The organism is Pseudomonas sp. Irchel s3a18, from assembly GCF_900187535.1.
In the GTDB taxonomy this organism is placed as follows: domain Bacteria; phylum Pseudomonadota; class Gammaproteobacteria; order Pseudomonadales; family Pseudomonadaceae; genus Aquipseudomonas.
The window spans coordinates 1-55,936 of the sequence record NZ_FYDV01000027.1 but is presented as its reverse complement, the minus strand read 5'-3'; the positions used below and the strand labels follow the sequence as shown (position 1 = coordinate 55,936).

At 60.5% G+C, this 55,936-nt stretch carries 55 protein-coding genes (1 of these 55 cut by a window edge); 30 read left to right on the top strand and 25 right to left on the bottom strand.

The genetic code is table 11. From position 1 onward, the window contains the following. The 3 genes from gltS to rph form a co-directional block, all read right to left on the bottom strand. On the bottom strand, nucleotides 1–1,145 hold the 5' portion of the coding sequence (gltS, locus tag CKW29_RS24620; RefSeq protein ID WP_095149275.1) for a sodium/glutamate symporter. It extends 64 nt beyond the left edge of the window; 1,145 of the gene's 1,209 nt are visible here — the first part of the coding sequence; its start codon is at nucleotides 1,143–1,145; its stop codon lies beyond the left edge, outside the window. Between the two features lie 468 nt (nucleotides 1,146–1,613). Next, complete coding sequence (locus CKW29_RS24615; RefSeq protein ID WP_095146309.1) at nucleotides 1,614–1,982, bottom strand: DUF4870 domain-containing protein; 369 nt, start codon at nucleotides 1,980–1,982, stop codon at nucleotides 1,614–1,616. A 29-nt stretch (nucleotides 1,983–2,011) separates the two neighbouring features. Further along, on the bottom strand, nucleotides 2,012–2,734 hold the full coding sequence (rph, locus tag CKW29_RS24610; RefSeq protein ID WP_095081291.1) for a ribonuclease PH: 723 nt from the start codon (nucleotides 2,732–2,734) through the stop codon (nucleotides 2,012–2,014). A gap of 268 nt (nucleotides 2,735–3,002) precedes the next feature. Here rph and CKW29_RS24605 point away from each other — a divergent pair, with 268 nt between their 5' ends. The 6 genes from CKW29_RS24605 to CKW29_RS24580 all read left to right on the top strand — a co-directional run bounded on the left by CKW29_RS24605 (nucleotide 3,003) and on the right by CKW29_RS24580 (nucleotide 8,308). Continuing rightward, nucleotides 3,003–3,866 (top strand): YicC/YloC family endoribonuclease, encoded by an 864-nt coding sequence (locus CKW29_RS24605; RefSeq protein WP_095081289.1) that lies wholly within the window; start codon nucleotides 3,003–3,005, stop codon nucleotides 3,864–3,866. A gap of 12 nt (nucleotides 3,867–3,878) precedes the next feature. After that, complete coding sequence (gene gmk / locus CKW29_RS24600) at nucleotides 3,879–4,499, top strand: guanylate kinase (protein ID WP_095146308.1); 621 nt, start codon at nucleotides 3,879–3,881, stop codon at nucleotides 4,497–4,499. Nucleotides 4,500–4,666: 167 nt separating this feature from the next. Further along, nucleotides 4,667–4,930, top strand: a complete 264-nt coding sequence (rpoZ, locus tag CKW29_RS24595) for a DNA-directed RNA polymerase subunit omega (protein ID WP_003177259.1) — start codon at nucleotides 4,667–4,669, stop codon at nucleotides 4,928–4,930. A 57-nt stretch (nucleotides 4,931–4,987) separates the two neighbouring features. Continuing rightward, a complete protein-coding gene (gene spoT / locus CKW29_RS24590) occupies nucleotides 4,988–7,093 on the top strand; it encodes a bifunctional GTP diphosphokinase/guanosine-3',5'-bis pyrophosphate 3'-pyrophosphohydrolase (protein WP_095146307.1) in 2,106 nt (701 codons plus the stop codon). Between the two features lie 37 nt (nucleotides 7,094–7,130). Then, nucleotides 7,131–7,511: a RidA family protein gene (locus CKW29_RS24585; protein ID WP_003229509.1), complete on the top strand. Its 381-nt coding sequence runs from the start codon at nucleotides 7,131–7,133 to the stop codon at nucleotides 7,509–7,511. Nucleotides 7,512–7,567: 56 nt separating this feature from the next. Then, nucleotides 7,568–8,308 carry a hypothetical protein gene (locus CKW29_RS24580; RefSeq protein ID WP_095146306.1) on the top strand — a complete coding sequence of 247 codons (741 nt, stop codon included), beginning with the start codon at nucleotides 7,568–7,570 and terminating at the stop codon, nucleotides 8,306–8,308. A gap of 120 nt (nucleotides 8,309–8,428) precedes the next feature. Here the strand turns inward: CKW29_RS24580 and CKW29_RS24575 are convergent, their stop codons facing one another. After that, complete coding sequence (locus tag CKW29_RS24575; protein ID WP_095146305.1) at nucleotides 8,429–9,286, bottom strand: SDR family oxidoreductase; 858 nt, start codon at nucleotides 9,284–9,286, stop codon at nucleotides 8,429–8,431. 188 nt (nucleotides 9,287–9,474) lie between these two features. On the opposite strand from CKW29_RS24575, the gene exbB reads away from it, so the two are divergent. From exbB to CKW29_RS24545, 6 genes are all read left to right on the top strand, one after another. Next, complete coding sequence (gene exbB / locus CKW29_RS24570; RefSeq protein ID WP_095146304.1) at nucleotides 9,475–10,464, top strand: tonB-system energizer ExbB; 990 nt, start codon at nucleotides 9,475–9,477, stop codon at nucleotides 10,462–10,464. A 6-nt stretch (nucleotides 10,465–10,470) separates the two neighbouring features. Beyond that, a complete protein-coding gene (gene exbD / locus CKW29_RS24565; protein ID WP_095081277.1) occupies nucleotides 10,471–10,899 on the top strand; it encodes a TonB system transport protein ExbD in 429 nt (142 codons plus the stop codon). Beyond that, nucleotides 10,896–11,645, top strand: coding sequence for an energy transducer TonB (locus CKW29_RS24560; protein ID WP_095146303.1), 750 nt, complete (start codon nucleotides 10,896–10,898; stop codon nucleotides 11,643–11,645). The genes exbD and CKW29_RS24560 overlap by 4 nt, the downstream gene beginning before the upstream one ends. A 173-nt stretch (nucleotides 11,646–11,818) precedes the next feature. Beyond that, nucleotides 11,819–12,742: a hydrogen peroxide-inducible genes activator gene (locus CKW29_RS24555; RefSeq protein WP_095081272.1), complete on the top strand. Its 924-nt coding sequence runs from the start codon at nucleotides 11,819–11,821 to the stop codon at nucleotides 12,740–12,742. A gap of 9 nt (nucleotides 12,743–12,751) precedes the next feature. Further along, nucleotides 12,752–14,827 (top strand): ATP-dependent DNA helicase RecG, encoded by a 2,076-nt coding sequence (gene recG / locus CKW29_RS24550; protein ID WP_095146302.1) that lies wholly within the window; start codon nucleotides 12,752–12,754, stop codon nucleotides 14,825–14,827. A gap of 79 nt (nucleotides 14,828–14,906) precedes the next feature. Continuing rightward, entirely contained in the window at nucleotides 14,907–16,307 is a 1,401-nt protein-coding gene (locus CKW29_RS24545; protein WP_095146301.1) for an aminoacyl-tRNA deacylase and HDOD domain-containing protein, read from the top strand. Nucleotides 16,308–16,613: 306 nt separating this feature from the next. Here the strand turns inward: CKW29_RS24545 and CKW29_RS24540 are convergent, their stop codons facing one another. The 4 genes from CKW29_RS24540 to CKW29_RS24525 all read right to left on the bottom strand — a co-directional run bounded on the left by CKW29_RS24540 (nucleotide 16,614) and on the right by CKW29_RS24525 (nucleotide 19,043). Further along, nucleotides 16,614–16,997, bottom strand: a complete 384-nt coding sequence (locus CKW29_RS24540; protein WP_095146300.1) for an SCP2 sterol-binding domain-containing protein — start codon at nucleotides 16,995–16,997, stop codon at nucleotides 16,614–16,616. 245 nt (nucleotides 16,998–17,242) lie between these two features. Continuing rightward, on the bottom strand, nucleotides 17,243–17,518 hold the full coding sequence (locus CKW29_RS24535; RefSeq protein WP_003213368.1) for an HU family DNA-binding protein: 276 nt from the start codon (nucleotides 17,516–17,518) through the stop codon (nucleotides 17,243–17,245). 189 nt (nucleotides 17,519–17,707) lie between these two features. Beyond that, a complete protein-coding gene (locus CKW29_RS24530) occupies nucleotides 17,708–18,856 on the bottom strand; it encodes an NAD(P)/FAD-dependent oxidoreductase (RefSeq protein WP_095149274.1) in 1,149 nt (382 codons plus the stop codon). Between the two features lie 19 nt (nucleotides 18,857–18,875). Then, the gene (locus CKW29_RS24525; protein WP_007954349.1) at nucleotides 18,876–19,043 is read right to left on the bottom strand and encodes a rubredoxin; all 168 of its coding nucleotides are present in this window, start codon (nucleotides 19,041–19,043) and stop codon (nucleotides 18,876–18,878) included. Between the two features lie 201 nt (nucleotides 19,044–19,244). Here CKW29_RS24525 and CKW29_RS24520 point away from each other — a divergent pair, with 201 nt between their 5' ends. Both CKW29_RS24520 and ubiA read left to right on the top strand, forming a co-directional pair. Beyond that, nucleotides 19,245–19,808 (top strand): chorismate lyase, encoded by a 564-nt coding sequence (locus CKW29_RS24520; protein ID WP_095149273.1) that lies wholly within the window; start codon nucleotides 19,245–19,247, stop codon nucleotides 19,806–19,808. Continuing rightward, complete coding sequence (gene ubiA / locus CKW29_RS24515) at nucleotides 19,808–20,698, top strand: 4-hydroxybenzoate octaprenyltransferase (RefSeq protein WP_095149272.1); 891 nt, start codon at nucleotides 19,808–19,810, stop codon at nucleotides 20,696–20,698. The genes CKW29_RS24520 and ubiA overlap by 1 nt, the downstream gene beginning before the upstream one ends. Before the next feature lie 55 nt (nucleotides 20,699–20,753). On the opposite strand, the gene CKW29_RS24510 is transcribed toward ubiA, so the two are convergent. Further along, nucleotides 20,754–21,140, bottom strand: a complete 387-nt coding sequence (locus CKW29_RS24510; RefSeq protein WP_095149271.1) for a hypothetical protein — start codon at nucleotides 21,138–21,140, stop codon at nucleotides 20,754–20,756. Nucleotides 21,141–21,290: 150 nt separating this feature from the next. On the opposite strand from CKW29_RS24510, the gene phoB reads away from it, so the two are divergent. From phoB to CKW29_RS24495, 3 genes are all read left to right on the top strand, one after another. Next, entirely contained in the window at nucleotides 21,291–21,980 is a 690-nt protein-coding gene (gene phoB, locus CKW29_RS24505) for a phosphate regulon transcriptional regulator PhoB (protein WP_095146296.1), read from the top strand. A 141-nt stretch (nucleotides 21,981–22,121) separates the two neighbouring features. Then, the gene (gene phoR / locus CKW29_RS24500; RefSeq protein WP_256577062.1) at nucleotides 22,122–23,408 is read left to right on the top strand and encodes a phosphate regulon sensor histidine kinase PhoR; all 1,287 of its coding nucleotides are present in this window, start codon (nucleotides 22,122–22,124) and stop codon (nucleotides 23,406–23,408) included. Nucleotides 23,409–23,532: 124 nt separating this feature from the next. Beyond that, nucleotides 23,533–24,873 carry a hemolysin family protein gene (locus CKW29_RS24495; protein WP_095146295.1) on the top strand — a complete coding sequence of 447 codons (1,341 nt, stop codon included), beginning with the start codon at nucleotides 23,533–23,535 and terminating at the stop codon, nucleotides 24,871–24,873. 40 nt (nucleotides 24,874–24,913) lie between these two features. On the opposite strand, the gene CKW29_RS24490 is transcribed toward CKW29_RS24495, so the two are convergent. The 7 genes from CKW29_RS24490 to CKW29_RS24460 form a co-directional block, all read right to left on the bottom strand. Next, the gene (locus CKW29_RS24490) at nucleotides 24,914–25,810 is read right to left on the bottom strand and encodes a peptidoglycan DD-metalloendopeptidase family protein (RefSeq protein WP_095146294.1); all 897 of its coding nucleotides are present in this window, start codon (nucleotides 25,808–25,810) and stop codon (nucleotides 24,914–24,916) included. Nucleotides 25,811–26,012: 202 nt separating this feature from the next. Then, nucleotides 26,013–26,951, bottom strand: coding sequence for a response regulator (locus CKW29_RS24485; protein ID WP_095146293.1), 939 nt, complete (start codon nucleotides 26,949–26,951; stop codon nucleotides 26,013–26,015). A 163-nt stretch (nucleotides 26,952–27,114) separates the two neighbouring features. Further along, the gene (gene phoU / locus CKW29_RS24480; protein ID WP_095081243.1) at nucleotides 27,115–27,876 is read right to left on the bottom strand and encodes a phosphate signaling complex protein PhoU; all 762 of its coding nucleotides are present in this window, start codon (nucleotides 27,874–27,876) and stop codon (nucleotides 27,115–27,117) included. 109 nt (nucleotides 27,877–27,985) lie between these two features. Next, on the bottom strand, nucleotides 27,986–28,819 hold the full coding sequence (gene pstB, locus CKW29_RS24475) for a phosphate ABC transporter ATP-binding protein PstB (protein ID WP_095081241.1): 834 nt from the start codon (nucleotides 28,817–28,819) through the stop codon (nucleotides 27,986–27,988). A gap of 178 nt (nucleotides 28,820–28,997) precedes the next feature. Then, on the bottom strand, nucleotides 28,998–30,668 hold the full coding sequence (gene pstA / locus CKW29_RS24470) for a phosphate ABC transporter permease PstA (protein WP_095149270.1): 1,671 nt from the start codon (nucleotides 30,666–30,668) through the stop codon (nucleotides 28,998–29,000). 15 nt (nucleotides 30,669–30,683) lie between these two features. After that, entirely contained in the window at nucleotides 30,684–32,717 is a 2,034-nt protein-coding gene (locus CKW29_RS24465; protein WP_176465334.1) for an ABC transporter permease subunit, read from the bottom strand. Between the two features lie 413 nt (nucleotides 32,718–33,130). Continuing rightward, nucleotides 33,131–34,132, bottom strand: a complete 1,002-nt coding sequence (locus CKW29_RS24460; RefSeq protein WP_095146290.1) for a phosphate ABC transporter substrate-binding protein PstS — start codon at nucleotides 34,130–34,132, stop codon at nucleotides 33,131–33,133. A gap of 187 nt (nucleotides 34,133–34,319) precedes the next feature. Between CKW29_RS24460 and CKW29_RS24455 the strand changes: the two genes are divergently transcribed. Both CKW29_RS24455 and CKW29_RS24450 read left to right on the top strand, forming a co-directional pair. Further along, nucleotides 34,320–35,378: a helix-turn-helix domain-containing protein gene (locus tag CKW29_RS24455; RefSeq protein ID WP_095146289.1), complete on the top strand. Its 1,059-nt coding sequence runs from the start codon at nucleotides 34,320–34,322 to the stop codon at nucleotides 35,376–35,378. Then, nucleotides 35,375–35,866 carry a type II toxin-antitoxin system VapC family toxin gene (locus CKW29_RS24450; protein ID WP_095149269.1) on the top strand — a complete coding sequence of 164 codons (492 nt, stop codon included), beginning with the start codon at nucleotides 35,375–35,377 and terminating at the stop codon, nucleotides 35,864–35,866. The genes CKW29_RS24455 and CKW29_RS24450 overlap by 4 nt, the downstream gene beginning before the upstream one ends. 17 nt (nucleotides 35,867–35,883) lie before the next feature. On the opposite strand, the gene CKW29_RS24445 is transcribed toward CKW29_RS24450, so the two are convergent. Next, the gene (locus CKW29_RS24445; protein WP_095146288.1) at nucleotides 35,884–37,182 is read right to left on the bottom strand and encodes an MFS transporter; all 1,299 of its coding nucleotides are present in this window, start codon (nucleotides 37,180–37,182) and stop codon (nucleotides 35,884–35,886) included. A gap of 368 nt (nucleotides 37,183–37,550) precedes the next feature. Between CKW29_RS24445 and CKW29_RS24440 the strand changes: the two genes are divergently transcribed. Beyond that, on the top strand, nucleotides 37,551–37,955 hold the full coding sequence (locus CKW29_RS24440; RefSeq protein WP_095146287.1) for an acyl-CoA thioesterase: 405 nt from the start codon (nucleotides 37,551–37,553) through the stop codon (nucleotides 37,953–37,955). 73 nt (nucleotides 37,956–38,028) lie between these two features. Beyond that, on the top strand, nucleotides 38,029–38,928 hold the full coding sequence (locus CKW29_RS24435) for a D-hexose-6-phosphate mutarotase (protein ID WP_095146325.1): 900 nt from the start codon (nucleotides 38,029–38,031) through the stop codon (nucleotides 38,926–38,928). Between the two features lie 51 nt (nucleotides 38,929–38,979). On the opposite strand, the gene CKW29_RS24430 is transcribed toward CKW29_RS24435, so the two are convergent. The 5 genes from CKW29_RS24430 to CKW29_RS24410 all read right to left on the bottom strand — a co-directional run bounded on the left by CKW29_RS24430 (nucleotide 38,980) and on the right by CKW29_RS24410 (nucleotide 42,693). Continuing rightward, a complete protein-coding gene (locus tag CKW29_RS24430) occupies nucleotides 38,980–39,516 on the bottom strand; it encodes a DUF3299 domain-containing protein (protein ID WP_095146286.1) in 537 nt (178 codons plus the stop codon). An 86-nt stretch (nucleotides 39,517–39,602) separates the two neighbouring features. Continuing rightward, the gene (locus tag CKW29_RS24425; RefSeq protein WP_095146285.1) at nucleotides 39,603–39,848 is read right to left on the bottom strand and encodes a GlsB/YeaQ/YmgE family stress response membrane protein; all 246 of its coding nucleotides are present in this window, start codon (nucleotides 39,846–39,848) and stop codon (nucleotides 39,603–39,605) included. Nucleotides 39,849–39,952: 104 nt separating this feature from the next. After that, a complete protein-coding gene (locus CKW29_RS24420) occupies nucleotides 39,953–41,038 on the bottom strand; it encodes a 5-(carboxyamino)imidazole ribonucleotide synthase (protein ID WP_095146284.1) in 1,086 nt (361 codons plus the stop codon). A gap of 11 nt (nucleotides 41,039–41,049) precedes the next feature. Continuing rightward, entirely contained in the window at nucleotides 41,050–41,541 is a 492-nt protein-coding gene (gene purE, locus CKW29_RS24415; RefSeq protein WP_095081226.1) for a 5-(carboxyamino)imidazole ribonucleotide mutase, read from the bottom strand. Nucleotides 41,542–41,775: 234 nt separating this feature from the next. After that, nucleotides 41,776–42,693, bottom strand: a complete 918-nt coding sequence (locus tag CKW29_RS24410) for a LysR substrate-binding domain-containing protein (RefSeq protein WP_095146283.1) — start codon at nucleotides 42,691–42,693, stop codon at nucleotides 41,776–41,778. 180 nt (nucleotides 42,694–42,873) lie between these two features. Between CKW29_RS24410 and aspA the strand changes: the two genes are divergently transcribed. The 6 genes from aspA to CKW29_RS24380 all read left to right on the top strand — a co-directional run bounded on the left by aspA (nucleotide 42,874) and on the right by CKW29_RS24380 (nucleotide 50,808). Beyond that, nucleotides 42,874–44,298, top strand: coding sequence for an aspartate ammonia-lyase (gene aspA / locus CKW29_RS24405; protein ID WP_095146282.1), 1,425 nt, complete (start codon nucleotides 42,874–42,876; stop codon nucleotides 44,296–44,298). A gap of 441 nt (nucleotides 44,299–44,739) precedes the next feature. Next, nucleotides 44,740–46,200: a sodium:alanine symporter family protein gene (locus CKW29_RS24400; RefSeq protein ID WP_095149268.1), complete on the top strand. Its 1,461-nt coding sequence runs from the start codon at nucleotides 44,740–44,742 to the stop codon at nucleotides 46,198–46,200. A 98-nt stretch (nucleotides 46,201–46,298) separates the two neighbouring features. Further along, nucleotides 46,299–47,303: an asparaginase gene (locus CKW29_RS24395; RefSeq protein WP_095149267.1), complete on the top strand. Its 1,005-nt coding sequence runs from the start codon at nucleotides 46,299–46,301 to the stop codon at nucleotides 47,301–47,303. Between the two features lie 186 nt (nucleotides 47,304–47,489). Continuing rightward, a complete protein-coding gene (locus CKW29_RS24390) occupies nucleotides 47,490–48,488 on the top strand; it encodes an AraC family transcriptional regulator (RefSeq protein WP_095146279.1) in 999 nt (332 codons plus the stop codon). 175 nt (nucleotides 48,489–48,663) lie between these two features. Continuing rightward, the gene (locus CKW29_RS24385; protein WP_095146278.1) at nucleotides 48,664–49,695 is read left to right on the top strand and encodes a histone deacetylase family protein; all 1,032 of its coding nucleotides are present in this window, start codon (nucleotides 48,664–48,666) and stop codon (nucleotides 49,693–49,695) included. A gap of 12 nt (nucleotides 49,696–49,707) precedes the next feature. Then, complete coding sequence (locus CKW29_RS24380; protein WP_095146277.1) at nucleotides 49,708–50,808, top strand: polyamine ABC transporter substrate-binding protein; 1,101 nt, start codon at nucleotides 49,708–49,710, stop codon at nucleotides 50,806–50,808. A gap of 58 nt (nucleotides 50,809–50,866) precedes the next feature. Here the strand turns inward: CKW29_RS24380 and CKW29_RS24375 are convergent, their stop codons facing one another. Then, a complete protein-coding gene (locus tag CKW29_RS24375; RefSeq protein ID WP_095146276.1) occupies nucleotides 50,867–52,420 on the bottom strand; it encodes a PLP-dependent aminotransferase family protein in 1,554 nt (517 codons plus the stop codon). 103 nt (nucleotides 52,421–52,523) lie between these two features. Between CKW29_RS24375 and CKW29_RS24370 the strand changes: the two genes are divergently transcribed. Genes CKW29_RS24370 through CKW29_RS24360 form a run of 3 tightly spaced genes read left to right on the top strand, consistent with a single transcriptional unit; the run spans nucleotide 52,524 to nucleotide 54,291 of the window. Further along, a complete protein-coding gene (locus CKW29_RS24370; RefSeq protein ID WP_095146275.1) occupies nucleotides 52,524–53,153 on the top strand; it encodes an FMN-binding negative transcriptional regulator in 630 nt (209 codons plus the stop codon). A gap of 2 nt (nucleotides 53,154–53,155) precedes the next feature. Beyond that, nucleotides 53,156–53,602, top strand: a complete 447-nt coding sequence (locus CKW29_RS24365; RefSeq protein ID WP_095146274.1) for a GNAT family N-acetyltransferase — start codon at nucleotides 53,156–53,158, stop codon at nucleotides 53,600–53,602. Nucleotides 53,603–53,619: 17 nt separating this feature from the next. After that, a complete protein-coding gene (locus CKW29_RS24360; RefSeq protein WP_095146273.1) occupies nucleotides 53,620–54,291 on the top strand; it encodes a GNAT family N-acetyltransferase in 672 nt (223 codons plus the stop codon). Between the two features lie 125 nt (nucleotides 54,292–54,416). On the opposite strand, the gene CKW29_RS24355 is transcribed toward CKW29_RS24360, so the two are convergent. Next, on the bottom strand, nucleotides 54,417–54,695 hold the full coding sequence (locus tag CKW29_RS24355; protein ID WP_095146272.1) for a helix-turn-helix domain-containing protein: 279 nt from the start codon (nucleotides 54,693–54,695) through the stop codon (nucleotides 54,417–54,419). Beyond that, nucleotides 54,692–55,819: a HipA domain-containing protein gene (locus tag CKW29_RS24350; RefSeq protein ID WP_143496926.1), complete on the bottom strand. Its 1,128-nt coding sequence runs from the start codon at nucleotides 55,817–55,819 to the stop codon at nucleotides 54,692–54,694. The genes CKW29_RS24355 and CKW29_RS24350 overlap by 4 nt, the downstream gene beginning before the upstream one ends. Nucleotides 55,820–55,936: the final 117 nt, after the last annotated feature.

Below are 55,936 nucleotides of genomic sequence, written 5' to 3'. Positions count from 1 at the left end.
ATGAAGAAAGCCCCTACCATTGGCACCACTAGAAACGCTATCTGCGAAGGCCCGTAGCGCTGTGTCACCGCTTGCATGTTAGCAATGGCCGTTGGCGTGGCACCCAGCCCAAAACCGCAATGCCCTGCCGCCAGTACTGCCGCATCGTAGTTACTGCCCATGACTCTGAACGTCACAAAAATCGCAAACAGCGCCATGACCAACGTTTGGACAGCCAGGATGATGAAGATCGGCAAAGCCAGCGAAGCCAGATCCCATAGCTTGAGTGACATCAAAGCGATCGCCAGAAACAGCGACAAACTGACATTCCCCAGCACAGAGACTTCACGCTCAAATACCTGATACAAACCAAGCGCTGAAAGCCCGTTGCGTAAAACAACACCCACGAACAAGACGCAAACAAACGTCGGCAACTCAAATGCGGTTCCGAGGAGCAGTCCATTCAGAAGAGAACCTGCCAGTAAGCTGACGGCGATCAGCGCGAGTGTCTCGATAAACGAAAATGGTGTGATCGAGCGCTCTTTGTTCGGCTGTTCAAAGCCCTTTGGCACCCGTGGCTTTTCTTGTTCAAGGCAGCCGGATACTTGTGTACGTTTGATCAGCAGGCGAGCGACCGGCCCACCAATCAAACCGCCCAGCACCAATCCAAACGTCGCAGAGGCCATCGCAAGCTCAGAGGCGGAAGCCAGACCGTACTTCTCACTGAACGTCGCCCCCCACGCAGCGCCTGTACCGTGACCGCCCGCCAAGGTAATTGAGCCGGTCAACAGCCCCATCAAAGGATCGAGCCCCAACGCTTTTGCGAGACCGATACCCATGGCATTCTGAACCACTAGAAGCCCGGTGACCGCCAGTAGAAAAACCCCCACTACGCGCCCGCCTTTCTTCAGGCTGGCGAAGTCAGCACTCAAGCCAATGGTGGCGAAAAACGCCAACATCAAGGGCGTCTGCAATGAAGTATCAAATCGGACTTCAACATCAAGACCTCGCAAAGCCAAGAGAACCAAGGCGACCACCAGGCCACCGGCTACAGGCTCGGGGATGTTGTAGGCGCGTAAGAAACCAACACGTGTGACAAGTCCGCGACCCAGCAAAAGTACTAAAGAGGCGGCTACTAATGTTCCATAAAAATCGAGCTGAACCATCTGGATTATTCTTGGATATATATTCAGGGGCGAACTTTTTACCTGGACACGCCTCCTGAACAGGTTGATCGTCTCAACACTGATTAGTTTTAGATTCAAGGACCTTCAATGGTTTGAATATATCAAAATATTTCTTGAAATATTTCGTGGGGGCAACCTTATCAACCGACAAGTGTCATTGCCAAGCATATAGGCAGTACTGGCAACTTGTAGTTGTGACTAAAAGTGTAAGAACCATAGGTGTGATTGCACGGTAAACCCCCGATGCACTAATTGCCGTAATTGGCAAGCACCATACACAACTAGAAACATTTAGTTAATTTCGGAAATGAAAATGCCCCAACTTATCGGGGCATTTTCTTTAACGCGGCGAACTTCGTTTTCGCACGGCCTGATCAGACCTTTTGTATGCGCTGACTTCTTAATGTGGGAGCGGGCTTGCTCCCACAAGGGGATTTGAGCTGGTTATTATTTGATCAAGCGCCAGGTGAACGGGTACCGATAAGGAAACCCTTCATTGGCTTTCACCCCGGCAATGATCGTCAACACCAGCGCCCCGATGGCCAGCAGGCCGAACAGGAAAAACCCGATGACCACCACCATCAGCAACAGGCAGATGGCCGAGGCAATGGCCACGCTGATCTGGAAGTTCAGCGCCTCCTTGCCCTGGTCATCGATAAACGGGTCCATTTCGCGCTTCATTTGCCAGAGAATCAGCGGCCCGATCAGCGAGCCGAACGGCACCCAGATCCCCAGCAAGGCCGAGAGATGGCAGAACATGGCCCACTGACGAACCTCACGGCTCGGCGCGGGCACCGGTAGTTGCTCATCACTCATGACGCTCTCCTTGCCGGGAATCGGAACAATCAGTCAGCCAGCGCGGCTTTTTGCAGGTCGAAAATTTCGCTCATGCCTTTTTTCGCCAGCTCCAGCATCGCGGTCAGCTCTTCAGGCTGGAACGGCGCGCCTTCGGCAGTGCCCTGCACTTCGATGAAACCACCGGTGCTGGTCATCACCACGTTCAGGTCGGTCTCGGCAGCCGAATCCTCCAGGTAGTCCAGGTCCAGCACTGGCTCGCCCTGATACATGCCGACCGAAACAGCCGCGATCATTTGCTTGAGCGGGTCGCCGCCCTTCAGGCCGCCGCGCTTCTTGATCACTTTCAAGGCATCGACCAGCGCAACCATGGCGCCGGTGATCGAAGCGGTACGCGTACCGCCGTCAGCCTGGATCACATCGCAGTCGACGTACAGGGTGACATCGCCCAGCTTGGACATGTCCAGCGCCGCGCGCAGGGAACGGCCGATCAGGCGCTGGATTTCCAGGGTGCGGCCGCCCTGCTTGCCACGGCTCGCTTCACGCTGGTTACGCTCGCCCGTGGCGCGCGGCAGCATGCCGTATTCGGCGGTCAACCAGCCCTGGCCCTGGCCCTTCAGGAAACGCGGTACGCCGTTCTCGACGCTGACGGTGCAGATCACCTTGGTATCACCGAACTCGACCAGTACAGATCCCTCGGCGTGTTTGGTGTAGTTGCGGGTGATGCGGATCGAGCGGAGCTGATCGGCAGCGCGACCACTTGGACGTTTCATAGAGGAACACCTGTACGGAGGACGGAAATCTGCCGAGCATTATAGGGCGAGCGGACGCGCCTGGGCACTTCTAAAAACCCGGAGCGACGAGCGAAGGCTCTGAACAGCGCCATGCGACGAGCTGCAGCGCTTTGTCACACGCGCCATTTGGGAGCATCCGCCGCACTGCGCTACAATCCTGCGCCTTTGCTGCCAGTCGGCTTAAATTCATTGATATCGGGCTCCCGGAACATCGGTTCTGCGCCGATCTGCATTGCGAGGTACCCCCATGGTGCACAGCATGACCGCCTTCGCCCGCGTCGAGAAAGCCGGCGTCCAGGGCACCCTGAGCTGGGAACTGCGCTCGGTCAACAGCCGCTACCTGGAACCCCACCTGCGCCTGCCGGAGTCGTTCCGCGACCTCGAAGGCGCCGTGCGCGAAGCGCTGCGCCAGGGCCTGTCCCGGGGCAAGCTCGAATGCACCCTGCGCTTCACCGAAGAAAGCACCGGCAAACCGCTGCAAGTGGATCGCGAGCGCGCCGCGCAACTGGTCGCTGCCGCCGAGACCGTCGCTGGCCTGATCAGCAATCCTGCTGCGTTGAATCCGCTGGAAGTGCTGGCCTGGCCCGGCGTACTGGTAGCCGATGCTACTGACCCGCAAGCCCTGAATGCCGAGGCCCTGACGCTGTTCAACCAGGGTCTCAAGGAACTCAAGGCCGGACGCGAGCGCGAAGGCGCGGAGCTGGCCCGGCTGATCAACGAACGCCTGACCTCCATTGAAGAAGACGTGGTGACCCTGCGCGAACTGGTTCCGCAGATGCTCGCCACCCAGCGCCAGAAAGTCCTCGACCGCTGCGCCGACATGAAGGTCGAGCTCGACCCGCAGCGCCTGGAACAGGAAATGGTCATGCTCGCGCAAAAAAGCGACGTCGCCGAAGAACTGGACCGCCTGAGCACCCACATCATTGAAGTGCGCCGCGTGCTCAAGTCCGGCGGCGCTGCCGGTCGGCGCCTGGACTTCCTGATGCAGGAACTCAACCGCGAAGCCAACACCCTGGGCTCCAAGGCCTTCGACCCGCGCAGCACCCAAGCGGCGGTCAACCTCAAGGTGTTGATCGAACAAATGCGCGAACAAGTGCAGAACATAGAGTAAGGCTACCCCGACATGACCCATAGCACCGGCACCCTCTACATCATTTCCGCCCCTTCGGGCGCGGGCAAGACCAGCCTCGTCAAGGCCCTGATCGACGCGCAGCCGCAAATCCGCGTCTCGGTCTCGCACACCACCCGCGCCATGCGCCCGGGCGAAGTGAACGGCGTCAACTATCACTTTGTCGCCCGCGAAGAGTTCGTGAAGATGAGCGAGCACGGTGACTTCCTGGAGCGCGCCGAAGTGTTCGGCAACCTCTATGGCACCTCGCAAAGCCACCTGCAACAGACCCTGGATGAAGGTCACGACCTGATTCTGGAAATCGACTGGCAAGGTGCCGAACAGGTCCGCAAGCTGATGCCGCAGGCTCGTTCGATCTTCATCCTGCCGCCAAGCCAGCAAGCACTGCGCCAGCGTCTGACCAACCGCGGCCAGGACAGCGACGAGATCATCGAAGGCCGGATGCGTGAAGCCGTGAGCGAGATGAGCCACTACGTCGACTACGACTACCTGATCATCAACGACGATTTTGCCCACGCACTGGACGATCTGAAGGCGATTTTCCGCGCCAACCAGCTGCACCAGAAGCGCCAGCAACAGCGTCACGGCAAATTACTAGCTGAATTGCTGGGCTAAAGAGCACTTCCCAAAACCGCTGCAGGGGCTTTACATTGGTACTTGCAGCGCGTTGAAGAGCCTGGTCAAAAAATCAGCGCTTCCCTAAACGCTGGTGATTTTTTAAACTGTTGAGTCCGCTCGCCCAACCGGGCAGCGCGCATATTGCATTCGCTCCGAGGAATACCATGGCCCGCGTAACCGTTGAAGACTGCCTAGAACACGTGGAAAACCGCTTTGAGCTGGTCATGCTCTCTACCAAGCGTGCCCGTCAACTGGCCACCGGTGGCAAAGAGCCATTGGTTCAGTGGGAAAATGACAAGCCTACGGTTGTCGCCCTGCGCGAAATCGCTGAAGGCCTGATGAGCTACGAGTTCATCGCCAATGCAGAAATCGTCGAAGACGAACCGCTGTTCGCAGCGTTCGAGGACGAGTCCAACGAGGCCGTCTAAGCCTATGCCTGGTCGACGTAGCACGGCGCGGGATCACAGCCATCGGCAGGAGTCATCATGCCGAGCATAGACGCCCTCGCCGATCGCTTATCGACCTACCTCGGCAATGACCAGGTCAACCTGGTCCGCCGAGCGTACTTCTACGCCGAACAAGCCCACGACGGCCAACGCCGCCGCAGCGGCGAGGCGTATGTCACGCACCCGCTCGCGGTCGCGAACATTCTTGCCGACATGCACATGGACCATCAGAGCCTGATGGCGGCGATGCTGCATGACGTGATCGAAGACACCGGTATCGCCAAGGAAGCGCTGCAAGCGCAGTTCGGTGAAACCGTGGCTGAATTGGTCGACGGGGTCAGCAAACTGACCCAGATGAACTTCGAGACCAAGGCCGAAGCCCAGGCTGAAAACTTCCAGAAAATGGCCATGGCCATGGCGCGCGATATTCGCGTGATCCTGGTCAAGCTGGCCGACCGCCTGCACAACATGCGCACGCTGGAAGTGCTGTCCGGTGAAAAACGCCGACGCATTGCCAAGGAAACCCTGGAAATCTATGCGCCCATTGCCAACCGGCTGGGCATGCACGCCATCCGCATAGAGTTCGAAGACCTGGGCTTCAAGGCCATGCACCCGATGCGTTCCGCGCGGATCTACCAGGCCGTCAAGCGCGCCCGGGGCAACCGCAAGGAAATCGTCAACAAGATCGAAGAGTCCTTGAGCCACTGCCTGGCCATCGACGGCATTCAGGGCGAAGTCAGCGGTCGCCAGAAACACCTCTACGGCATCTACAAGAAAATGCGCGGCAAGCGTCGGGCCTTCAACGAGATCATGGACGTCTATGCGTTCCGGATCATCGTCGACAAGGTCGATACGTGCTACCGCGTACTGGGCGCCGTACATAACCTGTACAAACCGTTGCCGGGTCGCTTCAAGGACTACATCGCGATCCCCAAGGCCAACGGCTATCAGTCGCTGCACACCACGCTGTTCGGCATGCACGGCGTTCCGATCGAGATCCAGATCCGCACCCGTGAAATGGAAGAGATGGCCAACAACGGCATCGCCGCGCACTGGCTGTACAAATCCAGTGGCGACGAGCAGCCAAAAGGCACTCACGCCCGCGCCCGCCAGTGGGTCAAGGGCGTGCTGGAAATGCAGCAACGCGCCGGCAACTCGCTGGAATTCATTGAAAGCGTGAAGATCGACCTGTTCCCGGACGAGGTCTACGTGTTCACGCCAAAAGGCCGGATCATGGAGCTACCCAAAGGCTCCACAGCGGTCGACTTTGCCTATGCCGTGCATACCGACGTCGGCAACAGCTGCATCGCCTGCCGGATCAACCGTCGTCTCGCGCCACTGTCCGAACCCCTGCAAAGTGGCTCCACCGTCGAGATCGTCAGTGCCCCCGGCGCGCGGCCGAACCCTGCCTGGCTCAACTTCGTGGTCACCGGCAAGGCGCGAACCCACATCCGCCATGCGCTGAAGCTGCAACGCCGCTCCGAATCCATCAGCCTCGGCGAACGCTTGCTGAACAAAGTGCTCAACGGTTTCGACAGCTCGCTGGAAAAAATTCCGGCCGATCGCGTCAAGGCGATGCTCACCGAGTACCGCCTCGAACTGATCGAAGACCTGCTCGAAGACATTGGCCTGGGCAACCGCATGGCCTATGTCGTGGCACGCCGTCTGTTGGGCGAAGGCGAACAGCTGCCAAGCCCCGAAGGCCCGCTGGCCATCCGCGGCACCGAAGGCCTGGTGCTCAGTTACGCCAAGTGCTGCACCCCTATCCCCGGCGACCCGATTGTCGGTCACCTGTCTGCGGGCAAAGGCATGGTGGTGCACCTGGACAACTGCCGCAACATCAGCGAAATCCGCCACAACCCGGAAAAATGCATCCAGCTGTCGTGGGCCAAGGATGTCACCGGCGAATTCAATGTCGAGCTGCGCGTCGAGCTGGAACATCAGCGCGGCCTGATCGCGTTGCTGGCCAGCAGCGTCAACGCCGCCGACGGCAACATCGAAAAAATCAGCATGGACGAACGCGATGGTCGTATCAGCGTGGTCCAACTGGTGGTCAGCGTACACGACCGTGTACACCTGGCCCGCGTGATCAAGAAGCTGCGCGCCCTGACCGGGGTGATCCGCATCACCCGCATGCGTGCATAGCCCGCCCACATAGCCCAGTCATTACAAGGAGTCATTCATGACCAAGACCGTTATCACCAGCGACAAGGCCCCGGCGGCCATCGGCACCTACTCCCAGGCGATCAAGGCTGGCAACACCGTCTACATGTCCGGCCAGATCCCGCTCGACCCAAAAACCATGGAACTGGTCGAAGGTTTCGAAGCCCAGACCGTTCAGGTGTTTGAAAACCTCAAGGCCGTGGCAGAAGCGGCCGGTGGTTCGTTCAAGGACATCGTCAAGCTGAACATCTTCCTCACCGACCTGAGCCACTTCGCCAAGGTCAACGAGATCATGGGCAAGTACTTTGACCAGCCGTACCCTGCTCGCGCCGCCATTGGCGTGGCTGCCCTGCCAAAGGGTTCGCAGGTTGAAATGGACGCCATTCTGGTCATCGAGTAACACGCGCGGCGCAACCTCACAGGTTGCGCCAGCTCCGCTTCCTAAGGATTCTCCTCATGCGCAAAGCGCTAGCTCTCTCATTGCTCGCGGTGTTTCTGGGCGGCTGTGCCAGTGACCCCGCCGACCGCGATATCAGCGGCACCTGGATCAACCAGGCGGCAATCGATGCAGCCTCAAAGGGCGTTCCGCTGCGTGAAGCACTGCAAGCCAACGGCCCGAACCTGGAATGGGACGTCAACACCAAGGCAGGTCAGGCACGCTACACCAATGGCTTCGAAAACGTCGAAGGCAAGGTACTGGGCGAGCAATCAGGCGCCTGGAAAATCGAGATTTACGGCAGTTCCGGCACCGAATTGAAGCGTGACGGCAAACAACTGCAGCAAGTGGCCAGCGACAACGAGCCAGAGCAAGTGTTCGACCGCCCGAAAGATACCGCCCCTGAAGGCGCACCGCTGGGTGCCAGCTTCGAACGCGCACTCTACTCAGCCTATCTGGGCGGTGGCTGGAAGATCGTCAATGGCCCTGGTGAAGGCAACACCGTTCAGTTCCAGGCCGATGGCGCTGTCCAGGGCCTGCCCGGTGCTGACCGCTACGCCCTGTGCCTGGCGGGCGATTGCGCCTCCATGAGCGGTGGCAATGACACGATCTGGTTGCAACTCAACGGCCAGGGCAACCCGTGGATCTTCACCCGCCAGGGTGACGACATGGAGATTTTCCAGACGGTCAACGGTGCACAGGCCGATGAAGTACCGTCATTCTCTCCGGGCAAACGCCAATGGACACTGGAAAAGCAGTGATCAACGGACGCGTAGGAGCGAGCGTGCTCGCGATGAACTCAAGAGCAACGCGTTGATTCAGTCAATGCGCTTTATCGTTAACGTCCATCGCGAGCGTGCTCGCTCCTACAGGTCACTGCGTCAGGTATTGCCTTCCAGAATCGCCGCATAACCTTCACGAAAGCTTGGATAGCGGGGCGTCCAGCCCAGCGCCTTGGCGCGGGCGTTGCTGCAACGCTTGCTGCCGGTACGGCGCACGCTGGCATCCTCAGCCCACTCGGTGACCCCAAGGTACTCGCGCAACCAGTCCACGACCTCTGCCAATGGTGCCGGCGCATCGTCGACGCCGATGTAGCAGTCATCCAGCGCAACGCCTTGATGATCGGCATTGAGCAGAAACGCCAGCAAACCGGCCGCATCGTCGACGTGAATGCGGTTGCCATACAGCGGCGGATCGACGACCACCCGATAACCCCGGCGTACCTGGGTCAATAGCCACTCGCGGCCCGGGCCATAGATGCCGGTCAACCGCACAAGGCTCGTCGGAAAACCGCTGGCGAGTGCCACCTGCTCGGCCTCCAGCATCACACGCCCCGAGTAACTGACCGCTTGGGCTGGTGAGGCTTCATCCACCCATTCGCCATCCTGTTGCTCGTAGACACTGCTGCTGGAGACAAACAGCAGGCGTTCGGGTGCCTGACCGTAGTCATTCAGCCAACCCAGTACATGCTGCAAGCCCTGAATATAAGCCGCGCGGTAACCGGCCTCATCGTGATCGGTGGCCGCCGCGCAATACACCAGGTAATCCACCGCACCGACAGGCCAGGTCGCCGGGCAGTCTTCATTGAACAGGTCACCGGCAATGCCAATAACGCCCTCGGGCAGGCGCGAGATGTCACGCCGCAAGCCATGAACCTCCCAGCCCAAGGACAGCAATCGAGTGGCCAGGCGGCCACCGACATCACCGCAACCGGCAATCACCACAGAAGGCCCAGACATTAAAAATCCCTCATCAGAAAGGTACAGACTAGCCCCGGCAATAGACGACCGGCTAGCAGTGGAAGAAAAAAAGAGACTCCATTACTTCTGTTAACAAGAATTACTTGCAATAATGCCCGCCACTTTTGTTCTCGGCCCACGAGGCCTGGAAGGACATCAATCCTCTTTCTCTCTCAGGTCCGGCCAGCATGACACGCAATCCACAATCCGCTTCGCCAACCAAGCCCACTCGTCCAGCGCGCGCCTTCAGCACTGCAGCTGCACTGGTGTTCAGCCTGCTGCTGGCCCCGTCCGCGGCTTTCGCCGATGAGCCGACCACCCCTGCACCGGTCGCCGCTGCAGCACCTGCGCCAGCCGTTGATGCAGCCCACGGTGCCACGGCCGTGACACCTGTCGCAGCGGCCCCATCCCTGGCGGCCGAAGGCACCGAGATTGACGGCCCTGAAGTACTGGAATCCGACAACACGCTGGGCATGGCCCATGACCTGTCGCCGTGGGGCATGTACCAGAATGCCGATATCATCGTGAAGCTCGTGATGATTGGGCTGGCCATCGCCTCGATCATCACCTGGACCATCTGGATTGCCAAAGGCTTTGAGCTGATGGGCGCCAAGCGTCGTCTGCGCGGTGAAATCGCCCAGCTGAAGAAAGCCACCACCCTTAAAGAAGCCAGCATGACAGCCGGCAAGGAAGGCACGCTGGCCAACCTGCTGGTCCATGACGCCCTCGAAGAGATGCGCCTGTCGGTCAACAGCCGCGAAAAAGAAGGCATCAAGGAGCGCGTCAGCTTCCGTCTTGAGCGCCTGGTCGCCGCTTGCGGTCGCAACATGAGCAGCGGCACCGGCGTGCTGGCCACCATTGGCTCCACCGCCCCCTTCGTCGGCCTGTTCGGCACCGTGTGGGGCATCATGAACAGCTTCATCGGCATCGCCAAGACCCAGACCACCAACCTCGCCGTGGTCGCACCCGGCATCGCCGAAGCCCTGCTGGCAACGGCACTGGGCCTGGTGGCTGCGATTCCTGCCGTGGTCATCTACAACGTCTTCGCCCGCTCAATTGCCGGCTACAAGGCCCAGGTCTCCGACGCGTCGGCTGAAGTGCTGCTGCTGGTCAGCCGCGACCTTGATCACCAGCCAGGCGAGCGCTCCACGCAACCGCACATGGTCAAAGTAGGGTAATCGGCCATGGGCTTGCATTTAAAGGAAGGGGCGGACGACGACCTCGTCGAGAACCACGAAATCAACGTCACGCCGTTCATCGACGTGATGCTGGTGCTGCTGATCATCTTCATGGTGGCAGCCCCCCTGGCCACTGTGGACATCAAGGTTGACCTGCCTGCCTCGACCGCCAAGCCGGCACCGCGACCAGAAAAACCGGTGTTCCTCAGCGTCAAGGCCGATCAGCGCCTGTACCTGGGTGAAGACGAAGTCAAAACCGAAACCCTTGGCGCGATCCTCGATGCGCGCACCCAGGGCAAGAAAGACACGACCATCTTCTTCCAGGCCGATAAAGGCGTGGACTATGGCGATCTGATGCACGTGATGGATACCCTGCGCGCAGCCGGCTACCTGAAAGTCGGTCTGGTCGGTCTTGAGACGGCAGCCAAGAAATGATCACGACGCGCCAAAAGCTGACGCGTTACAGCGGTAGCCTGGCGGTGGTGCTGGGCGTCCATGCGGTCGCGGTTATTCTCGCGCTCAACTGGACGTCCTCCCCCCCTGTCGCGCTGCCGCCGATGGCGATGCTGGTCGAGTTGGCGCCGCTTCCGGCACCACCGCCTCCCGCGCCCCCCAAGGTCGTAACGCCGCCACAACCTCCGACACCGGAGGAAGAGTTGCCGCTGCCCAAACTCGCCGAGGCGCCCAAACCGACGATCTCGGTGCCCAAGCCGGTCAAACCCAAGCCCAAGCCTCAGCCACCCAAGCCCGTGGAGAAAAAGCCGGAGCCACCGAAGGACAAGCCCGCCGAGGAGAAACCTTCCGACGCACCGCCAACCAACACCCCCGCGACAAAATCCGCACAACCGGCACCCGGCCCGTCGGCGGCGCAGACTGCGGCCAAGGCCAGCTGGGAAGGCACGCTGCTGGCGCACCTGCAGAAGTACAAGAAGTACCCGGCAGGCGCACAGGCACGGGGCAAGGAAGGCCTGAACCGCCTGCGCTTCGTGGTCGACGCTGAAGGCAAGGTACTGTCCTTCGAACTGGTAGGACGTTCCGGCAATGCCGATCTGGACCGGGCCACCCTGGAAATGATCCGCCGCGCCCAGCCACTGCCCAAGCCGCCCGCCGAGATGCTGAAAAACGGCTCGATCGAAATTGTTGCACCCTTTGTGTACTCGCTGGAGAAACGCCGGCGCTGACGGGGTACGCAAAACCTTCGCCACACACCGCCAAAGGCACCGAAAGGTGCCTTTGGCATATCTGGCAACGGCAAACATGCATTGCCCAGTGTCACTCAACACACTCTGTCTGATAACGTGCGCCTATCGATTGCAGCCGGTATGCTTGGCTCGCAACTTCATGGACGCCCGCTATGACCCTCACAGAATTACGCTACATCGTTACCCTCGCCCAAGAGCAGCATTTCGGTCATGCGGCCGAGCGTTGCCACGTCAGCCAGCCGACCCTGTCGGTGGGCGTGAAAAAGCTTGAAGACGAACTCGGTGTGCTGATTTTCGAGCGCAGCAAAAGCGCGGTGCGCCTGACCCCCGTCGGTGAAGGCATCGTCGCCCAGGCGCAAAAGGTGCTGGAGCAGGCCCAAGGCATCCGTGAACTGGCCCAGGCCGGTAAAAACCAGCTGACCGCCCCGCTGAAAGTCGGCGCCATCTATACCGTCGGCCCGTACCTGTTCCCGCACCTGATCCCCCAACTGCACCGGGTCGCCCCGCAGATGCCGTTGTACATCGAAGAAAACTTCACCCACGTGCTGCGCGACAAACTGCGTAACGGCGAGCTGGATGCCATCATCATTGCCCTGCCGTTCAACGAAGCCGACGTGCTGACCCTGCAACTCTACGACGAGCCGTTCTACGTCCTGATGCCGGCCCAGCACCCGTGGACCCAGAAAGACACCATCGACGCCAGCCTGCTCAACGACAAGAGCCTGTTGCTGCTGGGCGAAGGCCACTGCTTCCGCGATCAGGTACTCGAAGCGTGCCCGACCCTGGCCAAGGGTAACGACGGCGCCAAGCACACCACGGTCGAGTCCAGCTCGCTGGAAACCATTCGGCACATGGTCGCCTCGGGCCTGGGCATCTCGATCCTGCCGCTCTCGGCGGTCGACAGCCACCACTACGCCCCCGGCGTGATCGAAGTGCGCCCATTGACGCCACCGGTACCGTTCCGCACCGTGGCCATCGCCTGGCGCGCCAGCTTCCCACGCCCGAAAGCAATTGAAATCCTCGCTGACTCGATCCGTCTCTGTTCGGTGGCCAAGCCGACAGCGGTCGCAGGTTAAGCTTCAGCCATGACTGAGTTGTCGCACGTGTCGGTCACGGCACTCAAGGGTGTCGGCGAGGCCATGGCCGAAAAGCTGGCCAAGGTCGGCCTGGAGAACCTGCAGGACGTCCTGTTCCATCTGCCGCTGCGCTACCAGGACCGCACCCGCGTGGTCCCTATTGGCCACTTGCGCCCGGGACAGGACGCCGTGATCGAAGGCACCGTCAGCGGTGCCGACGTGGTCATGGGCCGGCGGCGCAGCCTGGTAGTGCGCTTGCAGGACGGCACCGGGGGCCTGAGCCTGCGCTTCTATCACTTCAGCAACGCACAAAAGGAAGGCCTGAAACGTGGCACCCGCGTGCGCTGCTATGGCGAAGCCCGGCCCGGCGCTTCGGGGCTTGAGATCTACCACCCGGAATACCGCGCCATCACCGGCGACGAACCACCGCCCGTCGATGAAACCCTGACCCCGGTCTACCCGCTCACCGAAGGCCTGACCCAACAACGCTTGCGCCAACTGTGCCAGCAAACCCTGACCCTGCTCGGCCCCAGCAGCCTGCCTGACTGGTTGCCCGCCGAACTGGCAAGGGACTACCAACTGGCGCCGCTGGCCGATGCGATCCACTACCTGCATCACCCCCCGGCCGATGCTGACGTCGATGAACTCGCTCTCGGTCATCACTGGGCGCAGCATCGCCTGGCCTTCGAAGAATTGCTGACCCACCAACTGTCGCAACAACGCCTGCGCGAAAGCATGCGCGCGTTGCGGGCACCGGCCATGCCCAAGGCCACCCGGCTGCCGGCTCGGTACCTGGCCAACCTGGGCTTTGCGCCGACTGGCGCGCAGCAACGGGTGGGCAATGAAATTGCCTACGACCTGAGCCAGCACGAACCCATGCTGCGGCTGATCCAGGGCGACGTCGGCGCCGGCAAGACCGTGGTTGCCGCCCTCGCCGCCCTGCAGGCGCTGGAGGCCGGTTACCAGGTGGCCTTGATGGCGCCCACCGAGATCCTCGCCGAACAACACTTCATCACCTTCAAGCGCTGGCTCGAACCGCTGGGCCTGGAAGTCGCCTGGCTGGCCGGCAAGCTCAAGGGCAAGCATCGGGTCGCGGCGCTGGAGCAAATCGCCAATGGCACGCCAATGGTGGTCGGCACCCACGCGCTGTTCCAGGACGAAGTGCAGTTCAAGAACCTCGCCCTGGTCATCATCGACGAGCAGCACCGCTTCGGTGTTCAGCAACGCCTGGCCCTGCGGCAGAAAGGCGTTGGCGGACGGATGTGCCCCCACCAGTTGATCATGACCGCCACGCCGATTCCGCGGACCCTGGCGATGAGTGCCTACGCCGACCTCGACACCTCGATCCTCGACGAACTGCCGCCCGGCCGTACCCCGGTCAACACCGTGCTGGTCACCGACACTCGTCGTGTCGAGGTCATCGAACGGGTTCGCAGTGCCTGCGCCGAGGGCCGCCAGGCCTATTGGGTGTGTACGCTGATTGAAGAGTCTGAAGAGTTGACCTGCCAGGCCGCCGAGACCACCTTCGAGGACCTCACCAGCGCCCTCGAAGGGCTGAAGGTCGGCCTGATCCATGGCCGCATGAAACCCGCCGAGAAGGCTGCCGTCATGGCCGAATTCAAGGTTGGCGCCTTGCAACTGCTGGTGGCGACCACCGTGATCGAAGTCGGTGTCGACGTACCCAACGCCAGCTTGATGATTATCGAAAACCCCGAGCGCCTGGGGCTTGCCCAACTGCACCAGTTGCGCGGCCGGGTTGGCCGGGGCAGTGCCGCCAGTCACTGTGTGCTGCTCTACCATCCGCCGCTGTCACAAATCGGCCGGCAGCGCCTGGGGATCATGCGTGAGACCAACGACGGTTTCGTCATCGCCGAGAAAGACCTCGAACTGCGCGGCCCCGGTGAAATGCTCGGCACCCGGCAAACCGGCCTGCTGCAATTCAAGGTCGCCGACCTGATGCGCGACGCCGACCTGCTGCCGGCCGTGCGTGATGCCGCACAAGCGCTGCTGGAGCGCTGGCCGCACCACGTCAGCCCCCTGCTCGACCGCTGGTTGCGCCATGGCCAGCAATACGGCCAAGTGTGACGCACCGCTCAGTTAAAGAACCAATGGCCTGACCAAGCTGGTTATACTCTTGAAATTGTAGGAAAAACGGATACAGACCATGACTGAAGTCGCTCTCGCTACGGAAACCCCGCACGCCCCGTCTGTTATCCGGCTGCTGCTTGGCAAACTCGACATCAGCTATACCGAAGTCCTCGATCGCCCGGGCCTCAACGCCGAGCGCAAGGTTCAAGCGGTGTTGCTCGATGACGCCATCGGCGCCCTCATGGTGCTGTTCCCTCAAAGCCAGTTGCTGGACCTCAACCGCCTGGCCGAACTCACCGGACGCCGGCTCACTGCCGTACCGGTCGAACGCCTGGAGCGCATGCTCGGCAAACACAACCTGAGCCTTCTGCCAGGCTTGCCAGCACTGACCAGCTCACCGTGCCTGTACGAAGAAAGCCTGCTGCGCCAACCTTTACTGCTGATCAACTCGGGCGAGCCTGGCGTGCTGCTGGAGATCACCAGCGAAGACTTCAAGACCATGCTGACCAAGGCCAGCGCCGCGAACTTCGGCGAGACCCTGAGCCGCATCCGCCCGAACCTCGACCGCCCAGATGATGACCGCGAGGAAATCACCCAGGCCGTGCAGGCCTTCACCGCACGGCGCATCCAGCAGCGCCTGGAAGCGACCATCGAGATTCCACCGCTGGCCGAAACCGCGCAGAAGATCATCAAGCTGCGGGTCGACCCCAACGCCACCATCGACGACATCACCGACGTGGTGGAAACCGACCCAGCTCTGGCTGCGCAAGTGGTGAGCTGGGCAGCATCGCCCTACTACGCCTCACCCGGCAAGATTCGTTCAGTGGAAGACGCGATCGTCCGCGTGCTGGGCTTTGACCTGGTGATCAACCTGGCCCTCGGCCTGGCCCTGGGCAAGACCCTGAGCCTGCCCAAGGACCACCCGCAACAGACCACGCCGTACTGGCAGCAATCAATCTACACCGCGGCGGTCATCGAAGGCCTGACCCGCGCCATGCCGCGCGCCCAGCGCCCGGAAACCGGCCTGACGTACTTGGCCGGCCTGCTGCACAATTTTGGCTACCTGTTGCTGGCCCACGTCTTCCCGCCGCACTTTTCGCTGATCTGCCGGCACCTGGAGGTCAACCCGCACCTGTGCCACAGCTACGTCGAACAGCATCTGCTGGGCATCAGCCGTGAACAGATCGGTGCCTGGTTGATGCGTTACTGGGACATGCCCGAAGAGCTCTCCACCGCCCTGCGCTTCCAGCACGACCCAGCCTACGACGGCGACTATGCCGAGTACCCGAATCTGGTATGCCTGGCCGTGCGCCTGCTGCGCAGCCGTGGCGTCGGCTCCGGTCCGGACGCCGCCATCCCCGACGACCTGCTCGAGCGCCTGGGCCTGACCCGCGACAAAGCCGAAGACGTGGTCAGCAAAGTACTGGAAGCCGAAGTACTGCTGCGCGAACTGGCGTCGCAGTTCTCCCAGCACTGAAAGCACTCGCGAGAAAGCGGGGTGGCGCACGGCCCGCGCTCACAGGGAAAAACCCAATCCTGTGGGCAATGCTGTTCAATTAAGCAAACGCCGACCTTAGGTAGGAGCGAGCGCGCTCGCGATGGACGTCAACGATAACGCGTGTTTTCTGGGTAACCGCGTTGCTCTGGAGTCCATCGCGAGCGCGCTCGCTCCTACAACGGCGGTTTCATCCCCTTAACTGAACAGCATTGCAATCCCGTGGGAGCGGGCCGGGCGGCGCTCCGCTTGCCCGCGAGGAATCCACTGCGGTCTAACCGAAATACCTCACGCCTTGGGCTTGGCCTTGCGTGGCTTCAAGTACTTGGTCAACCCCTGGAACCACATCACCAGCGCCGGGTTGCCCTTGATCTGGATCGACTTGTCCTGAATGCCGGTCATGAACGCCAACTGCTTGTTCTTGGCCTGCATCGTGGCGAAGCCGTAGGTGGCGTCCTTGAAGGCAATGGCAAAAGCAGGCTCGGCATACACCCCGGACTTGCTGGTGATGCGCTGATCCTTCACCACGAAGTGCCGCGCCACCTTGCCGTCGAGTGTCTGCAGCTGGAACACCAGGTCCTTGTCACCCAACTGCTGCTGAAACGCCGGATTGGTCCGACTGGCCTTGCCCATCAGCAAACCCAGCATCCACAGAAGAAAACGAAATTTCATGCTCGAGCCCCAAAGGAAAAAATGAACGCTGGCGCAGTGTAGCGATTCCAAACAAGAACGCCACTGTTGTGCAGCGTTAGAAGAAGATGAAGGGCTTTTTACGGACAATGACTACAAAGTCACCCTGATTTTTCTGGCAGGGCAACCGGCACCACAGGTTGTTCACCCACAAAAAATGGGCACCCAACCTGGTTGGCGTGCCCATTTTTCAATCCTGCTCACCCGTCAGGCGGGTTGCCGGTATCTTACGGATTGACGCTGTCTTTCAGCGATTTTCCTGGCTTGAAGGCAACGGTGTTGCTGGCTTTGATTTTGACTGGCTCACCGGTTTGCGGGTTTTTGCCGGTGCGGGCACCGCGGTGGCGTTGCAGGAACGTACCGAAGCCCACCAGGGTGACGCTGTCTTTACGGTGCAGAGCGCCGGTGATTTCTTCGAGAACAGCGTTGAGAACGCGGTTGGCCTGCTCTTTGGTGAGGTCTGCTTTTTCAGCAATTGCAGCGGCGAGTTCTGGTTTACGCATTAGTGAAGCCCCTTTGACGGTTTTTTGTTGTTATGTCCGTGCTGCCCGAATGGAACAGCGCCCAAGGCGCCGCAGGCTCTACTCTGCGGCAGACGGGAGTGAGGATGGCACGCGGTTACGGGCCGCGCCAGTCTCGGCGCCACCTTTGTAAGGGCAAAAGCGGGGTGATTCCGACAGAACGACCAGTATTTATGCCAGAAGGGCCGGAAGCTCCTTGTTTAGAGCCAATTTGTCCATCACCGCCGACCCTGTCAGGGCGTAGCCCAGCAGTTTCCCGTGGGTATCCCGGCACAACGCCTTGATGTCAGTGCCCTGCCCTTCGACCGTCCAGACACCCTCGCAACCCCGTGGTGGCGGGGAAACCACCAGCGGGCAGACCGGGGTTTTCACCGTGATCGGCATGGCACCGTAGCTAACCGCGCTCGGGTTACCGGCCAGGGTTTGCGCCAGCGCACGGGCGCAGCTCATCAGGGGCATGACATACAGTAAATTCAGGCCATCAACCTCGGCACAATCGCCCAGGGCGTAGATGTTGGCGTGAGACGTTTTCAGGAGGCGATCAACCACCACGCCCCGATTGGTCTGCAACCCGGCAGCGGCCGCCAGGTCGACACGCGGACGTAGGCCAATGGCCGACACCACCACATCACACGGGATCACCTGACCATCGGACAAGTGCCCCTCGAGTCCAGCAGCGGTGCGCTGCAATCGAGTGAGGACCGGCCCCAGATGGAATTTCGCCCCCAGCCCCTCCAGCCCGGCCTGTACGGCGGCGGCAGCGGCCGGGTGCAACAGTGTCGGCATGACTTGTTCGCACGGCGCCACCAGTTGCACCTCGTAGCCGCCGAGGATCAGGTCATTGGCAAACTCACAACCGATCAGACCGGCGCCCAACAGCAGCACCCGACGCTTGCCCGACGCGGCCGCACGAAAGCGTGCGTAGTCTTCGAGGTCGTTGATCGGGAAGATCGCTTCTGGGGCATCCCCTTCCACCGGCACTCGCACGGTCTCGGCGCCCCAGGCCAGGATCAGGTCGCGATAGGCCACGGCTTCTTCGCCGATCCACAGGCGCTTGTGGCCCGGGTCGATGCCGCTGATGCGCGTATGGGTCCGCACCTCGGCCTTGAGTTGCTCGGCCATCGCGCCGGGCTCAGCCATGCTCAGGCCATCGGCGTCCTTGTTCTTGCCAAAGCCGGTGGAGAGCATCGGCTTGGAGTAGGAGCGGCCGTCATCTGCGGTAATCAGCAACAGCGGGGTTTCGCCATCCAGTTTGCGAAACTCCCGGGCCAGGTTGTAGCCAGCCAGCCCAGTGCCAACGATCACGACAGGTGCGTTCATTCCTTACTCCTCTTGAGTCTTAGTTGATTTCAATCATTTCGAAATCCATCTTGCCTACGCCGCAGTCCGGGCACAGCCAGTCTTCGGGCACGTCCTGCCACAGGGTACCCGGTGCGATGCCGTCATCCGGCCAGCCGTCGGCTTCGTTGTAAATCAGCCCACAGACCACGCATTGCCACTTCTTCATTACTTGCTTCCTCAGGTTCTCAAGCTTTTTGCAGGCCGGACGGTCGCCAGGTAACGGTCCGCCCTCCGGCTCAGGGCGTCTTGTACTGATCGAGACCGGCAGATGCAAGCCCGTTCGACGCCGCAACCCCGCCAGACCAGCCAATCCCGGCCACCAACATGGTAAGCTCACCGCCTCATTTGCTGCCAATAATGACTCACTGTGCCGCACTCAAACCCCCTGCCCCCTGCTCCGTTGTGGCTGACACACAGCCAGCTGACGCCCCTTCCCGATGCCCCAACCCTCGACTGGCTGTTCGATGAAGGCTCGCTCACTCGCCGCCTGACCCGTTTGTCGGATGACGGCTTCAGCGTGACGCCGCTGTTCGAAGGCTGGCAGCTACTGCGCGCCGATGAATGCGCGGCACTGGACCTGCCGGAGGGCAGCGAAGGCTGGGTGCGCGAGGTCTATTTGCGCGGCCACGGCCAGGCCTGGGTATTTGCTCGCAGCGTCGCGGCACGCAGTTCGTTGCGCGATGGCGGGTTGAATATGGATGAGCTGGGCAGCCGCTCATTGGGCGAACTGCTGTTTTGCGACCAGGCGTTCCAGCGCCGTGCCATCGAGGTGTGTCACTACCCACTGCAATGGCTGCCGAAAGCAGCCCAAACCCCCGAGCTGTGGGGCCGGCGTTCGCGTTTTGATCGGGGAGGCCTGAGCGTGCTGGTCGCCGAGGTATTCCTGCCGGCGCTGTGGCAGGCCGTCAATCTGGATGGGAATCATCGCTGATGTACCAGAGTCTGCTCAAATCACTGAATCGCCTGAACCCGCGCGCCTGGGACTTCATTCAGTTGACGCGCATGGACAAGCCGATTGGCATTTACCTGCTGCTCTGGCCAACCCTGTGGGCACTGTGGATTGCTGGCAAAGGCTCGCCGTCGCTGGCCAACATTGCGATTTTCGTCCTCGGCGTGGTGTTGACCCGCGCCGGCGGCTGCGTGATCAACGACTGGGCCGACCGCAAGGTCGACGGCCATGTGAAGCGCACCGCACAACGGCCGCTGGCCGCCGGCAGGATCAGCTCCAGGGAAGCGCTGGTGTTCTTCGCCCTGCTGATGGGCGTGAGTTTCCTGCTGGTGCTGTGCACCAACGCGCCCACGGTCTGGCTGTCGTTCGGTGGCTTGGCCCTGGCCGCCACCTACCCGTTCATGAAGCGCTACACCTATTACCCGCAAGTGGTACTGGGCGCGGCGTTTTCCTGGGGTATGCCGATGGCGTTCACCGCCGAAACCGGTGAACTGCCGGCCAGTGCCTGGCTGCTATGGATTGCCAATCTGCTGTGGACGGTGGGCTACGACACCTACTACGCCATGACCGACCGCGATGACGATCTGAAAATCGGCGTGAAATCCACGGCGATTCTGTTTGGCGATGCCGATCGGGTGATCATTCTCACCCTGCAATCGCTGGCGCTGGCGTGCTTGCTGCTGGCCGGCTCGACATTCGAGCTGGGCGGCTGGTTCCACCTCGGATTGCTGGCGGCGGCCGGGTGTTTTGCCTGGGAGTTCTGGTACACCCGCGACAGGGATCGTCTCAAGTGCTTCCAGGCATTCCTGCACAACCACTGGGCCGGGTTGGCGATTTTCGTCGGGATCGTGCTGGACTACGCGCTGCGCTGACTGGCGCGCCGAGGGTAGCAGCTGGCACAGCCAGCTGCTACAAGCCCGGCAGCTGTTACTTCTGCGACTCGTGAACGACGTGCCAGACGTTCTTCATGCCGTCGCCTTTCATTTCTCCAGGTTTTTCGTCTTTGACAAAGGTGTACAGCGGCTTGCCGTCGTACGCCCACTGCATCATGCCGTCGTCACGCTTGATGACCGACCATTTGCCGTCCGCCTTGGCATCTGCCGGGGCCATCATGGGCGGCCAGTTTTTGGCACACTCACCACTGCACATCGACTTGCCACTCGCGTCCTGGTCGAACGTGTACACCGTCATGCCCTTATGATCGACCATCATGCCGCCTTTCATCATTGCCGGATCGGCGGCGAACGCCATGGTGGGCAATGCCAATGCGGCCGCCAGTGCCAAGGCTTTAAAGGATTGAGCGTAATGAGTCATGGAACCTTCCTTTGTGGTTGTCAGGATTCGGACTTAAAGCGTAGTTCAGGATCGCGGCAATCGCAGAGGCACTAAAATACTGTCACACGACTGCAATAATTCCGTTATCTAATGCGGCGCAAGACAGTTAAATGACAAGAGGAGAAAGGCATGGTTGGCAGGAGCATTCTGATCGTCGACGACGAAGCGCCCATTCGCGAAATGATCGCCGTTGCGTTGGAAATGGCTGGTTATGACTGCCTGGAGGCCGAGAATTCGCAACAGGCCCATGCCATCATCATCGACCGCAAGCCCGACCTGATCCTGCTCGACTGGATGCTGCCCGGCACCTCTGGCATCGAACTGGCCCGCCGCCTCAAGCGCGATGAGCTGACCGGGGACATCCCGATCATCATGCTCACGGCCAAAGGCGAAGAGGACAACAAGATCCAGGGCCTGGAAGTGGGCGCCGATGACTACATCACCAAACCCTTTTCACCACGCGAACTGGTCGCGCGCCTGAAGGCTGTGTTGCGTCGCACTGGCCCCAGCGATGGCGAAGCGCCGATTGAAGTCGGTGGCTTGCTGCTGGACCCGATCAGCCACCGCGTGACCATCGACGGCAGCCCGGCCGAGATGGGCCCGACCGAATATCGCCTGCTGCAGTTTTTCATGACCCACCAGGAGCGCGCCTACACCCGTGGCCAACTGCTGGACCAAGTCTGGGGTGGCAATGTGTATGTCGAAGAGCGCACCGTCGATGTGCATATCCGTCGCCTACGCAAAGCCCTGGGTGATGCCTACGAGAATCTGGTACAAACCGTGCGCGGCACTGGCTATCGTTTTTCGACCAAGGCCTGATAGCGGTAGCTGCAAGCGTTAAGCTACAAGTGGCAAGTTGGATGCCGCTTGTAGCTTGCCGCTTGAGACTGGTCGTTGCCCCACATTCAAGGACGCATATTTTCCGTGAACCAAAACTGGCATGGCACCCTGATCCGCCACATGCTGTTGCTGGTCACCGGCTGCCTGGTAATCGGCCTGATCACAGGCTACTACGGCTGGAGCCTGGCCGCGGGCCTGGGCATCTACCTGGCCTGGACCCTCAAGCAATTGTTGCGTCTGCACGAGTGGCTGCGACTGCACAAGCCTGACGAGGCGCCGCCCGATGGCTACGGCCTGTGGGGCGAAGTATTCGACAGCATCTACCACCTGCAGCGCCGCGATCAGCGTGTGCGCGGACGCCTGCAAGCGGTGATCGACCGGGTCCAGGAATCCACCGCAGCGCTCAAAGATGCGGTGGTCATGCTCGACAGCGACGGCAACCTGGAGTGGTGGAACCGCGCCGCCGAAACCTTGCTCGGCCTCAAGACACCACAGGACAGTGGACAGCCGGTGACCAACCTGGTGCGCCACCCGCGCTTCAAGGAATACTTCGAGCAGGACAGCTACGCCGAGCCGCTGGAAATTCCGTCACCGACCAATGACCGGGTGCGCATTCAGCTGTACATCACCCGCTACGGCAACAATGAGCACCTGATGTTGGTACGCGACGTGACGCGCATCCATCAGCTGGAGCAAATGCGCAAAGACTTCATCGCCAACGTTTCCCATGAACTGCGCACGCCATTGACGGTGATCAGTGGCTATCTGGAGACCCTGCTCGACAACGTCGAAGACGTGAACCCGCGCTGGACCCGCGCACTGCAGCAGATGCAGCAGCAAGGCGGGCGCATGCAAACCTTGCTCAATGACTTGCTGTTGCTGGCCAAACTTGAAGCCACCGATTACCCGTCAGACAACCAGCCTGTCGCCATCGACGGCCTGCTGCAGTCGATCAAGAGCGACGCGGTGGCGTTGTCCGCGCAGCGCAATCAGAAGATCACGCTGGAAGCTGACCCGTCCATCCAGCTCAAGGGCAGTGAAGCCGAATTGCGCAGCGCGTTTTCCAACCTGGTGTTCAACGCCGTGAAGTACACCCCGGCCGAAGGCAACATCCGCATCCGCTGGTGGGGCGATGAGCACGGCGCGCACCTGAGCGTGCAAGACTCCGGGATCGGCATCGACAACAAACACCTGCCGCGCCTGACCGAACGCTTCTACCGCGTAGATTCCAGCCGCAACTCCAATACGGGCGGCACCGGGCTTGGCCTGGCGATCGTGAAGCACGTTCTGTTGCGCCACCGTGCACGCATGGAGATCAGCAGCGTTCCGGGTCATGGCAGCACATTCACCTGCCATTTCGTGCCCGCGCAGGTCACAAAATTGCGCGCCGGCAGCCTGACCGACTAGCCCTACAACCCACTTACCTCTAGGCAAGCCCCCTGTCAGCCGCTACATTGGTTGACTTGGGCCTGCCTTTCAGGCTCGTAGATCCCCCTTTTTTTCGACAATACGGAACCCGCAAAACCCCATCATGGACCCTTCCCCTGGCTTGTCCCTCGCAACACTCTTCGCCGACTTCGGCATGATTCTTTTTGCACTGATCCTGGTTCTGCTCAACGGCTTCTTCGTTGCCGCTGAATTTGCCATGGTCAAATTGCGCTCGACCCGGGTCGAGGCCATCGCTGACAAGAACGGCTGGCGCGGGCACATCCTGCGCACGGTGCACAGTCAGCTCGACGCTTACCTCTCGGCCTGCCAACTGGGCATCACCCTCGCGTCTCTGGGACTGGGCTGGGTCGGTGAGCCGGCGTTTGCCCACATTCTCGAGCCCGTCCTGAGCGCCGTCGGCGTCGACTCGCCGGAAGTGGTCAAGGGCGTGTCGTTCTTTACCGCCTTCTTCATCATTTCGTACCTGCACATCGTGGTGGGTGAATTGGCCCCGAAATCCTGGGCCATCCGCAAGCCCGAGCTGCTGTCGCTGTGGACAGCGGTGCCGCTGTACCTGTTCTACTGGGCCATGTACCCGGCCATCTACTTGCTCAACGCCAGCGCCAACACCATTTTGCGCATCGCAGGCCAAGGTGAACCCGGCCCGCACCACGAGCACCATTACAGCCGTGAAGAACTGAAGCTGATCCTGCACTCCAGCCGTGGCCAGGACCCGAGCGACCAAGGCATGCGTGTACTCGCCTCGGCCGTGGAAATGGGCGAGCTGGAAGTGGTCGACTGGGCCAACTCCCGGGAAGACCTGGTCACACTGGAGTTCAACGCACCGCTGAAGGAAATCCTGGCGCTGTTCCGCCGTCATAAATTCAGCCGCTACCCGGTGTACGACAGCGAACGCCAGGAGTTCGTCGGCCTGCTACACATCAAGGACCTGCTGCTGGAACTGGCGGCCCTGGACCACATTCCAGAATCGTTCAACCTGGCGGAACTGACCCGCCCGCTGGAGCGCGTATCGCGGCACATGCCGCTGTCGCAACTGCTGGAACAGTTCCGCAAGGGCGGCTCGCACTTCGCCGTGGTGGAGGAAGCCGACGGCAATATCATCGGCTACCTGACCATGGAGGACGTGCTGGAAGTGCTGGTAGGCGACATCCAGGACGAACATCGCAAAGCCGAGCGCGGCATCCTGGCTTACCAGCCGGGCAAACTGCTGGTACGCGGTGACACCCCGCTGTTCAAGGTCGAACGGTTGCTGGGTATCGATCTGGATCACGTCGAAGCCGAAACCCTTGCCGGGCTGGTCTACGAAAGCCTCAAGCGCGTGCCGGAAGAGGAAGAAGTCCTGGAAGTCGAAGGCCTGCGGATCATCATCAAAAAGATGAAAGGTCCGAAAATTGTCCTGGCCAAGGTACTGATGCTCGACTGAGCCCGGGACCAATCACAATCAGGTTTCTGTGGTGAATGGACTACTGCCTGCCGAGCGCAAAGTTCGGCAGGCTGCCCACCGGCTGGCTGAACTGATACGGAATCGACACCAGCCCCAGCCCGGTATTGCGCTGCACCACGAAATGCAGATGGGGCCCGCTGCTGTTGCCGGTATTGCCCGACAGCGCCAATGCGCTGCCCACCCTTACCCGCTGGCCTTCCCGCACCCGGACCGAACCACGCTTGAGGTGCAGGTAAACCCCCATGGTTCCGTCGTCGTGCAGCACTCGCACAAAGTTGCCCGAGGGGTTGGTACCGCGCCCACTCTGACGGTTCTCGGTTTTCACCACGATGCCACCGCGCGCAGCAATGATCGGTGTGCCCTCGGGCATGGCGATGTCCATGGCATAGCGATTTTTGGGCCCATAGTGACTGTATCGGCCATTGGCGCCCTGACTCAGGCGAAACGGCCCACCCCGCCACGGCAGTGGATACCGATAGGCCAGCGTGGTACCTGAGGGGTCGCCCAGGGAATATTTGAGCTTGGGGATATAGGTCAGCGGCTTGCCGGCACGGATCGCCGTGAGCTGCACCAGGCGCGTATTGCTGCGCGCTGGCACTACCCGGCGGATCGGCTTCGCTGGCGCGCCCCTGACATTGTTCAGCCCGCGCACACTCAGCTCGACCTCTACCGGCGCATACAGGTCATTGCGCACAAACAGACTGTGGGTGCCCTTGTGTTTCTTTACCGAGAGATGGACCTGACGCTCGAGGCGTTCGTCCATCCGGTCGCGGAACACAAACACCTTGGCGCCACGGGAGGGTCGATCGCTGTAGGACACCACGCCATAGGCATCCTTGGACTTGTAAATAGTCACCGCCACGGCCGAGGTGGAGGCAATGAACAGGACACAAAGAACCAGCAATCGCGCGAGCATGGGCAAAGTTCTGTCGAGGAAGGCCTGGAAAGGAGCCTAGCAGCCAGAACTGACCCGCGTAGCGGGCAGATGTTTCAAATGATCGTTAGCACGCTCTGGGCGGGCATGCAGCCAGGGACGCTCTGCGCCCCAGCTTGAAACGGACGCGAAGCGTCCAGAGAGGCATTCCCACGCGGGAGCGTGGAACGATCGGCTTTAAAAATTATGCACCCGGTACGAAGTGCTTCTGCGCTGTGCCCCGGGCGATCAGGCGGGAGATATAGTCGAGTTTTTGCGCGTCCTGGTCGACGAAGCGAAAGGTCAGTTGCAGCCACTCGCTGTCAGGTTTCGGCTCGTGAGCGACGATAGCGTGCAGGTAACCGTTCAAGCGCGCGACTTCGGCGTTGTCGCCCTGCTCCAGGTCAAGCACGGCACTGTCGAGCACTTGCGGCAAAGTGTCGGTGCGTTTCACCACCAGCAGCGCTTCCTTGATGCTCAAGGCCTTGATCACGCATTGCTGTATGCCGCTTGGCAGGCGCAACTGACCCTGACCACGCCCACCAGCAACCGATGGCGCTGCTTTGACCGCAGGGCTGTTGAGCAAACCCTTGGCCGGCGCTGCAGCCGTGACTGGCGCGGCCGTGTTTTGCAGGTAGGCATTGGGTGCCGGAGCCGCCGTGGTAGACACTGCTGCCTTGCCGCCAGTCAGGGCATTGAGGGAATCGTTGCCGAACGCCGACGTCATCTTGGGCGGCGTACCGTTCATCAAGGCGTCAAGCTTGCCGACCTTGTTCAGGGCCTGCTTGACCTTGGTCAGCAATTGTTCGTTGGTGAACGGCTTGCTCACATAACCCGAGACACCCGCCTGGATCGCCTGGACCACGTTCTCCTTGTCGCCGCGGCTGGTGACCATTACGAACGGCATGGCCTTGAGTGCGTCCTGCTCACGGCACCAGGTCAGCAACTCAAGGCCGGACATTTCCGGCATTTCCCAGTCGCACAGCACCAGATCAAAGGTTTCGCGTGCCAGCAAGGCCTGGGCCTTTTTGCCGTTGACCGCGTCTTCGATGCGTATGCCCGGGAAGTAGTTACGCAGGCACTTTTTCATCAGGTCACGAATGAACGCAGCATCGTCCACGACCAACACACTGACCTTACTCATCGAACACCCCTTTTATAATCCCGACCAGCATAACGCCTGGCTGATGGCACTTCGCCAAAACTCTTCAGTCACGCCGGGACTTTTTCGTTCGCGGGTGCTTTGAAATCCAAAGGCCCAAACAAAAACGCCCGGCCAAAAGGCCGGGCGCTTTACGTGGGCAATCTTACTTATCGTCAGCTTCGCCCGGAACATTAGCTGTTTCACCGCTGGTGCCTTCAACTTCTTCTTTCATGCGCTTGAGGCCCATGTGACGCACATCCGTGCCGCGCACCAGGTAAATCACCAGCTCAGAGATGTTGCGCGCGTGGTCGCCGATACGCTCCAGCGAACGCAGGACCCAGATGATGTTCAACACCCGCGAGATAGAGCGAGGGTCTTCCATCATATAGGTCGCCAGCTCACGCAGCGCCGTCTTGTATTCACGGTCAATGATCTTGTCGTACTGGGCCACGGACAACGCCAGGTCGGCGTCGAATCGAGCGAAGGCATCCAGTGCATCACGCACCATGTTGCGCACCTGGTCACCGATGTGGCGCACCTCGACGTAACCCCGCGGCGCCTCGCCTTCTTCACACAGCTGAATAGCGCGGCGGGCGATCTTGGTGGCTTCGTCGCCGATACGCTCCAGGTCGATCACCGACTTGGAGATGCTGATGATCAAGCGCAAGTCGGACGCCGCCGGCTGACGACGGGCCAGAATGCGCAGGCATTCTTCGTCGATGTTACGTTCCATCTGGTTGATCTGGTCATCGATCTCGCGCACTTGCTGGGCCAGACCCGAGTCGGCCTCGATCAGCGCGGTCACCGCGTCGTTGACCTGTTTCTCGACCAGCCCGCCCATGGCCAACAGGTGACTGCGCACCTCTTCGAGCTCGGCGTTGAACTGCTGGGAGATGTGGTGGGTTAAGCCTTCCTTCGAAATCATCTTTTGCTCCGCGATAGCTGTGAGCTGCAAGCTACAAGCTGCAAGCTGTTTTGTGTCGTACTCGAACCGCTCTTACTTGCCGCTTGAAGCTTGCGGCTTGCAGCTGCTGCTAACCATACCGACCGGTGATGTAGTCTTCGGTCTGCTTCTTCGACGGATTGGTAAACAGGGTGTCGGTGTCGCCGAACTCCACCAGCTTGCCCATGTACATGAACGCCGTGTAATCGGAAACCCGGGCGGCTTGCTGCATGTTGTGGGTCACGATGACGATGGTGAACTTGGATTTGAGTTCGTAGATCAGTTCTTCGACTTTCAGCGTCGAGATCGGATCGAGTGCCGAGCACGGTTCGTCGAGCAACAGCACTTCCGGCTCCACGGCAATGGTGCGGGCAATCACCAGACGTTGCTGCTGGCCACCGGACAGGCCCAGTGCCGACTCATGCAGACGGTCCTTGACCTCATCCCACAGGGCCGCACCTTTCAACGCCCACTCGACCGCTTCGTCGAGCACACGCTTTTTGTTGATGCCCTGGATACGCAGGCCGTAGACCACGTTTTCGTAGATGGTTTTCGGGAACGGGTTCGGCTTCTGGAACACCATGCCGACACGACGACGCAGCTCAGCCACGTCTTCGCCCTTGCGGTAGATGTTGTTGCCGTACAGGTTGATCTCGCCTTCTACGCGGCAACCGTCCACCAGGTCGTTCATGCGGTTGAAGGTACGCAGCAGCGTGGATTTGCCGCAGCCGGACGGACCGATGAAAGCGGTCACGCGCTGCTTGGGAATATTCATGCTGACATCGAACAACGCTTGTTTGTCGCCGTAGTACAGGCTCAGGCCCGGCACTTCGATGGCCACGGTTTCCTGCTCGAGGTTCAGGCTCTGTTTGTCGCGACCCAGGGCCGACATGTTGATGCCGTGGGTATGTGCTTCGTGCTGCATGGGAGGCTCCCTGTGCTAACAAATTCGGTTCAGTGAGCCGCAAGCTCAAGCTTGCGGTTACATCATTCTTCCGTAGGAGCGAGCTTGCTCGCGAAGATGGAACAACCGACACAATTTCTGTGCCTGGACGACCATCGTCGGAGCGCCGCCCGGGGCAAGCTCGCTCCTACAGGGGCTATCAGCTATCCAGCGCTTTGTACTTTTCGCGCAGGTGGTTACGAATCCACACTGCCGACAGGTTCAGGGTGGCAATCACCAGCACCAGCAGCAGCGCCGTGGCGTACACCAGCGGTCGCGCGGCTTCGACGTTCGGGCTCTGGAAGCCGACGTCATAAATGTGGAAGCCCAGGTGCATGATCTTCTGATCCAGGTGCAGGTACGGGTAGTTGCCGTCCAGCGGCAGCGACGGTGCCAGTTTCACCACCCCCACCAGCATCAGCGGCGCCACTTCACCCGCGGCGCGGGCCACGGCGAGGATCATGCCGGTCATCATCGCCGGGCTAGCCATCGGCAGGACAATTTTCCACAGGGTCTCAGCCTTGGTCGCGCCCAAGGCCAGGGAGCCTTCACGCACGGTGCGAGGGATCCGCGCCAGGCCTTCCTCGGTGGCCACGATCACCACCGGCACCGCCAGCAGCGCCAGGGTCAGCGAGGCCCAGAGCAGGCCCGGGGTGCCGAAGGTCGGCGCCGGCAAGGCTTCCGGGAAGAACAGCCGGTCAACCGAACCGCCCAGTACATAGACGAAGAAGCCCAGGCCGAAGACCCCGTAAACGATGGCCGGAACACCCGCCAGGTTGTTCACGGCGATGCGGATCACCCGGGTCAGGGTGTTCTGCTTGGCATATTCACGCAGGTAGACCGCTGCCAGCACACCAAATGGGGTAACGATCATCGCCATGATCAGGGTCATCATCACCGTACCGAAAATCGCCGGGAAGATCCCGCCTTCGGTGTTGGCTTCACGCGGATCGTCGCTCAGGAACTCCCAGACCTTGCTGAAGTAGAAGCCGATCTTGGTGAAGGTCCCCATCGCGTTCGGCTGGAAGGCATGAACCACCTTGCCGAGTTCGATTTCGATTTCCTTGCCATTGGCATCACGGGCCGTGAGGCTGTCGCGATTGACCTGTGCATGCAGTTCGCCAAGGCGCTTTTCGATGTCCTGATAACGGGCATTCAGTTCAGCACGCTCAGACTCCATGTCTGCCTGTGCAGCAGCATCGAGGTTGCCGTCGAGCTCCAGTTTGCGACCGTGCAGACGAACGCGCTCCAGACCGGCGTTGATCGCGCCGATGTCGACTTTTTCCAGGGTCTTGAGCTGGGCTGCCAGCTGGCTGACCCGCTTGATTCGCGCTTGCAGCTCAGGCCATGCTGCCTCGCCTTCGGCGATGACCTTGCCGTCCTGTTTGACGTTGACCAGGTAACCGTAGAAATTGCCCCACTCACGGCGCTCGATAACCATCAGTTCCCGCGGTGTGGTCTGGTTGGTCAGCCACTCGCCGACGATCCAGGTGAAGTCACTGCCATTCAAGTCACGGTTGCCAACCTTGATCAGCTCGCGTGTCATGAACTCCGGACCCTCGTCGGGTACCGGCAGGCCAGCGCTTTTCAGGCGCTCGCGTGGCACTTCTTCTTTCTGCACCACTTCGCCAACCACGACATGGTTGGCCTGGCCCGGCACCTGGTACTGGGCCTGTATCAGGTCTGCCGGCCAGAAATGGCCCAGACCGCGCACGGCAATCACTGCCAGCAAGCCAATGGTCATGATGACCGCGATGGCCACCGCGCCACCGCTGATCCAGACGCCCGGGGCGCCGCTCTTGAACCATCCTTTCAGGGAGTTCTGTTTCACAGACTTCTACCTTTCTTAAAGCGACGAGTATTTCTTGCGCAGACGCTGACGAATCAGCTCCGCGAGGGTGTTCATGACGAAGGTGAACAACAGCAGTACCAGCGCCGAGAGGAACAGCACGCGGTAGTGACTGCCGCCGACTTCCGACTCCGGCATTTCCACCGCAACGTTGGCAGCCAGGGTACGCAGGCCTTCGAACAGGTTCATTTCCATGACCGGGGTGTTACCGGTAGCCATCAACACGATCATGGTTTCGCCGACCGCACGACCCATGCCGATCATCAGTGCCGAGAAGATGCCCGGGCTGGCGGTGAGGATTACCACGCGAGTCATGGTCTGCCACGGCGTGGCGCCAAGGGCCAGGGAGCCCAGGGTCAGGCCGCGGGGCACACTGAACACGGCATCTTCAGCGATCGAGTAGATGTTCGGGATAACCGCGAAGCCCATGGCCAAGCCAACCACCAGGGCGTTGCGCTGGTCGTAGGTGATACCCAGGTCATGGGAGATCCACATGCGCATGTCGCCGCCGAAGAACCAGGTTTCCATGTACGGGCTCATGTACAACGACAACCAACCCACAAACAGGATCACCGGGATCAGGATCGCGCTCTCCCAGCCGTCCGGCACTTTCAAGCGCAGGGACTCAGGCAGGCGACTGAAGGTGAACCCGGCCACCAGGATGCCGACCGGCATCAGCAACAGCAGGCTGAAGATCCCCGGCAGGTGCCCTTCGACGTACGGCGCCAAGAACAGACCGGCGAAGAAACCGAGGATCACCGTCGGCATCGCTTCCATCAGCTCGATCACTGGCTTGACCTTGCGACGCATGCCCGGAGCCATGAAGTAGGCGGTGTAGATCGCGGCGGCAACGGCCAACGGCGCGGCCAACAGCATGGCGTAGAACGCAGCCTTCAAGGTACCGAAGGTCAGCGGCGACAAGCTCAGCTTGGGTTCGAAGTCCGTGTTGGCGGCGGTCGATTGCCAGACGTATTTAGGTTCGTCGTAGTTTTCATACCAGACCTTATTCCACAACGCGCTCCACGAAACTTCCGGGTGCGGGTTGTCCAGCAGCAGCGGTTGCAGCTTGCCGCCCTGCTCCACGATCACACGGTTGGCCCGTGGCGACAGACCGAACAGCCCCTGGCCGTCGACCACCTGGTCCACCAGCAAGGTACGGTGGGCGGTGCTGTGGAATACGCCGAGCTTGCCGGACGCATCGAGGGCAACAAAACCTTTGCGGCGCTCTTCGGCGGTGATTTCAACGATCGGCGCAGACCCCATCTGGAAGGTGCGGATCTGCTTCAGGCGTTGTTCGCCATCCGGATCGCGGGCCATGAACCACTGGGCCAGGCCACCTTTGGAGTCACCGAAGATCAGCGAGATGCCGCCCACCAACTGAGTGCTGGCGGTGATCTCGGTCTCGCCGTTTTCGAGCAGTTTGTAACGGCCGTTGAGGCTGTTGTCGCGCAGGTTGAACACGTCGGCCTGGGCACGCCCGTTGACCACATATAGCCACTGCTGACGCGGGTCGACGAAGATGTTCTTCACCGGCTCGGTCATCTGCGGCAGCTCGATGCGCTTCTGCTCGTTGGTGACCTCACCGGTCATCATGTTCTCTTCGCTGGTCAGCGACAGCACATGCAACTGGGCGCCGGTAGAGCCGGCAAGCAACAGGGTCGAATCCGTGGCGTTGAGGCTGACGTGCTCCAGCGCACCGCCCTGCTCGTTCAACACGATCGGCGTTTCGCCGTACGGATACTCGATGGCCGGCGAAATGGTTTTCTTGCCGTCCGGGTAGCTAACTTTATAGGTATGGCGGAACACCAGCGCCTGACCGTTGGACAGGCCCACGGCAACCAGCGGATGACCTGGCTGATCCTTGCCAATGGACGTCACGCTGACACCGGCCGGGATCGCCAGGTCAACACGGCGCAGTTCGGCGCCACTGTCGATATCGAAGAACAATGCCTGGCCCTTGTCGGAAACCCGCAGGGCGACCTGGTTCTGTTCTTCGAGGGAGATCATCAGCGGCTTGCCGGCGTCTTGCATCCAGGCCGGGGTGATCGCGTCCTTGCTGGTCAGCTCGGCGCCCTGGAACAGGGGCGCGACGACGTAGGCAAGGAAGAAAAAGATCAGGGTGATGGCGCCGAGTACGGCAAGGCCGCCGATGAGGACATACCAGCGGGTCAGGCGATCCTTGAGCGCGCGAATGCGACGCTTGCGTTGCAGCTCAGGCGTATTGAAATCAATTCGCTTGGGGGGATTAGTAGTCATGTTGGAATTGGCCAGATCATTCATGCGCACACCCTAGCGATCCTGTATGACAGAAAGATGACAATGCAGTGACGCGACAAATCCGCCTCCAGCGGGTACTGGCGGTGGATAGAGAATTAGAGGTGTGTGAGGGGCGACTCCTGCCGCCCCTCACGTGAGTCCGGAGATATCAAACCGGACTCAGGGTTTTACTTTTTTGCGACTTCAGTGCCACCTTCTTGCAGACCCAGGTCAGCCAGTGCCTTGGCGGCAACTTTGGCTGGCAGCGGGATGTAGCCGTCTTTTACTACAACTTCCTGGCCTTGCTTGGACAGAACCAGCTTCACGAACTCAGCTTCCAGCGGGGCCAGAGGCTTGTTCGGGGCCTTGTTGACGTACACGTAGAGGAAACGCGACAGCGGGTACTTGCCGTTCAGTGCGTTTTCTTCGGTGTCTTCGACGAACTCGGTGCTGCCTTTCTTGGCCAGGGCGACGGTCTTGACGCTAGCGGTCTTGTAACCGATGCCCGAGTAGCCAACGCCGTTCAGCGAAGAGCTGATCGACTGCACCACCGAGGCCGAGCCTGGTTGTTCGTTGACGTTTGGCTTGAAGTCGCCTTTGCACAGGGCTTCTTCCTTGAAGTAGCCGTAGGTGCCGGATACCGAGTTACGGCCGAACAGCTGGACTGGCTTGTTGGCCAGGTCGCCGGTCACACCCAGGTCACCCCAGGTCTTGACGTCGGTTTTGCTGCCGCACAGGCGGGTCGAGGAGAAGATCGCGTCAACCTGCTCCATGGTCATGTGCTTGATCGGGTTGTCCTTGTGCACGAACACGGCCAGGGCATCCACGGCAACCGGAATGGCGGTCGGCTTGTAGCCGTATTTGGTTTCGAAGGCCTGCAGCTCGTTGTCCTTCATTTTACGGCTCATCGGGCCCAGGTTAGCGGTGCCTTCAGTCAGCGCGGGTGGCGCGGTGGAGGAACCGGCCGCCTGAATCTGGATGTTTACGTTCGGGTATTCTTTTTTGTAGTGCTCAGCCCACAGGGTCATGAGGTTGGCCAGGGTATCGGAGCCGACGCTGGACAGGTTGCCCGACACACCAGTGGTCTTGGTGTAGCTCGGGATCGCAGGATCAACAGCGGCAACTGCGTTGGCAGTCGCAACGCCAGCAGCGACAAAGGTCATTGCCGCCATCAAACGCTTCAGTTTCATGCCTTACTCCTGGTAATAGGGTGTGTTAAGTCGGGGCCAAGTATCGGCAGGCCGTGTGAACACTCTATGACTTGAATATGACAATTAGATGAAAGGCCAGCACTCGAAAAGCAGAAACACCAATACCTTGTAGCGCGGTTGACAAATCAATCATAAAATATATTCTTGTCAACCACGAGAGGAACTCATGATCAACGACCGAATTCACCGTGCTCGCCTACTGCGGGGTCTGTCCCTTGACGCTCTGGCGCTCCAGCTTGGTGACATTACCAAGCAAGGTTTGAGCAAGTACGAGAAAGGGTTAAGCACCCCTAATTCCGCCCGGTTGCTGCAAATGGCCAAGGTACTGCAGGTGAATCCTGAGTACTTCTTCCGTGCGGACGCTGTACCGCTCGCACCATTGGAGTTTCGCAAACTGGCGAAAATGCCCAAATACCGTCAGGTTCAGGTTGAAGAGCAGATTCGCGAACATCTCGAGCGCTATATCGCTTTGGAGGATTGCTTCGACCTAGTGGACATTCAGACTCCGGCCACCCCGGCGCAAATGCTACCGGTCTCCTCTATAGATGAAGCCGAACATGCCGCCGAGGCATTACGTGAGTTTTGGGGAATTGGTAGCGATCCGATTTCCAACCTGACCGAACAACTGGAAGAGCACAGCATCAAGGTAGCGATGCTCATGGGGCCGGATGACTTCGACGGGGCCTGCGCCGCCACCAGTGATGGGCGCCATGTCTTGATCGCGCTGAATGCCGAGCGTCCAGGTGAACGTATCCGCTTCACAGCGGCTCATGAGCTCGGCCATTGGGTCATGAAGTTGCCTGAAGCCATGTCCGAACGGGACAAGGAAAACTGCTGCCATCGTTTCGCGGGAGCCTTCCTCTACCCAGCCAAAGGGGTCACCAGCGATTTCGGTAGCCACCCTCGCTCACGGGTTCATCCCCGCGAACTGCTCATCGCTAAACGCCAGTATGGGATTTCTATGCACGCTGCGCTGCGCCGACTCAAGGACCTGAATCTGCTCAGCGACGGCGGTTACAAATCCCTCAGTATTCAATTCAGTGCAAATGGCTGGCGGAAGGTTGAGCCCGAGCCGATGCCCTGCAAGCCACCGCAGCGTTTCGAGTCGTTAGTGTTCTGGGGACTGGCGGAAGGGTTGATCACTAAATCCCGCGCAGCGGAACTTTTACGCAAACCAGTGAGCACACTTGATCCAAACTTCCTGGGCTCACTGGAGAGTGCATGACTCTGGTCTACATCAGCGATACGAATATCTGGATCGATTTCAGAAATGCTGGACTATTGGAGCAGATGTTCAAACTGCCGTTCTCTCTATGCTGTACGGATTTCGTACTGCATGAGCTCGAAGATTTCCCCCATGACGAATTGCTCGCTCATGGTTTGATTATTGAGTCCTTTGATGGGTCCGGAGTCGCCAAACTGTTCAGCCTCAAAGTCGAACACAACAATAGCTCGCTGGCCGATGTTTCCTGCTATCTGCTAGCGCAGGAAACTGGCCGACCATTGTTGACCGGCGATGGCAAACTCAGACGCCAGGCTCAGCGAGATGGGGTACAAGTGTATGGCGCCCTCTGGTTACTCGACCTGATGGTCGAACATGAAGTCATTCTACCGGCACATGCTGCGCAAGCTTTGGACAACATGATTGAGCGCGGAGCGCGCTTACCGTCAGGTGAATGTGATGCAAGGCTTTCGCACTGGCGCAAGCCTTAGCAACTGACTGCTTATCGTTATCGCCCTTTCCTCCAGAGATAGCCCCCCACCACGATCCCCACGCCGCAGATGATCGCGACATAGTAGGCAGGCCCCATCGGGCTCTCCTTGAGCAGCAAGGTAACGACCATCGGGGTCAGGCCACCGAAGATCGCATAGGCCAGGTTGTAGGAGAACGACAGGCCGCTGAAGCGCACCACCGCCGGGAATGCCTTGACCATGACATAGGGCACGGCACCGATGGTGCCGACCAGCAGTCCGGTCAGGGAGTACATCGGGAACAGCCAGTCAGGGTGGTTGAACAGGCTGTGGTAGAAGGTCCACGAGCTCAACAGCAGCAAGCCGCTACCGAACACGAATACCCGACCGGCACCGAAACGGTCAGCCAGCGCACCAGACGCCACGCAGCCCAGGCTCAGGAATACGATCGCCAGGCTGTTGGCCTGCAGCGCCGTGGTCGCCGGGAAATGGTAGACCGTCTGCAGCACCGTGGGCGTCATCAGAATGACCACGATGATCCCCGCCGACAGCAGCCAGGTCAGCAGCATCGAGATGGCGATAGCGCCGCGATGGTCGCGCAGCACCGCACGCAACGGTACCTCTTCGGCCAGCGCCTTGCGCAGTTGCAGCTCGGCGAACACCGGGGTTTCGTGCAGCCAGCGGCGCAGGTAGACCGAAAACAGGCCAAATACACCGCCCAACAGGAACGGGATCCGCCAAGCGTAATCGGACACCTGCTCCGGGGTATAAATGCTGTTGATCGCCGTGGCGACCAGTGAGCCCAGCAGGATGCCCGCCGTGAGGCCCGACGTCAGCGTGCCGCAGGCGTAACCGATGTGCCGCCCGGGCACGTGTTCGGAAACGAATACCCAGGCACCCGGCACTTCACCACCAATGGCGGCGCCCTGAATCACCCGCATCAGCAACAGCAGGATGGGGGCCCACATGCCAATCTGCGCGTACGTGGGCAGCAGGCCCATGATCAAGGTCGGAACGGCCATCATGAAAATGCTCAACGTGAACATTTTCTTGCGCCCCAACAGGTCGCCGAAGTGCGCCATGACGATGCCGCCCAATGGGCGCGCCAGGTAACCGGCAGCAAAAATGCCGAAGGTCTGCATCAAGCGCAGCCACTCGGGCATGTCCGCCGGAAAGAACAGCTTCCCGACGACCGTGGCGAAAAACACGAAGATAATGAAGTCGTAAAACTCCAGCGCACCGCCCAGGGCGGAAAGCGACAGAGTCTTGTAATCGTTGCGGGTCAAGGGACGTGCGGGTTGCGCGGGTGTCGCTATGCTCGATGGCGCTGTGATCATGGCAAGGGCTTCTCTTCTTATAGTCAGATCTGCAACCCCAACAACGCTGGCAGGGGCTTGGGCAGGTTTGGCACGATAGCAAATTGTTCGAAAAAGCACATGGAAGCGCGTATTTGACGGTCAAAATGAGAACCGGACGGTCGTCGCGCGGTCTACCGCTCGATATACTCGCAGTCTGTAATACCTCGGAAGGGGTTGCTGTGCGAAGACGCTGCTGGCTCTACCAGCCGATTTCGCAGAGTTTCCCCCTAGTTCGCCTTATGGAAAACGTGACGAACGTAGTATGTTCGGGGCTGAATCGTTTTTCCTGGAGACGGCTATTCACCTGAAGTACCAACGAAGAGTCACGGGTCAGAGGCACCCCCGGCATGATAGAACTCGAACAAGAAGATCCGATTCCGCAAGGCGACCTGGCCCTGCAAATCACCGCACTTCCTCGTGAAACCAACGGCTTTGGCGATATTTTCGGCGGCTGGCTGGTATCACAGATGGACCTGGCCGGCACGGCAATGGCCAGCAAAGTGGCCGGTGGTCGCGTGGCCACTGTCGCGATTGATCGCATGGCCTTCCTGGTCCCTGTCGCCGTGGGCGCTCAGCTATCCTTTTATACCCAGGCACTGGATATCGGTCGCAGCTCGATTCAGATGATGGTCGAGGTCTGGAGCGACGATCCGTTGTCCAGCGAGTGGCGCAAAGTAACGGAAGCGGTGTTTGTGTTCGTCGCCATTGATGGCAGCGGCCGTACCCGTTCGGTTCCGCCCAGGGCTCGTTGAACCTGGGAAGCGTTAAACCCGGCGGCCGTTTTGCGGTCCATTGCCGTCATTGATCCTGAACGAGATGTGCATCATGCCTACGCCCAACGTTGAAACGGTGAAACTGGACGATCTGAATTGCTGGCGCATTCGCCACGGTCAGGCCGAATTACTGGTGGCACAGCAAGGCGCGCACATCCTTAGCTATCAACTGGCCGGGCAACCGCCACTGATCTGGCTCAATGACGAGGCCGTGTTCAAGACTGGCAAAAGCATCCGGGCTGGCGTGCCGGTGTGCTGGCCGTGGTTTGGCAATCTGGACCGCAACCCGCCCAGCGTGCAGGCGATGCGCGTGAGCGAGCAACCTGCTACGGCCCACGGGCTGGTGCGGGCGATGGACTGGGAGCTGGGCGCCATAGAAGCCGAAGGCGAAGCCCTGAACGTCGAATTCCTCCTGCCCTGCCCCGAAGGCGGCTTGCCGGGCTGGCCCCACCAGGTTGATTTGACGCTGAGCATTCGTCTGGATGAACAGTTGCACATCAACCTGACCAGCCTCAATCGCGGCGCCGACCAAGTGAGCATCAGCCAGGCGCTGCACAGCTACTTCGCGGTCAGCGATGTGCGCAACGTGCATGTCGAAGGGCTGGACGGGCTGAGCTACATCGAAACCCTGGATAACTGGAATACTGTCACTCAATCCGGCGACCTGCATTTTACCGGCGAGACTGACCGTATCTACCTCGATACCCCGCCGACGCTGAGCATTGTCGACCCCGCTTGGGAGCGGCGCATCGAGCTGACCAGCAACGGTTCGCGCTCGGCGGTGATCTGGAACCCGTGGACCGAGCGCGCGGCGGCATTCAGCGACATGGCGGATGATGGCTGGCAGCGCATGCTGTGCATCGAGACCGCCAATGTGATGGATGACATCGTGACCCTGGCACCGGGAGCGAGTCATACCCTGGGCGTGAGCATCGGCAGCCAGCCGCTCTGATAGCGCAACAGCCATGTGGGTGCGAGTAAGCCCGCCCCCACATCTGAATACCTACAGATCCGCTTCCTGCACCACCCGCACCTGCGCCGCATCCAGCGCATAGGCTGCATCGGCCAGATCGTTGCTGACCGCCTCGATCTTCAGCGTTCCGGTCACCCACAGCGGCGTGTAGATGTCGTCCAGCTTCAACCCCTTGGGATAGCGCACCAGCACCAGCTGATTGGGGGGGGGTGGCGGCACATGGATGCAGGCGCCCGGGTACGGCACCAGGAAGAACAGCGTACTGCGGCCCTTGCCATCGGTTTCCAGCGGCACGGGATAGCCGCCGAGACGGATGTGCTTGTCGTTCATCGAGGCCACGGTGTTGCTTGAATACATCACCGCCGGCAGGCCCTTGCTTTGCTTCAGGCCACCCTTGTCGGTAAAGGTGCCAGTGGCTTCAGGGGAGTCGTGGTCGATCTCGGGCATGGCTTCGAGAGCCTTCTGGTCCGACTTGGGCATCAGCTCAAGCCAGTCGGTTTCTGGCAGTTCGCCAGCGTGGGCAAGGCCTGTGCCCAGCAATACAAGAGTCAGCAGAAGACGGCGCATGAAAGTGCTCGGTAAGAAGGGACGGTCAATCGCCGAGCATTCTAGCCCGCCCCGCCTGCGCGGCAGAGAGGGCTTTGTCGCTTGAATCAGTTCTTTTTCACCAGGCCGTAGATCACCAGCAACACCACCGCGCCCACCAGGGCACCGATAAAGCCTGCGCCTTGACCCGCCTGGTAGAGGCCGAGCGCCTGACCGCCGTAGGTAGCCGCCAGAGAGCCACCGATACCGAGCAGGATGGTCATGATCCAGCCCATGCTGTCATCACCCGGTTTCAGGAAACGAGCCAGCAGGCCCACGATCAATCCGATGAAGATGGTTCCAATAATTCCCATGGCGCTTCCCTCTGAGTGAAATGGATTGCTCAAAGCCTAGCCAGACTTTGGCATCCTGCCATCAGAGGGTGGTGGTCACCGAAGGTTCCCACCGGGCCTGTGGATTATTGCTCGGCGATGAGCGCTTCGACCTTGAGGATCTGCCGCTCCAGCGTGGCCTTGTCGGCACAGCGCAAGTTGGCGTGACCGACCTTGCGGCCGACCTTGAACGCCTTGCCATAGTGGTGCAGATGGCAATCGCTGATGGCGACGACCTGCTCAACCGGCGGCACCACGCCGATGAAGTTGAGCATGGCGCTCTCGCCCACCTTGGCGGTCGAACCCAACGGCAGGCCGGCAACGGCGCGCAGGTGGTTTTCGAACTGGCTGCACTCGGCGCCTTCGGTGGTCCAGTGCCCGGAGTTGTGGACACGCGGGGCGATTTCGTTGGCCTTGAGGCCACCGTCGACTTCAAAGAACTCGAACGCCATCACGCCCACATACTCCAGTTGCTTGAGCACGCGGCTGGAGTAATCTTCGGCCAGGGCTTGCAACGGGTGGTCTGTGCTGGCCACGGACAGCTTGAGAATGCCGCTGTCGTGGGTGTTGTGCACCAGAGGGTAGAACTTCGTCTCGCCATCGCGAGCGCGCACGGCAATCAGCGACACTTCACCGGTGAAGGGCACGAAGCCTTCCAGCAAGCAGGCGACACTGCCCAGCTCGGCGAAGGTGCCCACAACGTCTTCTGCGCTGCGTAGAACCTTCTGGCCCTTGCCGTCGTAACCCAGGGTACGGGTTTTCAGCACGGCCGGCAGACCGATGGCGGCAACGGCTTCGTCCAGGTCGGCTTGCGACTGGATGTCGGCAAAGGCCGGGGTCGGAATGCCCAGCTCCTTGAACATGCTCTTCTCGAACCAGCGATCGCGAGCGATGCGCAGCGCTTCGGCGCTCGGGTACACCGGGACGAATTGCGACAGAAAGGCCACGGTTTCAGCCGGGACGCTTTCGAATTCGAAGGTCACCAAATCGACTTCGTCCGCCAGTTGACGCAGGTGATCCTGATCGCCGTAATCGGCCCGCAGGTGCTCACCCAGCGCCGCTGCGCAGGCATCCGGTGCGGGGTCCAGGAAAGCGAAGTTCATGCCCAGCGGAGTCCCCGCCAGGGCCAGCATGCGACCTAACTGGCCGCCACCGATTACACCGATCTTCATCGTCAACAACCTCAGGCGATGCGTGGGTCTGGATTGTCCAGAACGCTGTCTGTCTGTTCAGCACGGAAGGTCTTGAGCACCGCGTGGAACTGCGGATGCTTGGCACCAAGGATACTCGCCGACAGCAGGGCGGCGTTGATCGCACCGGCCTTGCCGATGGCCAGGGTGGCAACCGGAATGCCCGCAGGCATCTGCACGATAGAGAGCAGCGAATCGACACCCGAGAGCATCGACGACTGCACCGGAACGCCCAGTACCGGCAGGTGGGTCTTGGCCGCACACATGCCTGGCAGGTGGGCCGCGCCACCGGCACCGGCGATGATCACCTCGATGCCACGCGACTCGGCCTCTTCGGCGTACTGGAACAGCAGGTCCGGGGTGCGGTGGGCCGAGACCACTTTCACCTCGTAAGGGATGCCGAGCTTTTCCAGCATATCGGCGGTGTGGCTAAGGGTGGACCAATCGGACTTGGAGCCCATGATCACGCCAACCAGTGCACTCATCGTCGCGCCTCTTCTCTCTGGGCGCCCGCAGGCGCGTCAAAAAACAACAAGCCACGCAGAATGCGTGGCTTGATTGTACGAATTATGGCCAGACAAGCCGGCCGAAGGCCGCGCAGTATACCGTAATACCGCAGATAAACAGCCCCCTGCGCGACCATCTGTCATACGGCTCCAAGTGCCGGTTTTATTGACTTCAAGGTCAGCAGACAGGTGCCCGACGGCGAGGCCGGAAACTCATGTATTCGGGACTCCCTGCGCCGCGCCGCCCTCGAGCTTGCGCCACAACAACCGCACATTGGCCTTGCGCACCAGCGCACAGCGATACAGGCGGATCTCCAGCGGCACATGCCACTGCGGTCCGCCACAGACCACCAGCTCACCGCGCGCCAGTTCAGCCCGCGCACTCAGTTGTGGCACCCATGCGATCCCCAGCCCTTCCAACGCCATGCTCTTCAGGCTGTCGGCCATCGCCGTTTCATAGACGGTGGTGAAGCGCAGGGCGCGCTGGCGCAGCAGCATGTTCACCGAGCGCCCCAGAAACGCGCCGGCACTGTAGGCCAGCAACGGCACGCTGGCCTCGCCTTCGAGGTCGAACAGCGGCTTGCCGTCGGCATCGGCTGCGCACACCGGGAGCATTTCGGTATGGCCCAGGTGCAGCGACGGGAAAATCTCCGGGTCCATTTGCAGAGCGGCGTCCGGGTCATAGAACGCCAGCATCAGGTCGCAACCGCCTTCGCGCAGCGCATGCACGGCGTCGCCCACGTTGGTGGCGACCAATCGCGTGGCAATGTTCAGGCCCTCGTTGCGCAGTTGCGCGATCCAGCGCGGAAAGAAGCCCAGGGCCAGCGAGTGGGCGGCCGCAACTTGCATCACCTCCCCTTGTCCGCCTTCCAGGTGATGCAGGTGGCGCAACACTTCGCCCAGCTGTTCGACCACCGTGCGTGCCGTTACCAGGAACAGTTGCCCGGCGGCCGTGAGTTCGATGGGCGTGCGTGAACGGTTGACCAGCGTCAGCCCCAACGCAGCCTCGAGGCTACGGATCCGCCGGCTGAAGGCCGGTTGGGTCACGAAGCGCCGTTCGGCGGCCTGCGAGAAACTACGGGTGGCGGCCAGGGCACTAAAGTCCTCAAGCCATTTGCTTTCCAGATTCATCACGTCCTCCCGGACACGCACCAATTTAGGTCACACGTTCGTCGCGCACACGGCGTCACATGGGCATTATGCCGAATATGCATAGGCCAGTGCTTAACAGCATTGGCCCAAAATTCTCCACAAGCCTAGCATTCACAGCGTTCCGGCACAGACCGGGTCCATATCGAGATGATTTCTATCATGTCCTCCGCTGCATCTTTCCGCACAGAAAAAGACCTGCTTGGCGTACTCGACGTACCGGCTCAAGCGTATTACGGCATCCAGACCCTGCGAGCGGTGAATAACTTCCGTCTCTCCGGCGTTCCGATTTCGCATTACCCGAAGCTGGTAGTGGGCCTGGCGATGGTCAAGCAGGCTGCTGCCGACGCCAACCGTGAACTGGGTCACCTCAGCGAAGCCAAGCACGCTGCCATCAGCGAAGCCTGTGCCCGTCTGATCCGCGGCGATTTCCACGAAGAGTTCGTGGTGGACATGATTCAAGGCGGCGCTGGTACTTCAACCAACATGAATGCCAACGAAGTCATCGCCAACATCGCGCTGGAGGCCATGGGTCACCAGAAAGGCGAATACCAGTACCTGCACCCGAACAACGACGTGAACATGGCGCAGTCGACCAACGACGCCTACCCGACGGCCATCCGCCTGGGTCTGCTGTTGGGTCACGACGCCCTGCTCGCCAGCCTCGACAGCCTGATCCAGTCGTTCGCCGCCAAAGGTGAAGAATTCGGCCACGTCCTGAAGATGGGTCGTACCCAGCTGCAAGACGCCGTGCCGATGACCCTTGGCCAGGAATTCCGCGCCTTCGCCACCACCCTGGGTGAAGACCTGGCACGCCTGAAGTCGCTGGCTCCTGAACTGCTGACCGAAGTGAACCTGGGCGGTACCGCGATCGGCACCGGCATCAACGCCGACCCGCGTTACCAGCACCTGGCCGTTGAACGCCTGGCGCTGATCAGCGGTCAACCGCTGGTACCCGCTGCCGACCTGATCGAAGCCACTTCCGACATGGGCGCCTTCGTGCTGTTCTCCGGCATGCTCAAGCGCACCGCGGTCAAGCTGTCGAAGATCTGCAACGACTTGCGCCTGCTGTCCAGCGGTCCACGTACCGGCATCAATGAAATCAACCTGCCAGCGCGTCAGCCAGGCAGCTCGATCATGCCAGGCAAGGTCAACCCGGTTATTCCGGAAGCCGTTAACCAGGTGGCCTTCCAGATCATCGGTAACGACCTGGCCCTGACCATCGCGGCCGAAGGCGGCCAGCTGCAACTGAACGTGATGGAACCGTTGATCGCCTTCAAGATCTTCGACTCGATCCGCCTGCTGCAACGCGCCATGGACATGCTGCGCGAGCACTGCATCGTCGGCATCACCGCCAACGAAGCCCGCTGCCGCGAACTGGTCGAGCACTCGATCGGCCTGGTCACTGCGCTGAACCCGTACATCGGCTATGAAAACGCCACCCGCATCGCCCGTATCGCCCTTGAAAGCGGCCGCGGCGTGCTGGAACTGGTACGCGAAGAAGGCTTGCTCGACGAAGAAATGCTCGCCGACATCCTGCGTCCGGAAAACATGATTGCCCCGCGTCTGGTGCCTTTGAAGGCCTGACGCCCGCTCTTTCAACGAAGAGCCACCGCTCACCAGGTCGAGGGACTAGACACCTCTCACCTTTTGAGGGCCCGGAGATCATTCTCCAGGCCCTTTTTTTTGGATTTTTTGCAACGACACGGAACCTGTGGGAGCGAGTTCGCCCGCTCCGACAAGAGCCTGACCCCGAAAAGGTCAGGTGCTTCAAAGGACTCGTTTCGGCACCCGCACCACAACAGTGCAGACGGACGGCGCCCCGATAGGTATAGTGCCGCCCCTCTTCGCATGAGCGGTCGTCGGTAGCGAGACCCCAAGCCATGCGAAACCCGAACTAATAACAAACCCGCGAAAGGAAGCCGGGACGACCTCCGTCTCGCCTGTTGTGCCGTGCGCAAACGGGTGTAACGCGATGTGTCTGCCTGGCCAGCATTTGCCTACACAAAAAACAGCGAGGAATACTCCATGCTCGAAGTCATTAACGACTTCCTCTCAGGGAAAGTACTGATCGTGCTCATTGTCGGGCTCGGTAGCTACTTCACGATCCGCTCGCGTTTCGTTCAATTGCGTCACTTCTTCCACATGTTCGCGGTGTTCCGCGACAGCCTCAAGAGCAGCGCCGGCCAACTCAGCTCCTTCCAGGCCCTGATGCTCAGCCTCGCCGGGCGCGTGGGTGCGGGCAACATTGCCGGGGTCGGTATCGCCGTGACCCTCGGTGGCCCGGGCGCCGTATTCTGGATGTGGGTGACCGCGCTGGTCGGCATGTCCAGCAGCTTCTTCGAGTGCTCCCTCGGCCAGCTCTACAAGCGCTGCGATTCCGAAGGCCTGTACCGTGGCGGCCCGTCCTATTACATCCAGCACGGCCTGCAGAAACGCTGGCTGGGCATGATCATGGCGTTCCTGCTGCTGATCACCTTCGGCTTCGCCTTCAACGGCCTGCAAGCCCACGCCGTGACCCACTCGCTGAACAATGCCTTCGGCCTGGACACCACCTACACCGGTATCGGCCTAGCCGTGTTGCTGGGGCTGGTATTCATCGGCGGCATCAAACGCATCGCGGGCATCGCTGACCTGCTGGTCCCGGTCAAGACTCTGGCCTACATCGCCGTGACCATCTACGTGATCGTGCTGCAATTCGACCAGGTGCCGGGCATGCTGATGACCATCGTCAAAAGCGCCTTCGGTCTGGACCAGGCCTTCGGCGGCCTGATCGGCAGTGCCATCATCATGGGCGTGAAACGCGGCGTGTTCGCCAACGAAGCAGGCCTTGGCAGTGCGCCAAACGTGGCCGCCGTGGCACAGGTCGAGCACCCGGTTGCACAGGGCGTGGTCCAGGCGTTCAGCGTGTTCCTCGACACCTTCGTGATCTGCACCTGCACCGCGTTGCTGATTCTGCTATCGGGCTTCTACACCCCGGGTTTCGAAGGTGACGGCATTGCCCTGACCCAGAACTCCCTGGCTGCCGTGGTCGGCGAGTGGGGCCGGATGTTCATCTCCGTGGCGCTGGCGCTGTTCGTGTTCACCTCGATCCTCTACAACTACTACTTGGGCGAAAGCAACCTGCGCTTCCTGATCGGCGACAACCGCAAGGCGCTGATTGGCTACCGCGCCCTGGTACTGGTGCTGATCTTCTGGGGTGCCATCGAGAACCTCAGCACAGTGTTTGCCTTCGCCGACATCACCATGACGATGCTGGCGTTCGTCAACCTGATCGCGCTGCTCCTGCTGTTCAATATCGGCATGCGCATCCTGCGTGACTACGATGACCAGCGTGCAGCCGGCATCAAGACCCCCGTGTTCGATTCCAGCAAATTCCCGGACCTGGACCTGGACCGCAAAGCCTGGCCGGCCAACCCGCCAGCCGCCGCTAATACTCAGGCCAAGGCTCAAGCTGAACCGCAAGGCGACACCGCAGCGCAACGCTGATCGGTATAAAACCGGGCGCATCCCCTGCGCCCGACGTGACACGGCTTGCAGTCAGCGTCATGCTCGACTGCAAGCCGTCATCGTTTCGGAGAACCTCCATGAATTCCTCGACCTACCCTGCCGCCCAGCACGTCATGGTGCTCTACACCGGCGGCACCATCGGCATGCAATCCAGCGCCCATGGCCTGGCCCCGGCATCCGGTTTCGAAGCGCGGATGCGCGAGTACCTGCACAGCCAACCTGAACTGGTGGTGCCACAATGGCGCTTTCGCGAGATGTCGCCGCTGATCGACAGCGCCAACATGACCCCGACGTACTGGCAGCAACTGCGCGAGGCGGTGGTGGAGGCGGTGGATGTCCAGGGCTGTGACAGCGTGCTGATCCTGCATGGCACCGATACCTTGGCCTACAGCGCGGCGGCCATGAGTTTCCAGCTGCTGGGCCTGCACGCCCGCGTGGTGTTTACCGGCTCGATGCTGCCGGCCGGCGTGACCGACAGCGATGCCTGGGAAAACCTCAGCGGCGCGCTGGTCGCCCTCGGCCGGGGCCTGGCACCGGGCGTGCACCTGTACTTCCATGGCGAGCTGCTGGACCCGACCCGTTGCGCGAAAGTGCGCAGTTTCGGCCGGCATCCGTTCAAACGCCTGGAGCGTCAGGGTGGTGGCGTGAAAGCATCTTCAATACCCGCGCAACTGAATCACAACCAACCCAGGCAGCTGGCGAACGTCGCGGTACTGCCGCTTTTTCCAGGCATCGGCGCCGAGATACTCGATGGCCTGATCGACAGCGGCATTCAAGGCCTGGTGCTGGAGTGCTACGGCAATGGCACCGGTCCCAGCGACAATCCCGCATTCCTGGCGAGCCTGGCACGGGCGCGGGACAAGGGCATTGTGGTGGTGGCGGTTACGCAATGCCATGAAGGGGGCGTCGAGCTGGACGTGTACGAAGCAGGCAGTCGGCTGCGGGGCGTCGGAGTGCTTTCGGGTGGCGGCATGACCCGTGAGGCCGCGTTCGGCAAGCTGCACGCGCTGCTGGGTGCGGGCCTTGAAACGGCTGAAGTGCGGCGGTTGGTCGAACTCGACCTCTGCGGCGAACTAAGCTGACCTTCAAACCTGACACAAAGTCCGATAGGAACGGGCTTACCCGCGAAGACAGCGGCACATTCGACTACGATGTGAATGACGCACTGTTTACGCGGGCAAGCAAATCGCCGCCTGGCCCGTCCCCACAAGATCGTCGTTAGGCACACAACTTGCTCTTGTTCCAGCACCCCAAGGCTGGAACCGCCCATGCTCCACTCCCACCTTACCACCCTCAACGCTGTCTCGCTGGCGCTCAATGTCTTCAAGGCCGAAGGCTTGTCGAGTGACGCACTGCTGGCCGGCAGCGGTATCAATACCGCGGACTTGAGCCGGGCGGACACGCGCATCACCACCCACCAGGAGATGCAGGTTTGCGCCAACGCCGTCGCCCTCAAGCACGATATCGGCCTGGAATTGGGCAGACGGATGCACGTATCGTCCTACGGCATGCTCGGCTATGCCCTGCTCACCAGTGCCACCTTCGGTGACGCTTTGCGTCTGGCGATGCGGTATCCGGCGCTGTTGGGAACACTTTACGAGCTACGTCTGGAAGAGGACGGCGAGCAAGTCTGGTTTGTGGCCGCCGATTACCGGGAGAACCCGGCACTGGCCGTGTTCAATGCCGAGTTCTGCCTGGTGTCGCTGAGGGTTATCTGCGATGACTTGCTCGGCCATTCGCTGCCCCTGCTCGCCGCCCGGCTTGAGCATGTGGCGCCGGATTACCGCGACCGGTACGCCGAACACTTCGCTTGCCCATTGCACTTCGAAGCCAAGGACAACGCCTTCGCCTTTGACCGGCGCTGGCTCGATCAACCGCTGCCACTGGCCGATGTCATCACCCATCAGGCCATGGCCGAACGCTGCCGCAAGCAGAACACCGAGTTCACCGGACGTCAGGCGTGGCTGGGACGGATTCGTCAATTGCTCAGTGCACAGCTAAATGCAGCCCCGGGGCTGGAGGGACTGGCGCAGCAGATGAACTGTTCGCCGCGCACCCTGCGCCGGCACCTCAAAGACCTGGGTTGCAGCTATCAGGAGTTGCTCGACGAACTACGCTTCGAGCAAGCCAAGCAAATGCTCTGCGAGGACCAGTTACCGATCTACCGCATTGCCGAGGCTCTGGGCTTCAGCGAGACCGCGAGTTTTCGCCATGCCTTTGTACGCTGGAGCGGTGTGGCGCCGAGCCAATTCAGGCCACACGGATAACCCTGCGGGAGCATTCCGTGCTCCGAACCAGGTGTACTGTGGCGTCACTAACGGGCGAATTTCGGTCAAATGTTTTGGCCGTATTGATCCCCTTCTGGCCTTTCCTGCCGTTCTCTGAAACGTCGCGCACCGCAAGACTGTGTTCAACCGAATCAGCCCTGCGGAGAACAAGAACATGCTGACAATCTACTCGGACGATCACCACCTGCACCACGGCCGCTGCGAATTGATAGACGGGCAGCTCAAGCCCTGCTTCGAAATGCCCTCACGGGCCGACCACGTTCTGGCGCGCGTTCAATCCCGCGACCTGGGCCCGGTGCAAGCGCCGCAGGATTTCGGCCTGGGGCCAGTGGAGCGCATTCACAGCCGCGACTACCTCGACTTCTTCAAAGGCGCCTGGGCGCGTTGGACCGAGTTCGGCACCGACGGCGATCTGCTGCCCTACACCTGGCCGGCGCGCACCCTGCGCCGCGTGCTACCCACCAGCCTGCACGGCCAGCTCGGTTACTACAGCTTCGACGGTGGCGCACCGATCACCGCCGGCACCTGGCAAGCGGCTTACAGCGCAGCGCAAGTAGCACTCACCGCACAAGCGGCGATCCAGAATGGCGCCCACAGTGCATTCGCCCTGTGCCGCCCACCAGGACACCATGCCGCCAGCGACTTGATGGGCGGTTACTGCTACCTCAACAACGCCGCCATCGCCGCCCAGGCATTCCTCGATCAAGGCCACAAAAAAGTCGCGATCCTCGACGTCGACTACCATCATGGCAACGGCACTCAATCGATTTTCTATGAGCGCCGCGATGTGTTGTTCGCTTCGATTCACGGTCACCCGGAAGCCGAGTTTCCATTCTTTCTCGGCTACGAAGACGAGCACGGTGAAGGCGCAGGTGAAGGTTTCAACTTCAACTATCCGCTGCCCGCAGGCTCAGGCTGGGACCGCTGGAGTGCCGCGCTGGAACAGGCCTGCTCAGAGATCGAGAAATACGGCGCCGACATCATCGTCGTATCCCTGGGCGTGGACACCTTCAAGGACGACCCGATCTCCCAGTTCAAGCTCGACAGCCCGGACTACCTGGCCATGGGCGAGCGCATCGCGGCCTTGGGCAAACCGACCCTGTTCGTGATGGAAGGTGGTTACGCGGTGGAAGAAATCGGCATCAATGCCGTGAACGTTCTGGAAGGTTTTGAACGCGCCCAATGAGGAATTGGCACCATGAACAGAATCAAGCGTTTAATCGTTCCAACCCTGTGCGCCATGGCGCTCGGCACTGCAGTGCAGGCCGAAGAGCGCACCTTGCGGGTGTACAACTGGTTCGACTACATCACCCCCAAGGCCCTGGAAGACTTCAAGACACAGAACGCCCAGACCAAACTGGTCTACGACATCTTCGACACCAACGAAGCACTGGAAGCCAAGCTGTTGACCGGCAACTCCGGTTATGACGTGGTGGTGCCCTCCAACGTGTTTCTCGCCAAGCAGATCGAAGCGGGCGTGTTCCAACCCCTGGATCGCAGCAAACTGCCGAACTGGAACCACCTCGATCCCAAGCTGATGAAGCTGATCGAAGCCAATGATCCGGGCAACAAATTTGCCGTGCCGTACATGTACGGCACCATCCTGATTGGCTTCAACCCGGACAAGGTCAAGGCGGTGTTGGGTGATAACGCGCCGGTGGACAGTTGGGACCTGATCTTCAAGGAAGAGAACATCAGCAAGCTCAAGCAGTGCGGCGTCGCCCTGCTCGACTCACCGTCAGAAATCCTGCCGCTGGCCCTGCAACACCTGGGCCTGGACCCCAACAGCAAGCAGCCGGCGGACTATGCCAAGGCTGAAGCACTGCTGATGAAGATTCGCCCGTCTATCACCTACTTCCACTCGTCCAAGTACATGGCCGACATTGCCAACGGTGACATCTGCGTCGCGGTCGGCTACTCCGGCAGCTTCTCCCAGGCCGCCAACCGCGCCAAGGAAGCCAAGAACGGTGTGATCGTCGACATGCGCCTGCCCAAGGAAGGCGCGCCGATCTGGTTCGACATGCTCGCGATCCCGAAAGGGGCGAAGAATACGGAAGACGCCTACACCTTCATCAACTACCTGCTGCAACCGCAGGTGATCGCACCTGTCAGTGACTTTGTCGGTTACCCGAACCCGAACAAGGACGCCACCGAGTTGGTCGATCCAGCCATTCGCAACAACCCCAACCTGTACCCGACCGAGACGGCGATGGGCACGCTGTACACCCTGCAACCGTTGCCGCGGGATGCCGAGCGGGCACGCACACGCGCCTGGACCAAGATCAAGTCCGGGACCTGATCGCACCTTCGCTTGATCCGTCACCCGGATAGCGGGCGGGCCAACTGGCCTGCCCGCCTCAGCCCTTGCGCCATACCTCATTCAGCCGCGCGAGGGCGGCGTCGATGGCCGCTTCAGGCACCGCCGCAAACCCCAGTACCAGGCCTGCACGCTGGTCTTCGGGGGTCGTTGAGTCCGGTAGCCAGTAGCTGCTCAGTCCGTTGATCTCCACCCCCACGCTGGCAGCCATTGCCACCAGTTCACGCTCACGGGCCAGGCTTTGCACCGGCACCGTCATATGCAGCCCGGCCATGACGCTCGGCAGGCTGCCCACCCCGGGGATATCTGCAGGCCAGCCTGCCAGTAACCTGTTGCGTCGACTCAGGGCGGCGCGGCGCATGCGCCGTATATGCCGCTGGAAATGCCCGGCCGCCATGAACTCGGCCATTACCGCCTGGGTGCTCACCTCGGAATGACGCACATCCACGGCACGACGCTGGGCGAACGCTTCCACCAGGCCGACGGGCAGCACCAGGTAGCCCAGACGCAATGCCGGAAACGCCACCTTGCCGAACGTGCCGACATAGAGCACCCGCCCCTGCCGGTCCAACGCCGCCAAGGGGGCCAACGGGGCACCGCTGTAGCGGTACTCGCCGTCGTAGTCGTCCTCGATGATCCAGCCGTCTGTCCGCTCGGCCCACGCCAGCAACTCCAGGCGCCGGGCCAGGCTCATGATCACGCCGGTCGGGTATTGATGTGATGGTGTGACATAGGCCAGTCGGCAGTCGCTTAGACCGGCCAGTTCAGCGCAATCGATACCATCGCTGTCCACCGAAACACCGTGCAACTTAGCGCCTGCCAACGCGAACGCATGACCGGCCGCACGGTAACCGGGGTTTTCCACAGCCACTCCGTCATCAGGCGCCACCAACAGCTGTGCACAAAGGCTAATCCCCTGTTGCGCGCCACTGGTGATCACAATTTGCTCAGCGCTGCACTGCATGCCTCGGGAACTGCGCAAATAGGCCGCGATCATCCCGCGCAAACGCGCATCCCCCTCCGGCGCGCCATAACACAATTGCTGTAAATCAGGCTTGCGCCAGAAAGCCGCATTCAGCTTGGCCCAGACCTCGAACGGGAACAGGTCAAACGCTGGTACCCCCACCCGAAACGCCCTCGGCGGCCCACTCGGCGGCTTGGGCAAATGGTGCTTCTCGACTCGTTGAAGCGCATCACTGTGGATAACTTTACTGGATGAAACCACAGGTAAATCCAGGCATTTTGTGGATAACCCTGTGGGTAAGCCTGTTGAAAACCCTGTGGATACTTTTGTGGATAGTTTTTCCGCCGGCAAGGTGTTTGCCGGTAATTGCGCCACATAGGTGCCATCGCCCACCCGCCCCTCGATGAAGCCTTCGGCGTAGAGTTGGTCGTAGGCACGCACCACGCTGTTGCGCGAAATCGATAACGCTGCCGCCAGATCGCGGCTGGCCGGTAAACGGGTGCCACTGGCCAGTCGACCGTCGAGCACACGCAGGCGCAATGCCTGATAAAGCTGGCGACTCAGGCCCTGACGGCGATCAAGCTCGATGCCGGCGGGATTGAACGACAGCGACAGTGACGGGTTGCTCATGGCGCGACACCCTGGCAATGGACCTATGAAATTAGCTATTAATGGCTCTTACAACAGACCAATAGCCTGCCTAGGATGCAGGCATTCGCCAAGGAAAATTTCCATGTATACCCCCAGCGCTTTTGCCATCGACGACCTCACCACCCTGCATCGGCAGATCCTCGACACACGCCTGGCCATGCTCGTTACCCATGGCGACAACGGATTGCAAGCGAGTCATCTGCCCCTGTTGCTGAGCCCCGAGCAAGGCCCCAATGGCACGCTCTACGGCCACCTGGCCCGCGCCAACCCACAATGGCGGGAACTGGAAGGCGGTGCCGAGGCGCTGGTGGTATTCCCGGGGGCCGAGGCTTACGTCAGCCCGTCCTTCTACCCCACCAAAGCCGAACACGGCAAAGTCGTACCGACCTGGAACTACATCGCCGTGCATGCCTATGGCTGCGCCGAAGTGTTCAGCGACGCCCAGCGCTTGCGTGATCTGGTCAGTGCCCTGACCGATCGCCACGAAAATGGTCGTGCCCAACCCTGGAAAGTCGACGACGCACCCGCTCATTACATCGACGGCATGCTCAAGGCCATCGTCGGTTTCGCATTGCCCATCCAGCGTCTGGAAGGCAAGCGCAAGCTCAGCCAGAACCGCAGTACCGCAGACATCGCCGGCGTACGCGAGGGGTTGGCCGCCAGCCCCGACCCGCATGACCAGGCGCTCGCACACTTGATGCCCAAGGAATGAACATGAGTCAGATCGAGATACGTCGCGTCACCACCGACGACCAGGCCGCCTGGCTGCCGTTATGGCAAGCCTATCTGCGCTTCTACAACACAGAACTGCCAGAGGCGGTCACCCGCAGCACCTGGCAACGCTTTCTCGACCCCAGTGAACCGACCCACGCCGCCCTCGCCTGGGCTGACGGTAAAGCGGTGGGCATGGTGCATTTCATCTACCATCGCTCGAATTGGAGCGTCGAAAACTCCTGCTACCTGCAAGACCTGCTGGTGACGCCCGAGACCCGTGGCACCGGTGTCGGCCGCAAGCTGATCGAGTTCGTCTACAGCACCGCCAAGGTCGACGGCTGCTGCAAGGTGCATTGGCTGACCCACGAGACCAACGCGACAGCGATCCAGCTCTACGAGCGCATTGCCGAACGTCCGGGTTTCATCCAGTTTCGCAAAAGCCTCTAACGTTCAAGGAGAACAGCATGTCGATTTCACTCGCCGACTGGAAAGGCGTCCCGCCACCCTCGGCCCAATCGCTCGAAGGGCGTTTCATCCGCCTGGAAAAGCTCGACCCGGCGCGTCACGCCGAAGGTTTGTTCAATGCCCTGCAAGGCCCTGGCGCCGACCCAAAACTCTGGGACTACCTGCCTTACGGTCCATTCCCGCAGCGTAGCGCCTTCAATGACTGGCTGAACAACCATGCGGCCAACAGCGACCCGTATTTCTTCTGCGTTATCGACCGCGCCAGCGGCGACGTCCAGGGCATGCTCAGCCTGATGTCGATCGTCCCGGCCCAGGGCCGCATCGAAATCGGCCACGTCACCTTCGGCGCACCCATGCAACGCTCGCCGAAAAGTACCGAAGCGGTTTACCTGCTGGCCAAGGAGTCGTTCGCCCTGGGCTATCGTCGACTGGAATGGAAGTGCAATAACGCTAACGCCCGCTCCAAATACGCCGCCGAACGCCTGGGTTTCAGCTTCGAGGGCGTGTTCCGCCAGCACATGGTGGTCAAGGGTCAGAACCGCGACACGGCGTGGTATTCGATCCTGGATTCGGAGTGGTCGGTGATTGGCGCGGGGTTCGAGAAGTGGTTGTCAGATGAAAATCAGACGAGCTCGGGGCAGGTGGAAACGCTGGTGGAGTGCCGAGGCTAACCCTGATTACAGGTTGCACCAGCACCTGAATGATCAGCCTATCTCTCTGTAAACACGGGCAGCTCCACTTTTATCGGCGAGAGTGTCGCTTGCCCGTGATGTTGCTTCTTGCTGGCTGACATCAGTCAGCTAATCGTTCGGCGAATCCTCACCACGCCCATTTGCAGCCCGAACGGGCGGAACACAGCGTTGAGTGATTTGAGCGTCTGGTTTCCTTCTCCATGTTCGATATGCACCAACGTGCGCACTGAAATCTTGCACATCTTTGCAAACTGACTCTGATGCAACCCCGTGACCTCAACCCGCAAGCGTCGAACGGCCTCACCTATTTCCAGAATGCCTTCGGCAAGTCCTTGCTCAATGCTCTCAATCAACAGGGCCCGAGCGTCTATGGTGAGCGTCATTTCAAGCCCCAGCTTTTCAAGCGTTGTTCAAGGTTTTTCAAGGCGATACTCGGGTGATTCAGGGTGACGTCAGGCAAGCCGCTGGCTGCCAGAATATCCGGCAAAGCCCGTAAATGGTCAGCATCTTGTCGAAGACGCTCGTACACGTGCCGAGAGTTGGCGATGCCTTCCACCGCTTCACATACCCCCCGCCAATCAATCTCCCCGGCAACTTCCAGTTCCTTCGGCCATTTGGTCGTACGCGTCACACCGTCCTCGTCCATCACCATAGGCGCCAGGTCATAGATCGGCGCAAGCCGAAAGGAATCCACATCGCGGATGATCGCCGTGTTGCGCCCATGATTATCCGAGTTGCCAAGGATCTTGTTGATCAAATCACGTCGCAGATAATCCGCCATCAGGTCCGGGATCTGCCCTGCTTGACCAGCTTGCGTCCATAGATTGGCAAGGAGCTGAATCACCTCCAGATGGTTCATATAGCTGCCGGGGGTTGTAACACCGGCCAGTGAGTAAATCGACTCAACAGCCAGACGCTCAACGCCCTGCCCGGTTACTTTTCGGTCAAAGCGCTGCATCCACAAACTGGGTTTGTTCGCCTCCTCCAGTGCCAGGCCCTCTGCCGCAATGGTCTCTATTCCCAGGGTTTGCAAGGCTTTGTAGTAATGGAATTCGCTTCTGAGAATGTCCTGATCTGTCTGGCCTGCCTTGTGACGGGCGAACTTCACGAACCAATGGCGCACTGTTCTTGCGTCATCCAACACCGCGTCCGGGTACAGCAACCCCTCAGGATTTTCGCTCATCAACAGTTTCGGGGCTTCCCCACCCGCCCCCGTCGCTCCACCAATAGCCGCGCCTTGCTCATAGGCGTATTCGAGGAAGCTGTTATCACGGGCAATCACTTCTTCCCGTCGAAACCCCATCGGTGGACGGCTATCCAGCGCGTCAGCCGACTCCTTGATACGCATGTTGCCAATAGGTGCCGGAGTGCTTCGACCCAACAAAAACAGATCGGCACTCACCTCTTCAGGCTTTTCCTGACCCATACGCGCCATCAGGAATCGCTTGGCTGCCCCGGCTGGTGCGATGTCATGCAGGAAGGCAGGGGCTTTTTTCAGGTTCTTCACGGAATCCCGGGAAACACAGAAACAAGAACGCCGATTTGATTGATGATGTTCGTGCGAGCAAACACATCTAACAAACCGGCGTTCTTATGCGCGATATTAATACTTTCCTTCCTTTTT

Bases quoted from the DNA above. Each gene is read 5' to 3' on its own strand.
- CKW29_RS24615 (WP_095146309.1), bottom strand. From the start codon at position 1,982: ATGAGTGATGAGCAACTACCGGTGCCCGCGCCGAGCCGTGAGGTTCGT.
- rph (WP_095081291.1), bottom strand. From the start codon at position 2,734: ATGAAACGTCCAAGTGGTCGCGCTGCCGATCAGCTCCGCTCGATCCGC.
- CKW29_RS24605 (WP_095081289.1), top strand. From the start codon at position 3,003: ATGGTGCACAGCATGACCGCCTTCGCCCGCGTCGAGAAAGCCGGCGTC.
- gmk (WP_095146308.1), top strand. From the start codon at position 3,879: ATGACCCATAGCACCGGCACCCTCTACATCATTTCCGCCCCTTCGGGC.
- rpoZ (WP_003177259.1), top strand. From the start codon at position 4,667: ATGGCCCGCGTAACCGTTGAAGACTGCCTAGAACACGTGGAAAACCGC.
- spoT (WP_095146307.1), top strand. From the start codon at position 4,988: ATGCCGAGCATAGACGCCCTCGCCGATCGCTTATCGACCTACCTCGGC.
- CKW29_RS24585 (WP_003229509.1), top strand. From the start codon at position 7,131: ATGACCAAGACCGTTATCACCAGCGACAAGGCCCCGGCGGCCATCGGC.
- CKW29_RS24580 (WP_095146306.1), top strand. From the start codon at position 7,568: ATGCGCAAAGCGCTAGCTCTCTCATTGCTCGCGGTGTTTCTGGGCGGC.
- CKW29_RS24575 (WP_095146305.1), bottom strand. From the start codon at position 9,286: ATGTCTGGGCCTTCTGTGGTGATTGCCGGTTGCGGTGATGTCGGTGGC.
- exbB (WP_095146304.1), top strand. From the start codon at position 9,475: ATGACACGCAATCCACAATCCGCTTCGCCAACCAAGCCCACTCGTCCA.
- exbD (WP_095081277.1), top strand. From the start codon at position 10,471: ATGGGCTTGCATTTAAAGGAAGGGGCGGACGACGACCTCGTCGAGAAC.
- CKW29_RS24560 (WP_095146303.1), top strand. From the start codon at position 10,896: ATGATCACGACGCGCCAAAAGCTGACGCGTTACAGCGGTAGCCTGGCG.
- CKW29_RS24555 (WP_095081272.1), top strand. From the start codon at position 11,819: ATGACCCTCACAGAATTACGCTACATCGTTACCCTCGCCCAAGAGCAG.
- recG (WP_095146302.1), top strand. From the start codon at position 12,752: ATGACTGAGTTGTCGCACGTGTCGGTCACGGCACTCAAGGGTGTCGGC.
- CKW29_RS24545 (WP_095146301.1), top strand. From the start codon at position 14,907: ATGACTGAAGTCGCTCTCGCTACGGAAACCCCGCACGCCCCGTCTGTT.
- CKW29_RS24540 (WP_095146300.1), bottom strand. From the start codon at position 16,997: ATGAAATTTCGTTTTCTTCTGTGGATGCTGGGTTTGCTGATGGGCAAG.
- CKW29_RS24535 (WP_003213368.1), bottom strand. From the start codon at position 17,518: ATGCGTAAACCAGAACTCGCCGCTGCAATTGCTGAAAAAGCAGACCTC.
- CKW29_RS24530 (WP_095149274.1), bottom strand. From the start codon at position 18,856: ATGAACGCACCTGTCGTGATCGTTGGCACTGGGCTGGCTGGCTACAAC.
- CKW29_RS24525 (WP_007954349.1), bottom strand. From the start codon at position 19,043: ATGAAGAAGTGGCAATGCGTGGTCTGTGGGCTGATTTACAACGAAGCC.
- ubiA (WP_095149272.1), top strand. From the start codon at position 19,808: ATGTACCAGAGTCTGCTCAAATCACTGAATCGCCTGAACCCGCGCGCC.
- CKW29_RS24510 (WP_095149271.1), bottom strand. From the start codon at position 21,140: ATGACTCATTACGCTCAATCCTTTAAAGCCTTGGCACTGGCGGCCGCA.
- phoB (WP_095146296.1), top strand. From the start codon at position 21,291: ATGGTTGGCAGGAGCATTCTGATCGTCGACGACGAAGCGCCCATTCGC.
- phoR (WP_256577062.1), top strand. From the start codon at position 22,122: ATGCTGTTGCTGGTCACCGGCTGCCTGGTAATCGGCCTGATCACAGGC.
- CKW29_RS24495 (WP_095146295.1), top strand. From the start codon at position 23,533: ATGGACCCTTCCCCTGGCTTGTCCCTCGCAACACTCTTCGCCGACTTC.
- CKW29_RS24490 (WP_095146294.1), bottom strand. From the start codon at position 25,810: ATGCTCGCGCGATTGCTGGTTCTTTGTGTCCTGTTCATTGCCTCCACC.
- CKW29_RS24485 (WP_095146293.1), bottom strand. From the start codon at position 26,951: ATGAGTAAGGTCAGTGTGTTGGTCGTGGACGATGCTGCGTTCATTCGT.
- phoU (WP_095081243.1), bottom strand. From the start codon at position 27,876: ATGATTTCGAAGGAAGGCTTAACCCACCACATCTCCCAGCAGTTCAAC.
- pstB (WP_095081241.1), bottom strand. From the start codon at position 28,819: ATGCAGCACGAAGCACATACCCACGGCATCAACATGTCGGCCCTGGGT.
- CKW29_RS24465 (WP_176465334.1), bottom strand. From the start codon at position 32,717: ATGCAAGACGCCGGCAAGCCGCTGATGATCTCCCTCGAAGAACAGAAC.
- CKW29_RS24460 (WP_095146290.1), bottom strand. From the start codon at position 34,132: ATGAAACTGAAGCGTTTGATGGCGGCAATGACCTTTGTCGCTGCTGGC.
- CKW29_RS24455 (WP_095146289.1), top strand. From the start codon at position 34,320: ATGATCAACGACCGAATTCACCGTGCTCGCCTACTGCGGGGTCTGTCC.
- CKW29_RS24450 (WP_095149269.1), top strand. From the start codon at position 35,375: ATGACTCTGGTCTACATCAGCGATACGAATATCTGGATCGATTTCAGA.
- CKW29_RS24445 (WP_095146288.1), bottom strand. From the start codon at position 37,182: ATGATCACAGCGCCATCGAGCATAGCGACACCCGCGCAACCCGCACGT.
- CKW29_RS24440 (WP_095146287.1), top strand. From the start codon at position 37,551: ATGATAGAACTCGAACAAGAAGATCCGATTCCGCAAGGCGACCTGGCC.
- CKW29_RS24435 (WP_095146325.1), top strand. From the start codon at position 38,029: ATGCCTACGCCCAACGTTGAAACGGTGAAACTGGACGATCTGAATTGC.
- CKW29_RS24430 (WP_095146286.1), bottom strand. From the start codon at position 39,516: ATGCGCCGTCTTCTGCTGACTCTTGTATTGCTGGGCACAGGCCTTGCC.
- CKW29_RS24425 (WP_095146285.1), bottom strand. From the start codon at position 39,848: ATGGGAATTATTGGAACCATCTTCATCGGATTGATCGTGGGCCTGCTG.
- CKW29_RS24420 (WP_095146284.1), bottom strand. From the start codon at position 41,038: ATGAAGATCGGTGTAATCGGTGGCGGCCAGTTAGGTCGCATGCTGGCC.
- purE (WP_095081226.1), bottom strand. From the start codon at position 41,541: ATGAGTGCACTGGTTGGCGTGATCATGGGCTCCAAGTCCGATTGGTCC.
- CKW29_RS24410 (WP_095146283.1), bottom strand. From the start codon at position 42,693: ATGAATCTGGAAAGCAAATGGCTTGAGGACTTTAGTGCCCTGGCCGCC.
- aspA (WP_095146282.1), top strand. From the start codon at position 42,874: ATGTCCTCCGCTGCATCTTTCCGCACAGAAAAAGACCTGCTTGGCGTA.
- CKW29_RS24400 (WP_095149268.1), top strand. From the start codon at position 44,740: ATGCTCGAAGTCATTAACGACTTCCTCTCAGGGAAAGTACTGATCGTG.
- CKW29_RS24395 (WP_095149267.1), top strand. From the start codon at position 46,299: ATGAATTCCTCGACCTACCCTGCCGCCCAGCACGTCATGGTGCTCTAC.
- CKW29_RS24390 (WP_095146279.1), top strand. From the start codon at position 47,490: ATGCTCCACTCCCACCTTACCACCCTCAACGCTGTCTCGCTGGCGCTC.
- CKW29_RS24385 (WP_095146278.1), top strand. From the start codon at position 48,664: ATGCTGACAATCTACTCGGACGATCACCACCTGCACCACGGCCGCTGC.
- CKW29_RS24380 (WP_095146277.1), top strand. From the start codon at position 49,708: ATGAACAGAATCAAGCGTTTAATCGTTCCAACCCTGTGCGCCATGGCG.
- CKW29_RS24375 (WP_095146276.1), bottom strand. From the start codon at position 52,420: ATGAGCAACCCGTCACTGTCGCTGTCGTTCAATCCCGCCGGCATCGAG.
- CKW29_RS24370 (WP_095146275.1), top strand. From the start codon at position 52,524: ATGTATACCCCCAGCGCTTTTGCCATCGACGACCTCACCACCCTGCAT.
- CKW29_RS24365 (WP_095146274.1), top strand. From the start codon at position 53,156: ATGAGTCAGATCGAGATACGTCGCGTCACCACCGACGACCAGGCCGCC.
- CKW29_RS24360 (WP_095146273.1), top strand. From the start codon at position 53,620: ATGTCGATTTCACTCGCCGACTGGAAAGGCGTCCCGCCACCCTCGGCC.
- CKW29_RS24355 (WP_095146272.1), bottom strand. From the start codon at position 54,695: ATGACGCTCACCATAGACGCTCGGGCCCTGTTGATTGAGAGCATTGAG.